General features: G+C 70.6%; 45 protein-coding genes, 1 tRNA gene and 5 pseudogenes (1 of these 51 running past the window's edge). 29 read left to right on the top strand and 22 right to left on the bottom strand.

What is annotated here, in order from left to right; translation table 11 throughout:
• The 5 genes and pseudogenes from ACIGJO_RS34135 to ACIGJO_RS34115 form a co-directional block, all read left to right on the top strand.
• A protein-coding gene (locus tag ACIGJO_RS34135; protein WP_399964989.1) for an SDR family NAD(P)-dependent oxidoreductase crosses the window boundary here: on the top strand, positions 1-780 show its 3' portion. It extends 6 nt beyond the left edge of the window; the window shows 780 of its 786 coding nt (coding positions 7-786); its start codon lies off the left edge, out of view; it ends in the stop codon at positions 778-780.
• A gap of 122 nt (positions 781-902) precedes the next feature.
• Positions 903-2027 (top strand): LLM class flavin-dependent oxidoreductase, encoded by a 1125-nt coding sequence (locus ACIGJO_RS34130; protein WP_399964987.1) that lies wholly within the window; start codon positions 903-905, stop codon positions 2025-2027.
• A gap of 365 nt (positions 2028-2392) precedes the next feature.
• Positions 2393-4132: an amidohydrolase family protein gene (locus tag ACIGJO_RS34125; RefSeq protein ID WP_399964986.1), complete on the top strand. Its 1740-nt coding sequence runs from the start codon at positions 2393-2395 to the stop codon at positions 4130-4132.
• 59 nt (positions 4133-4191) lie between these two features.
• Complete coding sequence (locus ACIGJO_RS34120; protein ID WP_399964984.1) at positions 4192-5676, top strand: aldehyde dehydrogenase family protein; 1485 nt, start codon at positions 4192-4194, stop codon at positions 5674-5676.
• A gap of 82 nt (positions 5677-5758) precedes the next feature.
• Positions 5759-5971: pseudogene (locus ACIGJO_RS34115) on the top strand (amino acid transporter); the annotation flags it as partial.
• Here ACIGJO_RS34115 and ACIGJO_RS34110 read toward each other — a convergent pair.
• Both ACIGJO_RS34110 and ACIGJO_RS34105 read right to left on the bottom strand, forming a co-directional pair.
• Positions 5960-6277, bottom strand: a pseudogene (locus ACIGJO_RS34110) (SIP domain-containing protein); the annotation flags it as partial. The pseudogenes ACIGJO_RS34115 and ACIGJO_RS34110 sit on opposite strands and share 12 nt — an antisense overlap.
• 101 nt (positions 6278-6378) lie before the next feature.
• Positions 6379-7914, bottom strand: coding sequence for a CehA/McbA family metallohydrolase (locus tag ACIGJO_RS34105; RefSeq protein ID WP_399964982.1), 1536 nt, complete (start codon positions 7912-7914; stop codon positions 6379-6381).
• A 203-nt stretch (positions 7915-8117) separates the two neighbouring features.
• Between ACIGJO_RS34105 and ACIGJO_RS34100 the strand changes: the two genes are divergently transcribed.
• A complete protein-coding gene (locus ACIGJO_RS34100; RefSeq protein ID WP_399964980.1) occupies positions 8118-8963 on the top strand; it encodes an LLM class F420-dependent oxidoreductase in 846 nt (281 codons plus the stop codon).
• Between the two features lie 774 nt (positions 8964-9737).
• On the opposite strand, the gene ACIGJO_RS34095 is transcribed toward ACIGJO_RS34100, so the two are convergent.
• Entirely contained in the window at positions 9738-10322 is a 585-nt protein-coding gene (locus ACIGJO_RS34095; RefSeq protein WP_399964978.1) for a TetR family transcriptional regulator, read from the bottom strand.
• An 89-nt stretch (positions 10323-10411) separates the two neighbouring features.
• Between ACIGJO_RS34095 and ACIGJO_RS34090 the strand changes: the two genes are divergently transcribed.
• The gene (locus tag ACIGJO_RS34090) at positions 10412-11641 is read left to right on the top strand and encodes a beta-ketoacyl-[acyl-carrier-protein] synthase family protein (protein ID WP_399965028.1); all 1230 of its coding nucleotides are present in this window, start codon (positions 10412-10414) and stop codon (positions 11639-11641) included.
• A gap of 296 nt (positions 11642-11937) precedes the next feature.
• On the opposite strand, the gene ACIGJO_RS34085 is transcribed toward ACIGJO_RS34090, so the two are convergent.
• Positions 11938-12666, bottom strand: a complete 729-nt coding sequence (locus ACIGJO_RS34085; RefSeq protein WP_399964976.1) for an HAD family hydrolase — start codon at positions 12664-12666, stop codon at positions 11938-11940.
• A 276-nt stretch (positions 12667-12942) separates the two neighbouring features.
• Here ACIGJO_RS34085 and ACIGJO_RS34080 point away from each other — a divergent pair, with 276 nt between their 5' ends.
• The 4 genes from ACIGJO_RS34080 to ACIGJO_RS34065 all read left to right on the top strand — a co-directional run bounded on the left by ACIGJO_RS34080 (position 12943) and on the right by ACIGJO_RS34065 (position 19166).
• Positions 12943-15525 (top strand): bifunctional FO biosynthesis protein CofGH, encoded by a 2583-nt coding sequence (locus ACIGJO_RS34080; protein ID WP_399964974.1) that lies wholly within the window; start codon positions 12943-12945, stop codon positions 15523-15525.
• Between the two features lie 753 nt (positions 15526-16278).
• Positions 16279-17040, top strand: coding sequence for an iron-containing redox enzyme family protein (locus tag ACIGJO_RS34075; protein ID WP_399964972.1), 762 nt, complete (start codon positions 16279-16281; stop codon positions 17038-17040).
• Positions 17037-18353, top strand: a complete 1317-nt coding sequence (locus ACIGJO_RS34070) for a pyridoxal phosphate-dependent aminotransferase (protein ID WP_399964970.1) — start codon at positions 17037-17039, stop codon at positions 18351-18353. The genes ACIGJO_RS34075 and ACIGJO_RS34070 overlap by 4 nt, the downstream gene beginning before the upstream one ends.
• A 45-nt stretch (positions 18354-18398) precedes the next feature.
• The gene (locus ACIGJO_RS34065; RefSeq protein WP_399964967.1) at positions 18399-19166 is read left to right on the top strand and encodes a YitT family protein; all 768 of its coding nucleotides are present in this window, start codon (positions 18399-18401) and stop codon (positions 19164-19166) included.
• A 28-nt stretch (positions 19167-19194) separates the two neighbouring features.
• Here ACIGJO_RS34065 and ACIGJO_RS34060 read toward each other — a convergent pair whose 3' ends face one another.
• A complete protein-coding gene (locus ACIGJO_RS34060) occupies positions 19195-19746 on the bottom strand; it encodes a MerR family transcriptional regulator (RefSeq protein ID WP_399964965.1) in 552 nt (183 codons plus the stop codon).
• A 191-nt stretch (positions 19747-19937) separates the two neighbouring features.
• Here ACIGJO_RS34060 and ACIGJO_RS34055 point away from each other — a divergent pair, with 191 nt between their 5' ends.
• From ACIGJO_RS34055 to ACIGJO_RS34045, 3 genes are all read left to right on the top strand, one after another.
• Positions 19938-21206 carry an MFS transporter gene (locus ACIGJO_RS34055; protein ID WP_399964962.1) on the top strand — a complete coding sequence of 423 codons (1269 nt, stop codon included), beginning with the start codon at positions 19938-19940 and terminating at the stop codon, positions 21204-21206.
• Between the two features lie 258 nt (positions 21207-21464).
• Positions 21465-23879: a tetratricopeptide repeat protein gene (locus ACIGJO_RS34050; protein ID WP_399964960.1), complete on the top strand. Its 2415-nt coding sequence runs from the start codon at positions 21465-21467 to the stop codon at positions 23877-23879.
• A gap of 266 nt (positions 23880-24145) precedes the next feature.
• Positions 24146-25321 carry an ADP-ribosylglycohydrolase family protein gene (locus tag ACIGJO_RS34045; RefSeq protein ID WP_399964958.1) on the top strand — a complete coding sequence of 392 codons (1176 nt, stop codon included), beginning with the start codon at positions 24146-24148 and terminating at the stop codon, positions 25319-25321.
• Positions 25322-25446: 125 nt separating this feature from the next.
• Here ACIGJO_RS34045 and ACIGJO_RS34040 read toward each other — a convergent pair whose 3' ends face one another.
• A complete protein-coding gene (locus ACIGJO_RS34040) occupies positions 25447-27057 on the bottom strand; it encodes a sodium:solute symporter family protein (RefSeq protein WP_399964956.1) in 1611 nt (536 codons plus the stop codon).
• A gap of 351 nt (positions 27058-27408) precedes the next feature.
• Here ACIGJO_RS34040 and ACIGJO_RS34035 point away from each other — a divergent pair, with 351 nt between their 5' ends.
• The gene (locus ACIGJO_RS34035; protein WP_399964954.1) at positions 27409-27540 is read left to right on the top strand and encodes a hypothetical protein; all 132 of its coding nucleotides are present in this window, start codon (positions 27409-27411) and stop codon (positions 27538-27540) included.
• 4 nt (positions 27541-27544) lie between these two features.
• Here the strand turns inward: ACIGJO_RS34035 and ACIGJO_RS34030 are convergent, their stop codons facing one another.
• A complete protein-coding gene (locus ACIGJO_RS34030; RefSeq protein ID WP_399965026.1) occupies positions 27545-28327 on the bottom strand; it encodes an SDR family oxidoreductase in 783 nt (260 codons plus the stop codon).
• 84 nt (positions 28328-28411) lie between these two features.
• On the opposite strand from ACIGJO_RS34030, the gene ACIGJO_RS34025 reads away from it, so the two are divergent.
• Positions 28412-29251, top strand: a complete 840-nt coding sequence (locus tag ACIGJO_RS34025) for a hypothetical protein (protein WP_399964952.1) — start codon at positions 28412-28414, stop codon at positions 29249-29251.
• A 171-nt stretch (positions 29252-29422) separates the two neighbouring features.
• On the opposite strand, the gene ACIGJO_RS34020 is transcribed toward ACIGJO_RS34025, so the two are convergent.
• The 3 genes from ACIGJO_RS34020 to ACIGJO_RS34010 form a co-directional block, all read right to left on the bottom strand.
• Positions 29423-29629, bottom strand: a complete 207-nt coding sequence (locus ACIGJO_RS34020; protein WP_266922771.1) for a DUF397 domain-containing protein — start codon at positions 29627-29629, stop codon at positions 29423-29425.
• 224 nt (positions 29630-29853) lie between these two features.
• Positions 29854-30711 (bottom strand): helix-turn-helix domain-containing protein, encoded by an 858-nt coding sequence (locus tag ACIGJO_RS34015; RefSeq protein WP_399964950.1) that lies wholly within the window; start codon positions 30709-30711, stop codon positions 29854-29856.
• Between the two features lie 257 nt (positions 30712-30968).
• Positions 30969-31688, bottom strand: a complete 720-nt coding sequence (locus tag ACIGJO_RS34010; protein WP_399964948.1) for a GPP34 family phosphoprotein — start codon at positions 31686-31688, stop codon at positions 30969-30971.
• A 193-nt stretch (positions 31689-31881) separates the two neighbouring features.
• On the opposite strand from ACIGJO_RS34010, the gene ACIGJO_RS34005 reads away from it, so the two are divergent.
• Together ACIGJO_RS34005 and ACIGJO_RS34000 are read left to right on the top strand one after the other, a co-directional pair.
• The gene (locus ACIGJO_RS34005; RefSeq protein ID WP_399964945.1) at positions 31882-34506 is read left to right on the top strand and encodes a hypothetical protein; all 2625 of its coding nucleotides are present in this window, start codon (positions 31882-31884) and stop codon (positions 34504-34506) included.
• A gap of 329 nt (positions 34507-34835) precedes the next feature.
• On the top strand, positions 34836-36830 hold the full coding sequence (locus ACIGJO_RS34000; RefSeq protein WP_399965024.1) for an MFS transporter: 1995 nt from the start codon (positions 34836-34838) through the stop codon (positions 36828-36830).
• A 158-nt stretch (positions 36831-36988) separates the two neighbouring features.
• Here ACIGJO_RS34000 and ACIGJO_RS33995 read toward each other — a convergent pair whose 3' ends face one another.
• Complete coding sequence (locus ACIGJO_RS33995; RefSeq protein ID WP_399964943.1) at positions 36989-38656, bottom strand: chitobiase/beta-hexosaminidase C-terminal domain-containing protein; 1668 nt, start codon at positions 38654-38656, stop codon at positions 36989-36991.
• 520 nt (positions 38657-39176) lie between these two features.
• On the opposite strand from ACIGJO_RS33995, the gene ACIGJO_RS33990 reads away from it, so the two are divergent.
• The 3 genes from ACIGJO_RS33990 to ACIGJO_RS33980 all read left to right on the top strand — a co-directional run bounded on the left by ACIGJO_RS33990 (position 39177) and on the right by ACIGJO_RS33980 (position 41630).
• Entirely contained in the window at positions 39177-39638 is a 462-nt protein-coding gene (locus ACIGJO_RS33990; protein ID WP_399964942.1) for a hypothetical protein, read from the top strand.
• A 109-nt stretch (positions 39639-39747) separates the two neighbouring features.
• On the top strand, positions 39748-40650 hold the full coding sequence (locus ACIGJO_RS33985) for an aminoglycoside phosphotransferase family protein (protein WP_399964940.1): 903 nt from the start codon (positions 39748-39750) through the stop codon (positions 40648-40650).
• 221 nt (positions 40651-40871) lie between these two features.
• Positions 40872-41630: a MerR family transcriptional regulator gene (locus ACIGJO_RS33980; protein ID WP_399964938.1), complete on the top strand. Its 759-nt coding sequence runs from the start codon at positions 40872-40874 to the stop codon at positions 41628-41630.
• Positions 41631-41947: 317 nt separating this feature from the next.
• Here the strand turns inward: ACIGJO_RS33980 and ACIGJO_RS33975 are convergent, their stop codons facing one another.
• Entirely contained in the window at positions 41948-44077 is a 2130-nt protein-coding gene (locus ACIGJO_RS33975) for a restriction endonuclease (protein WP_399964936.1), read from the bottom strand.
• A gap of 347 nt (positions 44078-44424) precedes the next feature.
• Here ACIGJO_RS33975 and ACIGJO_RS33970 point away from each other — a divergent pair, with 347 nt between their 5' ends.
• From ACIGJO_RS33970 to ACIGJO_RS33960, 3 genes are all read left to right on the top strand, one after another.
• Positions 44425-44868 carry a hypothetical protein gene (locus tag ACIGJO_RS33970; protein ID WP_399964934.1) on the top strand — a complete coding sequence of 148 codons (444 nt, stop codon included), beginning with the start codon at positions 44425-44427 and terminating at the stop codon, positions 44866-44868.
• A 151-nt stretch (positions 44869-45019) separates the two neighbouring features.
• A complete protein-coding gene (locus tag ACIGJO_RS33965; protein ID WP_399964931.1) occupies positions 45020-45952 on the top strand; it encodes a hypothetical protein in 933 nt (310 codons plus the stop codon).
• Positions 45953-46030: 78 nt separating this feature from the next.
• On the top strand, positions 46031-46555 hold the full coding sequence (locus ACIGJO_RS33960) for a hypothetical protein (RefSeq protein ID WP_399964929.1): 525 nt from the start codon (positions 46031-46033) through the stop codon (positions 46553-46555).
• A gap of 241 nt (positions 46556-46796) precedes the next feature.
• Here ACIGJO_RS33960 and ACIGJO_RS33955 read toward each other — a convergent pair.
• From ACIGJO_RS33955 to ACIGJO_RS33925, 7 genes and pseudogenes are all read right to left on the bottom strand, one after another.
• Positions 46797-47042 (bottom strand): annotated as a pseudogene (locus tag ACIGJO_RS33955) (GNAT family N-acetyltransferase); the annotation flags it as partial.
• A pseudogene (locus tag ACIGJO_RS33950) lies at positions 47039-47252 on the bottom strand (hypothetical protein); the annotation flags it as partial. The pseudogenes ACIGJO_RS33955 and ACIGJO_RS33950, both read right to left, overlap by 4 nt.
• Positions 47253-47744: 492 nt before the next feature.
• A pseudogene (locus ACIGJO_RS33945) lies at positions 47745-48191 on the bottom strand (NUDIX domain-containing protein); the annotation flags it as partial.
• Between the two features lie 31 nt (positions 48192-48222).
• Complete coding sequence (locus tag ACIGJO_RS33940; protein ID WP_399964927.1) at positions 48223-48930, bottom strand: XRE family transcriptional regulator; 708 nt, start codon at positions 48928-48930, stop codon at positions 48223-48225.
• 159 nt (positions 48931-49089) lie between these two features.
• Entirely contained in the window at positions 49090-49371 is a 282-nt protein-coding gene (locus ACIGJO_RS33935) for a multiprotein-bridging factor 1 family protein (protein ID WP_399964925.1), read from the bottom strand.
• 232 nt (positions 49372-49603) lie between these two features.
• Positions 49604-50932, bottom strand: a complete 1329-nt coding sequence (locus ACIGJO_RS33930) for a hypothetical protein (protein WP_399964923.1) — start codon at positions 50930-50932, stop codon at positions 49604-49606.
• A 37-nt stretch (positions 50933-50969) separates the two neighbouring features.
• Entirely contained in the window at positions 50970-51443 is a 474-nt protein-coding gene (locus tag ACIGJO_RS33925; protein ID WP_399964921.1) for a hypothetical protein, read from the bottom strand.
• 36 nt (positions 51444-51479) lie between these two features.
• Here ACIGJO_RS33925 and ACIGJO_RS33920 point away from each other — a divergent pair, with 36 nt between their 5' ends.
• From ACIGJO_RS33920 to ACIGJO_RS33910, 3 genes are all read left to right on the top strand, one after another.
• Complete coding sequence (locus tag ACIGJO_RS33920) at positions 51480-51761, top strand: hypothetical protein (RefSeq protein WP_399964919.1); 282 nt, start codon at positions 51480-51482, stop codon at positions 51759-51761.
• Between the two features lie 210 nt (positions 51762-51971).
• Positions 51972-52181 carry a hypothetical protein gene (locus tag ACIGJO_RS33915; RefSeq protein ID WP_399964917.1) on the top strand — a complete coding sequence of 70 codons (210 nt, stop codon included), beginning with the start codon at positions 51972-51974 and terminating at the stop codon, positions 52179-52181.
• Complete coding sequence (locus tag ACIGJO_RS33910; RefSeq protein ID WP_399964915.1) at positions 52178-52468, top strand: hypothetical protein; 291 nt, start codon at positions 52178-52180, stop codon at positions 52466-52468. The genes ACIGJO_RS33915 and ACIGJO_RS33910 overlap by 4 nt, the downstream gene beginning before the upstream one ends.
• A 43-nt stretch (positions 52469-52511) precedes the next feature.
• Here ACIGJO_RS33910 and ACIGJO_RS33905 read toward each other — a convergent pair whose 3' ends face one another.
• From ACIGJO_RS33905 to ACIGJO_RS33895, 3 genes are all read right to left on the bottom strand, one after another.
• Positions 52512-52751, bottom strand: a complete 240-nt coding sequence (locus ACIGJO_RS33905) for a helix-turn-helix domain-containing protein (RefSeq protein WP_399964913.1) — start codon at positions 52749-52751, stop codon at positions 52512-52514.
• Between the two features lie 430 nt (positions 52752-53181).
• Positions 53182-53254: transfer RNA gene (locus ACIGJO_RS33900), tRNA-Arg, on the bottom strand.
• Positions 53255-53994: 740 nt separating this feature from the next.
• Positions 53995-54339, bottom strand: coding sequence for a hypothetical protein (locus ACIGJO_RS33895; protein WP_399964911.1), 345 nt, complete (start codon positions 54337-54339; stop codon positions 53995-53997).
• 239 nt (positions 54340-54578) lie between these two features.
• Between ACIGJO_RS33895 and ACIGJO_RS33890 the strand changes: the two genes are divergently transcribed.
• Positions 54579-54956 carry a hypothetical protein gene (locus ACIGJO_RS33890; protein ID WP_399964909.1) on the top strand — a complete coding sequence of 126 codons (378 nt, stop codon included), beginning with the start codon at positions 54579-54581 and terminating at the stop codon, positions 54954-54956.
• A gap of 23 nt (positions 54957-54979) precedes the next feature.
• The gene (locus ACIGJO_RS33885) at positions 54980-56914 is read left to right on the top strand and encodes a hypothetical protein (protein ID WP_399964907.1); all 1935 of its coding nucleotides are present in this window, start codon (positions 54980-54982) and stop codon (positions 56912-56914) included.
• The last annotated feature ends 757 nt before the right edge of the window (positions 56915-57671 follow it).

Raw genomic sequence — 57671 nt, 5'->3', positions numbered from 1 at the left:
AAGCTGGACGGGCGCGTCGTCATCGTCACGGGTGCGGCGCGCGGGCAGGGCGAGCAGGAGGCACGGCTCTTCGCGGCCGAGGGCGCGCGGGTGGTGATCGCCGATGTGCTGGACGAGCAGGGCGAGGCGCTGGCGAAGGAGCTGGGCGAGGACGCGGCCCGGTTCGTGCATCTGGACGTGAGCCGCGAGGAGGACTGGCAGGCCGCGGTCACCGCGGCGAAGGACGCCTTCGGGAAGATCGACGGGCTGGTCAACAACGCGGGCATCCTGCGCTTCAACGAGCTGGTGTCCACGCCGCTGGAGGAGTTCCAGCAGGTGGTCCAGGTCAATCAGGTCGGCGCCTTCCTGGGGATCAGGACCGTCGCGCCCGAGATCGGGGCGGCGGGCGGCGGCACCATCGTCAACACCGCCTCGTACACCGGGCTCACCGGCATGGCGTTCGTGGGTGCCTACGCGGCCACCAAGCACGCGGTGCTGGGGCTGACCAAGGTGGCGGCGCTGGAGCTGGCGTCGAAGGGGATACGGGTCAACGCCGTCTGCCCGGGGGCCGTGGACACCCCGATGACCAATCCGGCGGCGCTGGACCCGTCCGCCGACCCGGAGGAGTCGAAGGCGGCCGTCGCCGAGCTGTACAGGAAGCTCGTGCCGCTCGGCCGGATCGGGCGGCCGGAGGAGGTGGCGGCGCTCGCCCTGTTCCTGACCTCGGACGACTCCTCGTACATCACCGGACAGCCGTTCGTCATCGACGGCGGCTGGCTGGCCGGCGTCAGCGTCTTCTGACGGGGCTTCCGGCAAAGAATCTGACGAAGCGTCAGGTATTGACGGGTCGGGGTGTCGGTGGAACAGTCGGTCGCATCACAATCTGACGATGCGTCAGAAATACTTGAGGACGGTGAACCTCCGTGGAATTCGGGCTCTTTGTTCAGGGGTACGTGCCCGCCGCGCGTGCCAAGGTCGATCCCGAGGCAGAGCACAAGGCACTGATCGAGGAGACCGAGTACGTCATCCAGGCGGACAAGTCCGGCTTCAAGTACGCCTGGGCCTCCGAGCACCACTTCCTGGAGGAGTACTCGCACCTCTCCGCCAACGACGTCTACCTCGGCTACCTCGCGCACGCCACCGACCGGATCCACCTGGGATCCGGCATCTTCAACCCGCTCGCGCCGGTCAACCACCCGGTGAAGGTGGCCGAGAAGGTCGCCATGCTCGACCACCTCTCCGAGGGCCGCTTCGAGTTCGGGTCCGGGCGCGGGGCCGGGAGCCACGAGATCCTCGGGTTCATGCCGGGCATCACCGACATGAACCACACCAAGGAGCTCTGGGAAGAGACCATCGCCGAGTTCCCCAAGATGTGGCTCCAGGACGAGTACGTCGGCTTCCAGGGCAAGCACTGGTCGCTGCCGCCCCGCAAGATCCTGCCCAAGCCGTACGGGAAGTCGCACCCGGCCATGTGGTACGCCGCCGGGTCGCCGTCCTCGTACGCGATGGCGGGCAAGAAGGGGCTCGGCGTGCTGGGCTTCAGCGTGCAGAAGGTCTCCGACATGGAGTGGGTCGTCGAGTCCTACAAGAACGCGGTCAAGGACGCCGAGCCGATCGGCGGCTTCGTCAACGACAACGTGATGGTGACCTCGACCGCGATCTGCGCCGAGACGCACGCCAAGGCGGTCGAGGTCGCGGTGGGCGGCGGGCTGAACTACCTCCAGTCGCTGCTGTTCCGCTACCACGACACGTTCCCACGGCCCGAGGGGATTCCCGAGTGGCCCGAGCTGCTGCCCGAGTACAGCGAGGAGATCATCGAGCTGCTGATCGCGGAGGAGCTGATGATCTGCGGCGACCCGGACGAGGTGCTGCGGCAGTGCAAGCGGTGGGAGCAGGCGGGGGCGGACCAGCTGAGCTTCGGGATGCCGATCGGGATCAGCCCCGAGGACACGATGAACTCGATCAAGCTCATCGGTGAGCACGTGATCCCGAAGATCGACACGGATCCGGTGCACCGGACCACGCGGTTCCGGAACGCGGCGGCCTGACCCCCGGGGGCTCCGCCCCCGGCCAGGACCGGGCGGCGTCTTCCCGGACCGCCGCCCGTGGGCCGGGGTGCGTACCGCGGCCGAAAGCGTACGCATCCCGGCCGCATCCCGGCCGCACCCCGGCCGCATCCGGCCGGTGGCCGGCCGCACCCTGGCCGGAACCGGTTGGCACCGGCCACCCACAGCCCGGCACCGGAAGCACCGTCACCCGCCGGCACCGGATTAGCACCGTCATCGGCCAGCAACGGCAGCACCACCACAACCCGGTACCGGCCGGAACCGGCTGGCACCGGCCATCACCGCAGCCACCACCACACCACCGACCACCCTCAACAGCGAGAGCCGCACCCAGAAGGGACCCCGTCATGCTCGACCACCTCATCCGCGGAGCGACCGTCGTGGACGGCACCGGCGGACCCGCCTACCGCGCCGACCTCGGCATCCGCGACGGCCGCATCGCCGTCATCGCCGAACCCGGCATCCTCACCGAGGAGGCCGTGACCAGCGAGGACGCCACCGGCCTCGTCCTGGCACCCGGCTTCGTCGACCCGCACACCCACTACGACGCCCAGCTCTTCTGGGACCCCTACGCCACGCCCTCAATGAACCACGGCGTCACCACCGTCGCCGGGGGCAACTGCGGCTTCACTCTCGCCCCGCTGCACCCCGACCGCCCCGAGGACGCCGACTACACGCGCCGGATGATGTCGCGGGTGGAGGGCATGGCCCTCAAGGCGCTGGAGGAGGGCGTCGACTGGTCCTGGTCCAGTTTCCGCGAATACCTGGACGCGCTCGAAGGGCGTATCGCGGTCAACGCCGGGTTCATGGTCGGGCACTGCGCCCTGCGCCGTCATGTCATGGGTCCCGACGCCGTCGGCGGACAGCCCACCGACGAGCAGATGACGGCGATGCTCGCGCTCTTCCACGACGCCATGGAAGCCGGGGCCTGGGGACTGTCCACCACGCAGTCCTCCACCCACGCCGACGGGGACGGGCAGCCGGTCGCCTCGCGGCACGCGCTGCCGGAGGAACTGCTCGCGCTCTCCCGGGCGGTCGGGGAACACGAGGGCACCCAGCTCGAAGCGATCGTCGCGGGCTGCCTCGACCAGTTCTCCGACGAGGAGATCGACCTCTTCGTGGACATGAGCGCCGCCGCCGGACGGCCCCTCAACTGGAACGTGCTCACCATCGACGCCGCCGTGCCCGAACGCGTACCGCGTCAGCTGATCCCCAGCGAACGCGCCCGCCGCGCGGGCGGCCGGATCGTCGCGCTCACCATGCCGATCCTCACCCCCATGAACATGTCGCTCGGCACCTTCTGCGCCCTCAACCTCATCCCCGGCTGGGGCGACATCCTCGCCCTCCCCGTCCCCGAACGCATCGAGCGGCTCCGTGACGCGGACACCAGGGCCGAGATGCTGCGCCGCGCCGACAGCAAGGAGGCCGGGGTCTTCCGCCGGCTCGCGAACTTCGGCCGGTACGTCATCGGGGACACCTACAGCGCCGCCAACGAAGGCCTCAGCGGCCGGGTGGTGAACGACATCGCCGCCGAACGCGGCCTGGACCCCTTCCACTGTCTGGTCGAGATCTGCGCCGACGACGACCTCCGTACGGTGCTGTGGCCCATGCCCACCGACAACGACCCGGCCTCCTGGGCGCTGCGGCAGCAGACCTGGGAGCACGAGGACGTGGTGCTCGGCGGCTCCGACGCGGGCGCCCACCTGGACCGGATGTGCGGAGCCCCGTACACCACCCGCTTCCTCGGCGACTGTCTGCGCGGCCGCAAGCTCGTGCCCCTCACCGCCGCCGTCAGGATGCTCACCGACGACCCCGCCCGGCTCTTCGGGCTGCGCGAACGGGGCCGCATCGAGGAGGGCTTCCACGCCGACCTCGTGCTGTTCGACCCCGAGCGCATCGACGCCGGACCCGCCACCCTCGTACACGATCTGCCCGGCGACAGCCCCCGCCTCGACTCGAAGGCGATCGGCATCGTGTCCGTACGCGTCAACGGAGTGGAGACGCTGCGCGAGGACAAGGTGACGGGGGCGGTGCCCGGTACGGTGCTCCGCTCCGGCCGCGACACCCGGACGGTGAGCACCGTATGAGCGGTACGGAGGCGAGCGGTACGGAGAGCGGTACGGGGAGAGGTACGGGGAGGAAGAGCATGAGCGGCACCGGACACCGCGCGGGCCGCGCCGGGCAGCCCCTGTTCATCGGCGGGGAGTGGACCGAGCCCGCGGACGGGTACTACGAGGTGATCAACCCCGCCACCGAGGAGGTCGTCGGCCTCGCCCCCGAGGCGAGCCGCGCGCAGGTGTACGAGGCGGCCGGGGCGGCCCGCGAGGCGTTCGCCACCTGGTCGCGCACCCGGCCCGAGGAGCGCGCCGCGATCCTCGACCGCGCCGCCGACCTCATTCAGCGTGACTTCGCCGCCCACGCGGCGCTGGCCCGGGAGGAGAGCGGCGCCACCACGGGTACGGCCCGGGGCATGCAGGTCGCCGTGGGGGCGGCGCGATTCCGCCGGTACGCCAGGGGCGCCCTGGAACCGGTGGAGGAGGCGGTCGCCCCGCAGATCAACGAGGCCGGGCCGATGGGGCGGGCCGGGGTCTTCGGCGCGCTCGCCGTGCGGCAGCCGGTCGGCGTCGTCACCTGCATCACCTCGTACAACAACCCCTGGGCCAACCCGGCGGGCAAGGTCGCTCCCGCGCTCGCCATGGGCAACACGGTCGTCGTGAAGCCCGCCCCGCAGGACCCGCTCTCCGTCTACCGGATGGCCGAGGCCCTCGCGGAGGCCGGGATTCCGCCGGGTGTCGTCAATGTCGTCACCGGTTCCGGGCCGGGGGCGGGCGAGGCGGCCGTCGACTCGCCGGACGTGGACATGGTCAGCTTCACCGGTTCCACGGCCGTCGGGCAGCGCATCGCCGAAGTGTGCGGGCGAGGCATGAAGCGGCAGCTGATGGAACTGGGCGGCAAGGGCGCCGCAGTCGTCCTCGACGACGCCGATCTGGACTCGGCGGTCGCGGGCATCGGGACGACGTTCTCGTTCTACAGCGGACAGATCTGTACGGCTCCGACCCGCGTCCTGGTCCAACGGGGCCTCCATGACCGGCTGATCGAGAAACTCGCCGGGTACGCGGCGCGGCTGCCGGTCGGCGACCCGGCCGACCGGGGCACGGTGGTCGGCCCGGTCATCTCCGCCGCCCACCGGGACCGCATCGAGGCGTACGTGGAACTGGGCCGTAAGGAAGGGGCGCGGGTGGTCACGGGCGGCGAACGGCCCGACCGCACCGGACGCGGCTTCTACGTCGCCCCCACGCTCCTGGCCGACTGCACCAACGACATGCGGGTCGTCCGCGAGGAGATCTTCGGCCCGGTCGTCGTGGTCGTCCCCTTCGACGACGAGGAGGAGGGCATCGCGCTGGCCAACGACAGCGACTACGGGCTCCTCGACTACGTCTGGTCCGGGGACGTGGCGCGGGCCTTCCGGGTGGCCCGCCGGCTGCGTGCGGGCGGGGTGGGCGTGAACACGATCGGCCGGAACATGGAAGCACCGTTCGGCGGGTTCAAGAAGAGCGGGGTGGGACGCGATGTCGGCTCGTACGCCCTGCACGCCTACAGCGAGACGCAGGCGATCGTCTGGCCGGGATGAGGTCCCGGAGCGGCGCTGGAGCGGTGGGGGAGAGCTGCCGGGGAGGCGCTGGAGAGGCCTGGGAGAGGCATGGGAGGGCCATGTGCCGGACTGCGGCACCTCCTTCACCTGGACGGTGAAGGCCTTCGGCCCGCGCGTCGGCTGGATGTGCGGCTGGGGTCTGGTCATCGCGACGATCATCGTCCTGTCGAATCTGGCGGGCGTCGCCACCTCGTACTTCTGGCTCCTCGCGGGCGAGATCACCGGCAGCGGGCAGGTCGCCGCCCTGGACGACAACAAGGCCGTCCACATCCTCCCAGACGTACGCGTCGGAGGGGTCCTCGCCCAGCAGCCCCGGCAGCGCGGCCTTCACCTCGTCCACCAGATGGGCCCCCGCGTCACGGCGCGGGACGCGGCGCAGGGTGTGGTGGTCCGGGTCGACGCGGAAGGGGAGCTGTTCGTCCGAGGCGTGCGTCGTCTCGAACCAGATGGTCGCCGGGGTCGCCGGAACCGCGTCCAGCAGGGAGTTGACGGCGGGCAGCGAGGCCGCGTCGCCGACCACGAAGAGGCGGGCGGGCGCCGGGTCGGGCAGTGTGAAGCCGGTGCCCTGGAGCGTCGCGTCAGAGGCGGGGAGTGGCCGGGAAGCATCGGACGCAGGACCCCCGGGCGCCCCTCGGTCCCGGGCGCTGCTCAGCTCGGACGCTCCTCGGTGCCGGTCCCCACTCAGCCCCGGTCGCCCAGGAACACCGGGTTGGTGAGGGCGGCGAGCGGGCCGGGCAGCCCCGGCACGGCGACCGGGTGCCGGACCTCCGCGCGGACGTACGCCGCGTACGCGGGAGTGGTGCGCCACTCCACGGCGCCCGCCCCCGACGCGGGGAGCGCGGCGGTGAACAGCGTGCCCTGGTCGGTGACGAAGTGCGCGGTGCAGCCGGGCGCCCCCGTGGCCTCCAGTCGCACGGTGACGGGGGTGTCCGCGTCGACCCGCAGCCGCTCGCCGATGCCCGCGTGCCGGCCGCGCCCGCCCGCGGCGCCGAAGGAGAGCGAGACGGCGGAGGACTCGGCGACATAGGAGCGGCCCGCGCGGATGCCCGCGGTGATCGCGTCCCGGGACAGCTCCTCGGCCAGGACGACCGTCTGCGGCAGCCCCACCGTGTCGGGCTCGCGGTGGGCGTCGCTGTTGCCCATGGCGGGGATCCACGGCTTCGAGGACCGTGCCGACGCCACGAGGGCGTTGTCCCACTCCGCGAGGGCGATCTCGTCCTCCGGGGTGTAGGGCCCGTTCCACACCTCGACCGCGTCCGCCTCGCCGAAGCCGAACTTCCAGTGGCAGCCGATGCAGGTGGCGTGCGGATGCGCGGGCACGACCAGGCCGCCGGCTCGGCGGACCGCCTTCGCGTAGTGGCCGAAGCGGTTGTCGCGCGCGCGGTAGCGCCAGTCGAGGAAGGTCCCCGGATCGGTGCCGAGCGCGAGGACGTGACCGTTGCGGGTGGTGATCTCCTCGCCGGTGAGGATCAGCAGGTCGTCGCCCCACAGGCCCTCCCAGGCGCCGTGCGCGGAGGTGGTGTTGTGCTCGCTGCTGTTGATGAAGTCGAGCCCGGCGGCCCGCGCGGCGGCGGCGATCAGGGCGGGGGTGCGCCTGCCGTCCGAGTGCACGGAGTGCAGATGGCAGTCGCCCCGGTACCAGGCCCTGCCCCGGCCCCCGGCCCGCTCGGGCGGGTACACCGGCTTCGGGGTGCTCCCGGAGGGGCCGAAGCGCAGCGTGACCGTGACCTCGTACGGGAGTCCCTCGGGGGCCACGGTGTACGGGCCCAGCGCGATGTGCCAGGTCCCGGCCCGTACCGGACCCGCGAGATAGCCGGGCGTCGCCTCGTCCGCCCGGATGAAGAAAGAGGTGCGCGCGCCGCCGGACCAGCCGCGGAACCCGCGCCCTCCCGGCTCCGTACCGCGCTCGTCGAAGATGCCGATGTCGAGGGCGTTGCCCTGGGTGCCGGCCGGGACGGGTGTCTTCGTGTAGGTGTACGAGACGGCGATCTCGCGTACGCCCCGGGGGACTTCGACGGGGAGGTAGACGTAGTCGGGCGACCCGGTGGGCAGGGTGCCGCGCACGGTCGCGGTCCGTTCACCCTCCTCGGTGCCGTCCGTGCCGCTGTCGGATGCCTGGGCGAAGCTCACAGGCCCCAACGTTAGAGCGGAGGCGGCCGTCCCGAGCAGGAGGCCGCGCCTGGCGATCGGGGCTTTCGGGGTCTGCGATCCGGTCATACGAGGGCTCCCTGGGTCGGGCGGGGCGAGGGCGACGTACTCGGACTCTCGTATTGGGCCGTGAACTCCACGGGAACGGAAGGGGAGTTGCGGCCAAGGTGCCGGGGAGCGCGCGGGGGCGCGGCATCCCGCGCGATACTCGGCTTTCGACGTCGTACCGCATACGTTGGGGCCGTCAGCGGACGACGACGGAGGTGTTCTCGATGCGGATCGCCACAACGATCTTCCTCACCGATGAGACGGTCACGCCGGTCAGGCTCGCACGCGAGCTGGAGCAGCGGGGATTCGCCGGGCTGTATCTGCCCGAGCACACCCATATCCCGGTGAGCCGGGAGACCCCCTACCCGGCGGGCGGGGAGCTGCCGCCGGAGTACGGCCGCACCCTGGACCCGTTCGTCGCCCTCGGCCAGGCCGCCGCCGTGACCGCGCGCCTGACGCTCGGCACGGGCATCACCCTGGTCGCCCAGCACGACCCGATCGGCCTGGCGAAGCAGATCGCCACGCTCGACCACCTCTCCGGCGGCCGGTTCACGCTCGGCGTCGGCTACGGCTGGAACGTGGAGGAAGCCGCGGACCACGGGGTCGACTGGTCGACGCGCCGGGCGCTGGGGCGCGACCGGATGGCGCTGATGCGGGCCCTGTGGGCGGACGAGCCGACGGCGTACGAGGGCGAGTTCGGCTCGGTCCGGGCGAGCTGGGCGTATCCGAAGCCGGCCCAGGAACCGCGCGGCCCGGTCAACGGCCCCCGCACCCTGATCGGCGGCGCGGCGGGTCCGAACCTGTTCGCCGGGATCGCGGAGCACGCGGACGGCTGGCTCCCGATCGGCGGGCGCGGCCTGACGGAGTCCGTACCGAAGCTCCGGGAGGCCTGGGAGACGGCGGGCCGCGACCCGAAACACCTCCAGGTGGTCCCGTACGCGGTCCTGCCGACCCCCGGCAAGCTGGCCCACTACGCGGAGCTGGGCATCGAGGAGGTCGTACTCCAACTCCCCCCGGCGGGCGAGCCGGAGGTGCTGCGGGTGCTGGACGCGTACGCGGCGTACCTCTAGGGGCGGGTGGGCGGGCCGGTCACCGCTCCTTCGTGATTCCTCCACATGGTGAGTCGGCATTCCCGCAGTGCGTGATCATTCCGGGGTAACCCTCCGATTGGCCGTGATCATGGATCAACCTGCGGGTTCATGCGGGTATGCAGGGGGGCCAGCTTCCTGTGCAGGTAACTTCCTGCGGGTCTTCTGTGGCCCCCGGCGGCTGATTTGCCCATACTTTGCTGTTGCGGTCTTCACGAGACCGTCATCCATGTGGAGACGGCTGGGGGGCTGTTGTGTGGGGCAAGGACTTCAGGGGCGGGGAATGGATCGCCTGGCTCGCCGTGACCGCGTTCGTGGCCGTGGCGATCTACGCACTGAGTACGGGGCGGGCCTTCGCGGCCGTGCCCTGAGCGGTCGCGGCGTGCACCGCCGCGGAGCCGGGCCTCGACGGTGACCGGCCGCGCGACTCCGCGACAGCCGGCCCCGACGCGACGGTGAGCGGCAGGGCGCCGGCGCGTGCCGGCCTGAACGGGTCCTGCGTCCCTCACGTATGACCGGACGGGAGTCGCGGGCCCCGAGGGCCGGACGCGGGGCCCAGCGCCTCCGATGCCGACGCACCGGACAGCGCGACTTCGCGGTCGCGCGACGCGCTGTCTCCCGGTCCGGGGCGACATCCCGGTTCTCCAGCCCTTCACGGACCGGCTGTACCAACGCGTCCGTCCCGTCCCGGCGCACCCCCTCCACGAACGGCTGCGCAGCCCGATGGGGAGAACTGTCGGCCCAGGTCGGGGCGTTTCACCGAAGCCCCGGTGCGCCGCCCGTCATCCGGCGGGCCAGTTCCACCACGTGGGCGCGGGTCGTCGGGGCATCCGCTTCCGGGCCCAGGATCAGACGGGTGAGCTGGGGGAAGGCGGCGGGGAGCACCGCGATGCCCAGGAGGGCCAGGAAGGTGTGTGCGGCCCGTGGGTCGTCGGGGCTGTTCAGGGTGGTGGCGAGCGTGGTGATCATGTCCCCGTAGCGGGCGCCGCGTTGCTCCTCGGCGGGGAGGGCGTCCGTGCCGTAGTGCAGGGCCTCCCACATCATCAGGCGGAGCATGTGCGGGTTCTGCTGGTGGAGGTCGTAGATCCGGCCCGCGTACTCGGCGGGGTCGCCGGTGGGCGGGCCCAGGAGTGCGGCGTGTTCGGCGAGGGCCTCGGCGACGACCGCCGCGAACAGCTTCTCCTTGCTCCCGAAGTAGCCATAGATGCGTTCCTTGTTGGCGCCCGCCTGCCCGGCGATCCGGTCGACGCGGGCGCCGCCCATCCCGTGGGCGGCGAATTCTCTCCTGGCCGCGGCCAGGAGGCGGGCGCGGGTTCCTACCGATTCGGCGTGCTGCGGCATGGCGTAACTCTACATAGCCAACCATCTGGTTGGTTGGCTAGCGTGCCGGTCGAGTATCACGCTGTCGAACAAGGTGGAGGTGCGCTGTGCTGAGGGGCGACGCGGGGGCATGGGTGACCGGGATCGGGGCGACCACGCCACTGGGCGGGGACCTCGCCACGACCTGGGCGGCGATGCTGGCCGGGGAGAGCGGGGTCGCGGTCCTGGGCGAGGAGTGGGCCGCCGGGCTGCCCGTCCGGCTGGCGGCGCCGATGCGGGTGGACCCGGCCGGCACCATGAGGCGGACCGAGGCCCGGCGGCTGGACCGGTGCGAACAGGCGGCCCTGGTGAGCGCCCGTGAGGCCTGGGCGGACGCGGCGCCGGCCGGTGTCGACCCGGAGCGGGTGGCCGTCGTCATCGGTACGGGGGTGGGCGGCGTGCTCTCCCTGCTCGGGCAGGACGACATCCTGGAGGCGTCCGGGCCGCGCAAGGTGTCCCCGCACACCGTGCCGATGCTGATGGCCAACGGCCCGGCCGCCTGGGTGAGCATCGATCTGGGCGCCGGGGCCGGCGCCCACACCCCGGTGAGCGCCTGCGCCTCGGGGGCGGAAGCCCTCGCGTACGGGCTCGATCTCATCCGGCTCGGCCGGGCCGACGTGGTGGTGGCCGGAGGGGCCGAGGCGTGTCTGCACGCGCTTCCGCTGGCGGGGTTCGCGCAGATGCGGGCGCTGTCGACGGTGAACGGCGACCCGGACCGCGCCTCCCGCCCCTTCGACGTGGACCGCGACGGTTTCGTCCTCGGGGAGGGCGCCACCGTGCTGGTCCTGGAGCGCGCCGAGTTCGCCCGTGCCCGTGGCGCACAACCCCACGGTGTACTCGCCGGGGCGGCCGTCACTTCCAGCGCCGGGCACATCACCGCCTCCGACACCGCCGGGCAGGTGCGGGCCATGCGGGGGGCCTGGCGGTCGGCGGGCCTGGAACCCGCGGACATCGGTCTCGTCCACGCGCACGCCACCTCCACTCCACAGGGCGACCGCGCGGAGGCGGACGCCCTGACGGAGGCCCTGGGGGTACGCGCCCCGGTGGTCACCGCCACCAAGTCGATGACCGGCCATCTCCTCGGCGCCTCGGGCGCGTTGGGTGCCGCCGTCACCGTACTCGCACTTCGCGACGGGGTCGTGCCCGCCATCCGGAACCTCGACACACCCGACCCGGCGATCGGTACGGGTCTCGACCTCGTCACCGGTCCGCCCCGCCGGGGCAGCTGGACCGCCGGGCTCGCCAACTCCTTCGGCTTCGGCGGCCGCAACGTCTCACTGGCCTTCACCGCCGCGCCCTGACCGTGCGGACGCCGCCGGCCCCGGCCGCGTACCGCCCCGGGGTCTGCCGTTGCCCGCCCGGTACCGACCCGGCCACCGCACCGATGAACCACTCCGCGCAGGCGGTGTACGACGACGGCGCACTGCCCTGTGCCGCCGCCCTGCTCGCCGGGCTGGCCCTGCGTCGGCTCGCCTCTCCGTGCCCGTCTGCGCCCCTGTCCCTTTCCCCGTCCACTTCCGCGTCTCCGTCCACGTGAGTTCCGGCCCTGTCCGGGGCGAAGCCGATACGAGCCGGGGGAGCTGGCGGGCCGGGAGAGTTACCGGACGGACCGGAGCGTGCCCCGGCGTGCGGGCGCGCCCGCCGTCTTCTCCGCCGCCCCTCCCGTCTCCGTGCCCGTCCCCGACCGCTTGCCGCTCAGCAGCCCCGGCAGTTCCGTCAGCGCGTTGATCCGGAAGTCCGCCGTCTCCACGACGTCGGGGTGGTCCGCCCACCAGTGCCCGTACGGCCCGCGCCGCAGATGTGCGGCCCGCAGGCCGGAAGACTTGGCGGGGAACAGGTCGTTCGCCGGGTGATCACCGACGTACAGCGTCGACTGCGGCTCCGCCCCCGACACCTCCAGCACCCGTGCGAAGAACTCCGGGTCGGGCTTCGACACCGCCCACTCGTCCGAGGTGACGACCAGGTCCGCGGGCAGGTCCAGGGCTCGCAGCAACTCCCCGGCCCGCGCCGTCCGGTTCCCCGCGACCACCACACGGACGCCGAGCGCGCGGAGCTCGGCCAGGGCGGGCCGTACGTCCGGGTAGAGGTCCGACTCGTCGAGGTGCTCGCCGCGCCCCGCCGCCGCCCGCGCGAGGCAGGCCTCGGTGACGTTCATGTCGGGGCGCAGGACGCGCAGCGCGTCGGCGCTGTCCCGGCCCCGCACCACGGCGGCGCCCACCAGCGCGCTGAGTGTGTGCGGCGGGACGCCGAGCCAGTCGGCCCAGGACGCCCAGTAGCGGTCGTCGCGCACGAGGGTTTCACCGATGCCGAACACGATCGTTTCCATCACCGTCCCGACCCTACGGGCGCGTCCGCCGCGTGACGGGTCTCATTCGGTGAGTCGGCCCGGACAAGTGAGGTGAGGGCGCGTACCGAGCGGGAGTGACGGCGCGGGTGCGCTGTCAGGACCGGAGCGGGTGCGCTTCACGGACCTGGTGCGGTCGCGCGCTCCCGATGGCGGGAAAGCGGGCGGCGCCCGGCCCGGCGCCCGGCCCGGCCGCCCGCCGGGCGGCCGGGTGGAGGCCCTGGTCCGGTACGTGCGCCCCGCTCGTATGCTCGGTTCATGACCGATCCTCAGAGCGGACGCCCCACCACCAACGCCATGCGGCGCGCGCTCAGACGGGCCCGCGACGGTGTCGCCCTCGATGCGACCGAGGCCGCCGTACTGCTCCAGGCGCGCGGCGACGATCTGACGGACCTGACCGCGTCCGCCGCCCGGGTGCGGGACGCGGGCCTCCTGGCCGCGGGCCGGCCGGGCGTCATCACGTACTCGCGCAAGGTCTTCATCCCGCTGACCCGGCTCTGCCGTGACAAGTGCCACTACTGCACCTTCGTCACCGTGCCGGGCAAGCTCCGCCGCGAGGGCCACGGGATGTTCCTCTCGCCCGACGAGGTCCTGGACATCGCCCGCCGAGGGGCGGCCATGGGCTGCAAGGAAGCACTCTTCACGCTCGGCGACCGGCCCGAGGACCGCTGGCCCGAGGCGCGCGAGTGGCTGGAGGCCGAGGGGTACGACGACACCCTCGCGTACGTACGGGCCATGGCGATCCGGGTCCTGGAGGAGACGGGGCTGCTGCCCCACCTCAACCCGGGCGTGATGACCTGGACCGACCTCCAGCGGCTCAAGCCCGTCGCCCCGTCCATGGGCATGATGCTGGAGACGACGGCGACCCGTCTGTGGTCGGAGCCGGGCGGCCCGCACCACGGTTCCCCGGACAAGGAACCGGCCGTACGACTGCGCGTCCTCGAAGACGCGGGCCGCTCCAACGTGCCCTTCACCACCGGCATCCTCATCGGGATCGGCGAGTCGTACGAGGAGCGCGCGGACTCCCTCTTCGAGCTGCGCAGGACCGCCCGCGCCTACCACGGGCTCCAGGAGATCATCGTCCAGAACTTCCGCGCCAAGCCGGACACGGCGATGCGCGGCATGCCGGACGCCGAGCTGGAGGAGCTGGCCGCCGCCATCGCCGTGGCCCGCCACATCCTCGGACCCTCGGCCCGTATCCAGGCCCCGCCGAATCTGGTGGACGCCGAGTACGCGCTGCTCATCGGTGCGGGGATCGACGACTGGGGCGGCGTCTCCCCGCTCACGCCCGACCATGTGAACCCCGAGCGCCCCTGGCCGCACATCGACGAACTCGCCGCGAAGACCGCCGAGTCGGGCTTCACGCTCCGCGAACGCCTCACCATCTACCCGGAGTTCATCCAGCGCGGCGAGCCGTGGCTGGACCCCCGCCTCGTCCCCCACGTCCGCGCCCTGGCCGACCCGGAGACGGGCCTGGCCCGCGAGGGCGCGATCCCCGCCGGTCTGCCCTGGCAGGAACCGGACGAGGGCTTCAACGCCTCCGGCCGTACCGACCTGCACCGCACCATCGACACCGAGGGCCGCACCGGCGACCGCCGCGACGACTTCGACGAGGTGTACGGGGACTGGGAGGCGCTCCGTGAGGCCGCCGCCCCCGGGATGGTGCCGTCCCGTATCGACACCGACGTACGGCAGGCGCTCGGCCAGGCCGCCGACGACCCGACGAAGCTCACCGACGGCCAGGCCCTCGCCCTGCTCCACGCGGACGGCCCGGCGCTGGACGAGCTGTGCCGGATCGCGGACGCGCTGCGCCGGGACGTGGTCGGCGACGACGTCACGTACATCGTCACGCGGAACATCAACTTCACCAACGTCTGCTACACCGGCTGCCGCTTCTGCGCCTTCGCCCAGCGGCGCACCGACGCCGACGCGTACACGCTCTCCCTGGACCAGGTCGCCGACCGGGCGGCCCAGGCGTGGGACGTCGGCGCGGTCGAGGTCTGCATGCAGGGCGGAATCCATCCGGACCTGCCCGGCACGGCGTACTTCGACATCGCGCGAGCGGTGCGCGAACGCGTCCCCGGCATCCATGTGCACGCCTTCTCGCCCATGGAGGTCGTCAACGGAGCGACCCGCACCGGTATGTCGATCCGCGACTGGCTGACCGCCGCGAAGGAGGCCGGGCTCGGCTCGATCCCCGGCACGGCGGCGGAGATCCTGGACGACGAGGTCCGCTGGGTGCTCACCAAGGGCAAACTGCCCACCGCCACCTGGCTGGAGGTCATCAGGACCGCCCACGAGGTGGGCCTGCGGTCGTCCTCCACGATGATGTACGGCCATGTCGACCAGCCCCGGCACTGGCTCGGCCACCTCAGGACCCTGGCCGGCCTCCAGCAGGAGACGGGCGGTTTCACGGAGTTCGTGACCCTGCCCTTCATCCACACCAACGCCCCGGTCTACCTGGCGGGCATCGCCCGGCCCGGCCCGACCGGCCGTGACAACCGGGCGGTCACCGCGATGGCCCGCCTGCTGCTCCACCCGCACATCACCAACATCCAGACCAGCTGGGTGAAGCTGGGTGCGGAGGGCGCGGCGGAGATGCTCCGCTCGGGCGCGAACGACCTGGGCGGCACGCTGATGGAGGAGACCATCTCCCGTATGGCCGGGTCGGGTTACGGCTCGTACCGCTCCGTCCGGGACCTGGTCGCGATCGCCGAGCTGGCCGGCCGCCCGGCCCGCCCGCGCACGACGCTGTACGGCGAGGTCCCGGCGGAGCGCGTCGCGGCCGCCGCCGCCTCGGACGGCCACCTGCCGGAACTGCTGCCGGTGCTGCCCAGCTGAGGTCATGCCGCTGGAGTGATACCCCGCCCCGGTGGTGCCGACCGCGACCATGTGTCCGCGGCCACCACCGGGCGCTCTCCGGCCCTGTCTCCGCCCTGTCTCCGTCTTGCCTCTGCCCTGCGTCCTGCCTCCGCCCCTGTCTCCGTCTTGCCTCTGCCCTGCGTCCTGCCTCCGCCCCTGTCTCCGTCTTGCCTCTGTGCTGCCTCCGCCATCGTCCCGGCCATCGTCCGTGGGACCGTCCGGCACCGTCTCGGCCATCGTCGTCCCGGCCATCTGAGCCCTGCCCGTCCCGTGGGGCGGCTGCGTTCACCGGGCGCGATCACCGGCGCGTTCACCGGTGCGTTCACGGGCTCGGAGCGGGAGAGTTCCTTCTGCCATTGATCGTGAAAGGCGATTCATATGCTCGATGCATCGACGCATCGATGCGATTACGCGGAGGATTTCCCGCGCAGGCGCGACGTCGCATCTGGCCGGTTGTGACCTGTTCCCGGTAACGGTCGCTGCGCCACAGTGGTCGCCGTCGGGCCGAAGCGGTCCTCGGTGATTACCGAGGGGAAGTTCCGGCAGCGATCGATCCTGGCTGCCCTCAACAGGCGAGCGACCACGGCTGCCACCACGACGGTCTCCGACGGTGGGCATCGCGCTCATCCGAACGATGGTTCCGGTAAGGCATTCATCCAATGGGTCGCGGGTCCGTCCGGGAATCTCGTGGGCCGCGATTCAGAACCTGTGTGCACAGGAGGCAGCCGCGCCATGAAGAACTCCACCGAAGTGGCAATTCGCGACCAGGTCACCGCACTCATCGATGACCTGGACAATCACGAGGTCTACGGGAACGAGTACTTCGCGTTCCTTGAGAAAGCACTGTGGGCCGCCCGGGACTACGACTTCCACCGCGCCAACTTCTTCCACCGGACCGAGGGCACGGTCAAGGGCATCGCCCATGTCTGCGCGCAGGCGGCGGCCCATGACGACCGCGACACGCTCGTCCTGTTCTCCCACATCCTCAACGAGGAGACCGGGAACGGCGATGCCGCGCACTGCCACGAGCTGCTGATGGAGAACTCCCACAACCTGTACGGCCGGCGCGAGTTCGGCCTGCCGCCGCTGCTCGTGCGGGAGGCGCGCGACAGCGACCTGGTCATCCCCGGGACGGTGGCCTACCGCGAGCGCACCCTGGAGCTGCTGACCAGCAACTATCACCGCATGCTGGGTGTGGCGATGGCCCTGGAGTCGCACGCGGACAAGATGCTGCAGGTCTGCCGTACGGCGTTCCGCAACAGCCGGAAGGAACTGCCCGCCGACGAGTTCGTGAACAGGGTCGAGGTCTACTTCGACGTCCACGTCGGGGACGAGGGCGTCGAGGAACGGCACGCCGCCGACGCGAAGCAGTGCGTCCTGAACAACTGCCGCACCGATGCGGACGTCTCCGAGATCGCCTACGGGGCGATGGAGACCCTGAACATCCAGCTGGACATGTGGAACGCGATGTACAAGGCCGTGGCCGCGAATTGAGTTCCACCGAGGGAAAGGCGGACCCCGTCGTCGTGCAGAAGAATCGCGGCATTTCCGATGCCGTCCTGCGTATTCCGGAATCGGCGACCCACGGGGCCGCGGCGAAGCTCGCCGCGCTCAATCGTGGGCTCGCTGCCGATGAGCAGTTCATCGATCTCAGCATCGGTGCGCTGGACACACCGACCGATCCCCGGATCGACCGTGGTGTGATCGATTTCATCCAGGCGGACTCCGCCACGATTCACGCGTTCGCGCCGATCAAGGGATTTCCGTTCCTGCTGGAGTCCATAGCCGCCCGGGTGGATCGTCTCCACGGAATCACGTACGACCCGGAGAGCGAAATCATGGTCACCCCGGGCGGTGTGAAGGGCTCGATCTCGGTGACCTTCCATGCGCTGCTCAATCCGGGCGACGAGGTCGTCATTCCCGTACCCAACTGGCCGCACTACGCCGATATGGTGCGGCTGCACGAGGCCATTCCGAAAACCGTCCTGGTCACGGCGGAGGACGGGCTGACCCCGTCCGCCCTGGAGGGGGCGATCTCCGAGCGGACCAAGATCGTCGTTCTCGGCGACTGCGTCAACCCGACGGGCAAGGTCTACTCGACCGGGGAACTGGAGGCGCTGGCCCGGACCGTCGCCCGGCACAACCTGCGGCGCGCGGCCGAGGGGGAAAGCCCGGTCCACGTCCTGTTCGACACTCCCTACGAGGCCCATGTCATGGGGCCCCGGGCCAGGACGTTCGCCGCCATCGACGTCCGGATGCCCGACGGCACGGACTGTTCCATGCGGCCGTGGACGGTCTCGGTGACCGGTCCCGGCAAGACGTACGGCATGCACGGCGACCGGATCGGCTATCTCTGCGGTCCGGCGGACATCGTGGATGCCTGCGCACGCGCACAGGTCAATCTCACCTCGTTCGCGTCCTCCTACGGCCAGGTCGCCACGCACATCGCGCTGCGGCCGGAGATGGACGAGGTGGCGACCGCCAGGGCGAAGGCCGCGCGCGCCAACCTCGAAGCGATGCTGGCGGAGATCGGCACGATCCCCTCTCTGCGGATCAACGAGCCGCAGGGGGGTTACTTCCTCTTCGCCGACTTCTCGGCCTTCGCCGACGCCTACCGGCAGCTGGGCCACAGCACGGCGGAACAGTTTCTGCTGGCCGAGGCGAAGGTCGCCACGATCAGCGGCAGCCATTTCGCGGAGGGCGAGCCACTGGACCATTTCGTCCGGATCAACTGCGGCAGGACGGGTACGCTCCCCAGCGAAGTCGGCGGGAGGATCAAGCGCGCCCTGGGCCGGCTGAAGCCCTGACGTGCGCCGGTGCGGGCAGGACGAGATCACACGGTAGCGACCGGAGTGGAGCAGGAGATCACGGACCGTTACAAGCACAGACTCCGGCGCCGCCAGGAGCAACGCGACGAGGGGCCGCAGGCGTCCCCGTCCCGCCCGTCCCTGCCGCCCCTCACCTACGTACCCCTGGGTGAACACCCGCTGAGACGCTTTCCCCAACTGCTCCTCGGTCTCGCCCTGTACGGGTTCAGCCTCTCGGCCATGGTCCGCACGTCCCTGGGCGTCAATCCCTGGAGCGTGCTGTACGAGGGGGTCGAGCATCACACGCCCCTGAGCTTCGGCCTGATCAGCGCCCTCCTCGGCGTCCTCGTGCTCCTGCTGTGGATTCCCCTCAAGCAGAAGCCGACGTTGGGCACCTTCGCCAACATCGCCGTCGTGGGGGCATCGTCCGACCTCGGCCTCCTGCTCATCCCCGAGAACCTCGGACTGATGACCCGGATCGGCCTGCTGATCGGGTGCGTGGTGCTCAACGGCCTGTCCGTCGCCGTCTACGTCGGCGCGCGCTTCGGCCCCGGCCCCCGGGATGGGCTGATGACAGGTGTGTCCGCCGCGACCGGGCTCTCCCTCCGGCTCGTCCGCACCATGATCGAGCTGACCGTGCTCGGCGTGGGCTGGCTGCTCGGCGGGAGAGCGGGTGTCGGCACGGTGCTGTACGCCGTACTGGTCGGCCCGGTCACCCAGTTCTTCCTGCCCTGGCTCACCTACCGGAGAAGCTCCGAACGCGCCGTGGACGTGGGCGCGGCGGGACCTCCGGGCCCGGCGGGCCGGGCCTGAGGAAGGGGGTACGGCGGCGGCGTCCGCCTCAGTGGGCGCCGCTCCCGTCCCCGGTGCCGCTCCGGGTGTGGGTGTTGCTCCCGTCCTGGGTGTCGCTCCCGCTCCGGGTGTGCGCGCCGTTGGCGTCCTGGGCGCCGCCTCCGGCCTCCGGCCAGAAGTCGGTGGTGTGCGGGGTGCCGTCGAGGGCCGCGTCGACCCGGCCACGGATGTAGCCGCCGGTCATCGGACAGTCCAGGGCCTTGTCGGTGCGGCAGCCGAGCATATGGGTGAGGACCGCCGCGGCGCGGTCGAGCTTCTCGATCCGGTCGAGCATCGCGTCCCGCTGGGCGGCGATGAGCGAGAGCCGGTCGTCGAGCTGCTCGCTGTCCACGATGGCGCTCGTCTCCGTGAGCGTGAGCATGCCGTCGTCGTGCCAGAGCTGGGCGTACGCGAGCCGGGCGAGATCCTCGCGGCGGTAGTGGCGGACGCGTCCCCGGCGCTCGCTGTGCTGGACGAGCCCGCGCTCCTCGTAGAAGCGGAGTGCCGCGACGGTCAGCCCGAACGCCTCCGCGACCTCGCTGATCGAGTACAGGTCCTTCATGGGGCACCTCCGCCCGGGGTTGCGCTCAAGTTTACTTGAGCGTGAACGCTGGAGGAGTCGTCCACCTCCGGAAGGTTCCCGTGTCCGTACCCTCTCCCGCCCGGCCGGCGGACCAGTTCGACCCGCCCTCACCGATGCCCGCTTCCTCGTCTCCTTCCCCTTCCTCCTCTTCGCGTACGAGGGCCGCGGCCGTGGTACTGGGCCTCGGCTTCATCCTGCTCAGCCTCAACACGCGTGTCGCGTTCGGCCAGTTGGGGCCGCTGGCACCCGTCGCCGGGTTCGGCACCGGGGCGCTCACCGTGCTCGGACTGCTTCCCCCGCTGTGCATGGGGCTGTTCGCGCCGCTCACGCCGTGGGTACGGCGTCGGCTCGGCGAGGAACGCGGCCTGTTCTGGGCGAGCGTTCTCCTGCTCGCCGGGACGGTCGTCCGGATGGCCGGCCTGCCCGGTCTGTTCGTCGGCACCGTGCTCGTCAGCATCGCCACGGCCGTCGTGAACGTGCTGATCCCGGTGTTCGTGCGCAGTCGGTTCGCCCCGCGCCGGGTCGGCGTGATGATGGGCGTCTACGCCCTGTCCATGGGGGCCGGGTCGGCCCTCGTCGCGGCGCTGATGGTCCCGGTCTGGCAGGCGTCCGGGCACTCCTGGCAGACCGCGATCGGCGTTGCCGTCGTCCCGGCGGCCCTCGCGGCCATCGGTATCGCCCCGCAGGTACGCGGCTCCGGAGCGTCCGCTCCGCAGGTACGCGGCTCCGGAGTGAGCGCCTCGCAGACCCCGGCTCGGGTGCGGAGCGGCTCCGTGGGGCAGCAGGGACAGGAGGGGCAGGAGGGGCAGGAGAGGCAGGAAGGGCAGGAGGGGCAGGAAGGGCAGGAGGGGCCGCAGAGGCAGCAAGGGCGGGAGGGGCAGCAGGGGCGCGGGCTCGTGTGGAGTCTGACGGCGTACTTCGGGCTCCAGACGCTGCTCTTCTACACAACGCTCGCGTGGCTGCCCGCGATCCTGGTGGACGCCGGGGTCACGGGGGCGACGGCCGGGAACATGCAGGCGGTGTTCATCGTCGGTGTCGCCGTGGGCGGCTTCCTCACCCCGGTCCTGGCCGCCGCGCGAACCGACCAGCGCCCCCATCTGCTCGGCATCGTCCTTGTCTGCGCGGGCGGTTACGCGGGCCTGCTCGCCGCCCCGGCCGCCGCCCCCGCGCTCTGGGCGGTCGTCCTCGGTATCGGTCTCGGCGGCGGGCAGGCCGTGGCCGGAGTGCTCTACGTCAAGCGGGGCAAGGACCACGAGCACGTGGCGGCGCTCTCCACGGTGGCGCAGACGGGCGGCTACCTCCTCGCCGCGGCCGGACCGGTCACCGCGTCCGTGCTGCACACCATGACGGGGACGTGGACGGTGCCCCTCGTCGTCTTCTTGGGTGTGCTGCTGCTCAGCGTCGTGGCGAGCCTGCGTGCCGGGCACGACCGCCCATGACGGCCACCGCCAGCCTCCGGCGGAACCCGCTTCCCGGCGGCCCCGGCGGAACCCGCTTCCCGGCGGCCCCGGCGGAGCCACCCCCGGCGGCCCCTGGCGGAGCCACCCCCGGCGGCCCCTGGCGGAACCGCCCCCGGCGGAACCACCCCTGGCCGGATCGCCCCCGACCGGGCCGCTCCCCGCGGAACCGCTCCCCGCGGAACCGCTCCCCGCGGAACCGCTCCCCGGCGGGACCTCGCCGCTGACAGACTGGGGCGCATGTCCGCAGCCACCCCGCGCCGCCTGTCCCTTCAGCAGATCGTCGAGGAGCGACGCCGTGCCGACTTTGTCGGGCGGGACGGTGAACTCGAACTGTTCCGGGGGAACTTCGAGGTACCGCCGGAGGATCCGCGGCACCGTTTTGTGTTCCATGTGCGTGGCAACGCGGGGGTCGGCAAGACGTTCCTTGTACGGGAGTGGCGGCAGGCGGCCAGGGGGTTCGAGGCGCTCACCGCGTCGGTCGACGAGAGCGCCGAGTCCATACCGGAGGTACTGGCCCTGATCGCCGCGCAGTTCGCCGCGCAGGGGCACCCGATGAAGGCGCTCGACAGGCTGCTGACCACGTACCGGCGCCGGCTGCACGACGCCGTCGCCGAGTCCGGGGCGGAAGGTGAACCGGCGGCGGGCGAGCCGTCCACCGGGGCCGTGGTCGCGGCGCAGGCCGGGCTGATCGCCGCCGGGGCGCTGCCGGTGGTGGGGGCGTTCGTCGGAGGGATCGACCCGGCGGTGGTGGCGCGCGGCGCGGGCGGGCTGCGGGCCGTGTTCGGCGGCCGGTCGCGGCAGCAGGACGACGCCCGGCTGCTGGCGGAGCCGGTACGTGTCCTGACGCCCGTGTTCGTCGCCGAACTGGAACGGGTCGCGGACGCCGTGCCGTGGATCGTGCTCTTCCTGGACACGTACGAGCGCACCGCCCCGCTCCTCGACGGCTGGCTGACCGACCTGCTCACCCCCGGCCGGTACGGGGCTCTCCCCGCCAACCTCGTCCTCACCCTCGCCGGGCAGCGCCGCCTCGACCCCGCCCGCTGGGCCGGCCACACCCGGCTGGTCGCGGACGTCCCGTTGGAGCCGTTCACCGAGCGGGAGTCGCGCCGACTCCTCACCGGACGAGGGGTGGTGGAGGAAGGCGTCGTACGCGAAGTGCTCCGGCTCTCCGGCGGGCTGCCGGTCCTCGTCTCCACGCTCGCCGCGAACCCCGGGGCGGTGGGCGACGCGAGCGCGAGCGCGGTCGAGCGCTTCCTGGCCGGGGAGAGCGACCCGGACCGCCGCGCCGCCGCGCTCGCCTGCGCGCTGCCCCGGCGCTTCGACGAGGACCTGGTGGCGGTAGTGGTGCCGGAGGGGGCACCCGGGGTGTACGCGTGGCTGCACGAGCTGCCGTTCGTCGCCGAACGGTACTCCGGGCGGGCCCGGTACCACGATGTCGTCCGTGCCCCGATGCTCCGCCTCCAGCGCACCGCGTCGCCGCAGAGATGGACCGAGGCCCACGACCGCCTCGCCGAGGCCTTCGCCGCGCGCCGGGACGCGGCGGCGGAGGGGATCGACCCGCGCAGGCTCTGGGCCGAGAAGCCCTGGCGCGACGCGGCACTCGACGCGCTGTACCACCGGCTCTGCGCCCGCCCCCGGACCGCGCTGCCCGACGCCCTGCGCGCCGGGATCGAGGTCTGCGGGCAGCATTCCCCCGCCGCCCCCCACTGGGCCCGGACCCTCGCGGAGGCGGGCGAGGACGCCGACAGCGCCGTTCTGCGCGACTGGGGCCGGGACCTGCTGACCGCCTTCACCGACCACGGCCCCGGCCCCACCGCCGCCCTCGGGCTCCTGCTGACCCGTGCCGAGCTGGACGACCGGGCCAGGTCGGCCGCCCTCGTGGCGCGGGCCTGGAGCCGCTTCCGGGCCCGGGAGTTCGACGCCGCCCTGTCCGACCACGGGCGGGCCACCGCCCTGAACCCGCGCAGCGAACAGGCCTACCAGGGAAGGGCGGTGGTGCTGCGGGCGCTCGGCCGCTACGAGGACGCCCTGGCGGATCTGGACCGGGCCGAGGAGATCGCCCCCACCTGGGCGTGGGTGGTGCGCGAACGCGGTGAGACGTACCGGCGGATGGGGCGGCTGGAAGAGGCCCTGACCGTCCTGGACCGGGCCCACGCCATGGACCCCTCCGACGCCGTGCCGCTCGGCAGCCGCGGCCTGGTGCGCCACCGCCTGGGCCGGCACGAGGAGGCACTGGAGGACTTCGACCGGGCGATCGCCCGGTGGCCGGAGTACGGCTGGGCGCTGGTGCGGCGGGCCGGCGTCCGCACCGTCCTGGGCGACCCGGTCGGCGCCCTCACGGACCTGGACCGGGCCGAGGAGCTGACCCCGGGGCTGGCCGGCACCGAGGGGGAGCGCGGCGAGGTCTACCGCGCGCTCGGACGCTACGAGGAGGCCGTGGCGAGCTACGGGCGTGCGCTGGAGCTGAACCCCGACTACGCCTGGGCCCACGGCAGCAGAGCCCTCGCCCACGAGGCCCTGGGCCGCCCCGCCGAAGCCCTCGCCGACCTGGACCGCGCACTGGAGATCGACCCGGACTACACCTGGGCCCGCACCCAGCGCGAAAGGCTGGCGGCGACGGTCCGGGCGAGCGGGGAGGAGCCGGGGAGCTGAGCCTCCGGGGGCCGGGTGCTGCCGGGAACGGGTACCCGAGGCAGCGCCCCGGACGGGATGCTCCGGGCGGCTTCTCACCGGGTCCACACCGCTTCCCCACAGATCAAAAACGACCTGCGGGACGTCCGTTCACATACCCACGCGTACTCGGATCCGCCCCTGAACCGACCGTTCCCGTTCGATTACAGTGCTGCGCAGCCGCACGGAGCAGCACAGCGTTTGGGACACGGATCGGCCTGCGTGACTGACGTACGGGGAGGGGCGAGGTGAGCACAGGGACCACGGCTGTCTGGGGCCGGGCCGAGCAGCAGGACTTCCGCAGCCGGGTACGCGGCGCCCTGCTCGGCGGGGCCATCGGCGACGCGCTCGGGGCCGCGGTCACGGGGCTCACCCTGGAGGAGATGCGCGAGGCCCACGGCGCCGAAGGGGTCACCGATTTCGTCCCCGCGGCCGGAATTCCTGTGCCGGGCACCCCCGCGCCCGGGAGTCCCGTGGCGGCCGGCTCCCCGTCCGGCAGCCGCGGAGCCGTCACCGCGGTCACCCAGCTCACCCTGTTCACCGTCGACGGGCTGATCCGCGCCCAGGTGCGGCGTGACACCGGTGCCTGGCATCCGCCCACCGATGTGCATCAGGCGTATCTGCGCTGGGCCGCGACCCAGCGCGACTGGGGGCCCGACGAACGCCGCAAGGACAACGGATGGCTGGCCGCGCAGGAGTGGCTGTACGCCCGCCGCGACCCCGCCAGGGAATGCCTCACCGGTTTCGGCGACACCACCATGGGCACCCTCGACCGGCCCAAGAACCCCACCGCCCGGGACGCGGGCGCGCTCACCCGGTCCGCGCCGTTCGGGCTGCTGGTGGGGTGGGAGCCGGAGCTCGTTCTCCAACTGGCCCTGGAGTGCGCCGCCCAGACCCACGGCCACCCGGCCGCCCAGCTCGCCGCCGGGGCCTTCGGCCTCCTGGTGCACGGGCTGGCCCGCGGCGAGACCCTGGACGGTTCCGTCCAGCACGCCCTGGCCCTGCTCGCGGAACGCCCCGGTCATGAGCCGGTCACCGAAGCACTGCGGCAGGCACTCGGCTCCGTACGCCAGGGAATCCCCGGCCCGGCCCTGATCGAGGCCCTGGGCGACACGGACACCGCGGAGGACGTCCTGGCCGTGGCCGTGTACTGCGCGCTGGTCGGCGAGGACATCCGGCACGGTCTGAAGCTCGCGGTGAACCACGGCGGGCCCTCCCGGGCCACCGGGGCGGTCTGCGGGGCCCTGCTCGGCGCGCTGCACGGCGAGACGGCACTGCCGCCGGCCTGGCTGTCCGAACTGGAGGGGCGCGCCACCCTCCTCGAACTCGCCGACGACTTCGCGATGGAGATGACCCAGGGCCCGGCCCTGCACAGCCCGACCGCGGCCGCCCCGGGGTGGCTGGTCCGCTACCCACGCGGCTGAAGTTGCCGAAGCCGCCGACACAGTCGTAGGGGTACAGGTACGGGTACGGCCACGGGGTGGACGCCGCCCGCGCCCGCCCCGTACCCCCCGTACCCCCGTACTCCGCAGCCCACAGCCCGTAGCCCCTAACCCTTCCTCGGTCCGTCCGGCACCGGTGAGCCGGGGGGACCGCCCTGGGCCGGAATCACCGCACCGGACGCCGGGGCCGGACCGTCGTCATCCGGACCGTCGTCGTCCGGATCTCCGTCGCCCCGGTTGACCTTGTCGATGACCGCGTCGCGTTCCGGGGTGTCCTCCGGTTTGGCGAAGCCGATCACGATGTAGAGCACCAGCGAGATCGCGAGCGGCAGCGCCACCTGGTACTGGAGCGCGACATCCGTCTTCACCGAGCCGTCGACGTTGTAGTTGGTGAAGTAGAACGCGAGCAGACCCGCCGCCCAGCTGACGAGCGCCGCCGTCGGTCCCGACCTGCGGAACGTACGCAGGAGCCCCAGCATGAACGGGATCGCGATCGGGCCCATCAGACCGGCCACCCACTTGATGACGACCGAGATGATGTCCTTGAACGTCGGTGAGTTGATCTGTGTCGCCAGCGCCATCGACAGGCCGAGGAAGGCCAGTGTGGACAGCCGGGCCGCCAGCAGGCCGCTGCGGTTGCTCCAGGTGCGGGCCGCCTTCGAGAAGACCGGGGCGATGTCGCGGGTGAAGACCGCGGAGATGGCGTTGGCGTCCGAGGAGCACATGGCCATCGTGTGCGAGAAGAAGCCGACGACGACCAGGCCCAGCAGACCGTGCGGCAGCAGCTGTTCGGTCATCAGCGCGTAGCTGTCCGAGGCGTCCGGTTTCTTCGCCTCGACGAGCAGCGGGGCCACCCACATGGGGAAGAACAGGACGACCGGCCAGACCAGCCACAGCACCGCGGAGAGCCGGGCCGAACGGGTCGCGGAGCGTGCGGAGTCCGTGGCCATGTAGCGCTGGGCCTGGTTCCACATGCCGCCGTTGTACTCGAAGGTCTTGATGAACAGGTACGCCAGCAGGAACGTCACGGTGTACGGGCCTGCCGTCGGGTCGGTGTGACCCTCGGGCAGCTTGTCCCAGACGGTCCACAGCGAGCTGAAGCCACCCAGCTTGCCCATGGTGATGACCAGCATGGCCAGCCCCGCGAACAACTGGATGATGAACTGGCCCAGTTCGGTGAGCGCGTCGGCCCACAGCCCGCCGACCGTGCAGTAGACGGCGGTGATGGCACCGGTGATGAAGATGCCCTGGGTGAGCGGGATCCCGGTGAAGACGGAGAGCAGGGTGGCGATGGCCGCCCACTTGGCGCCGACATCCACGATCTTCAGCAGCAGACCGGACCAGGCCAGGGCCTGCTGGGTCGGGATGTTGTAGCGGTCCTTCAGATATTCGAGCGGTGACGCGACACGCAGGCGCGAGCGCAGCCGGTTGAGCCGGGGCGCGAAGAGTTTGGCGCCGATCCCGATGCCGATGGCGATCGGCAGCGACCAGGTCACGAAGGAGGTGACGCCGTACTGGTACGCGATTCCCGCGTAGCCGGTGAACATCACCGCGCTGTAGCCGGACATGTGGTGCGAGATGCCCGACAGCCACCACGGCATCTTCCCGCCGGCCGTGAAGAAGTCGCTGACGTTGTCCACGCGCTTGTGCGACCAGAGTCCGATCGCGACCATCACACCGAAGTATCCGATGAGCACGGCCCAGTCGAGACTGTTCATGTGCCCCCTCCAGGGGTCCGCCTTGTGAACGGGTCACGCACTTCGTCAGTACGGCCGTTCAGCGGCGCCCCGTGCGGGAGTCGGGGACTTCGGGGATTGAACCGTCTGCCCGGTGTCCCGGTCAAGGTTGCATGTGATCAGAAGTGTGAACACCGATCAACAAGGCGAACGATTTTGCGCGTTCTTGACCCTGTGAGGCGTTGTCGTGGACACGATCAATCCCACACGATGGGCGGGCACTTCGTCAGGCCGCGCAGAGAAACGGACGTGCGTCGGGAGAGAGCGAAGCGACCGCACGGGATGCGGGTCCCGTGCGGCGGGGAGAGGGGGCGCGCAGGGATACGCGCAGGAATGCCGGTACGCAGGTACGCCGGTAGGCCGGTGCGTCGTTACGTCAACGCCTCGTACGCCTCGTACGCCTCGTACGCCTACGCCTACGCCGGCACGCCGGCACGCCGGGACGCGGACGCGCCGGGGCGATGAAACGTCAGCGCATCAGTTCCCCGGCGTTGACCAGCAGTGACTGGCCGGTGATGGCCCGTGCCCGGTCCGAGGTCAGGAACGTGGCGGCCTGTGCCACATCCTCGTCCGTGGCCAGTTCGGGCAGCGCCATCCGATCGGTGAGCCGGGCCAGCACCTCGGCCTCCGGTACGCCCTCGGCGTGCGCGGTGAACCGGACGTACGCCTGCACCGGCGGTCCCCACATCCAGCCCGGCACCACGGTGTTCACCCGGATCCGGTGCGGTCCCAGTTCCCGCGCCAGCGAGTACATCGCCGAGGTCAGCGCCCCCTTGGACGCCGCGTACGCCGCCTGCCACACCTGTGACGGGGCGGCCACCGAGGACTGCGTGCCGATGACCACCACCGAGCCGCCCCGCTCCTTGAGCGCGGGCAGGCAGGCCCGGGTCATCCGCAGCGTGCCGAGCAGATTGACATCGATGACCGACTGCCAGGTGGCGAAATCGGCATCCTCCAGACCGCCGAAGTAGCTGTCCCAGGCGGCGACATGGACCACCGCGTCGATCCCGCCGAACCGCTCCGCCGCCAGTGCTGCCAGCGCCTCGCACTGGCTCTCGTCCGTGATGTCCGTCGCCAGACGGGCCGTGTGCCGGCCCTCCGGGTCGATCTCGGCGGCCGACCTGGCGAGATTCGCCGCCGTACGCGCCCCGAGCACCGCGTTGCCCCCGTCCCGGACGACGGCCTCCGCGATCCGGTGCCCGAGCCCGGCCCCGACGCCCGACACGATGACGGTCTTCCCCGCGAGCAACATCGGCGCCTCCCGGCTCTGGCAGTTCATCTGACGGAGCGTCAGAGTAGGTGCCCGAGACCCAGGACGGAAGGGGAAGGGAACGGTATGAGCGACGAGACACGCAGCGATCAGTACGCGGAACTGGCGGCGGTGGGGCCGTACGGAGTCCACCCGGGGCACGCGCTGATCACCATGGTCGAACCGCATCCCGGCCATGAGTACGCGTACAACCGCTGGTACGAGGACGATCACTACTACGCGGGCGCGATGGCCATGCCCTGGATGGCCGCCGGGCGCCGCTGGGTGGCCACCAAGGAGCTCCAGGAGCTGCGCTACCCGGAGAAGTCCGCGGTCGCCCGGCCCGTCGGGGCGGGCTGCTACCTGTCGACGTACTGGGTGACGGACGGGCGCTACGACGACCACATGAAGTGGACCGTCGGGATCAACAAGCGGCTCAACCGGGACGGCAGGGTCTACCAGGACCGCACCCACGTCTTCACGGCCTTCCAGGACCACGAGGCGACCGTCTACCGCGACGGGGCCGCCGGCCCCCGGGACTTCCACGCCCTGGACCATCCCTACCAGGGCCTCGTCCTTGAGGTCATCGACGCCGAAGACCCGGAGCGGTGCGCTCAGTTGCTGGAGTGGCTGCGCTCACGGCATCTGCCGAAACGGCTCCACGGGTCGCCCGCCGCGATGGTCACGGTCTTCCGGCCCACACCGCTGCCCGGTGACCGGATGACGTATGTGAAACAGGTCGAGGGGGTCGGGACCCGTCTGACGCTGCTGTGGTTCCTCCAGGAGGACCCGCGTGCCTGCTGGGCGGAACACTTCGCCGGACTCGGGGAGGCCGTCGCGGAATCGGGCCTGGGGCGGGTCGAGTTGGCGGCGCCGTTCATTCCCACGGTGCCGGGGACGGACCGGTACGTCGATCAGCTGAGGTGACCGTGGCGGGTGCCGGTGAATGGGCCGGGCGGTGATGGATCGCCCGGGCGGTGAATGGGCCGGGCGGTGAGTGGACCGGGTGGTGAATGGGCCGAGCCCCCTCGGCCAGGACGGCGAACCAGTCGAGAGGGCTCCAGTCAGATGGTGCGTCGTGACGGGTGGTGCAACGGGTCAGGCGTTGATGGAGCCTGCGGCGACATCGCGCACGAACGCGTTCCACGCACCGGGGACGAAGGTGATCGAGGGGCCCTCGGGGGCCTTCGAGTCACGCACGGCGATGGACAGAGCGACCGGGGACTTGACCTCGACGCACGCGCCGTTGCCCCCGGAGTACGAAGACTTCGTCCACATTTCCGTAGCACCCTGAAGAATAGCCATGTTCACTCCGGTTCAGAGAGATGGGGGGAGTCGCGCCAACCTGCTTCCGATTGGCGTGATCGACGCTACTCGCCAACTCCGTTGTGTGAAGTGGCCGTTCACTCGACCGGATGGCATATTCCATGCGGGTCTTCCGTCGTGAGGTGGCGACGGTGTACTCTGCCGTCGCCTCTCCATCGGCAGCATTCCATTTCTCGCAAAACAGGCCTTGCGGCTGTCCTGTTTCAGCTGGTGTACCGCTTGGCCATCTCGCTGATGAACTGCCGGGTCTGCTCCACATTCAGCGACTGCGCCCGCAGATGTTCGTACATGACGCTGTAGCGCTGTACGTCGTTCGCCTTCTCCAGGTAGAGATCGCTGGTGACGCCCTCGATGTAGACGACGCTGGAGTCCGCGGCGTCCGGGAACTCCAGAATCGCGTACTGCCCGTTGATGCCCGGGTGCGCGCCCATGTCGAACGGCAGCACCTGCACCGTCACATGCGGAAGTTGGGACTGCTCGACGAGGTGTTCCAGCTGCTCGCGCATCACCTGCTTGCCGCCGACCATCCGGCGCAGCGCCGACTCGTCGATCACCGCCCACAGCCGCAGCGGATGCTCGGGCGCGTTGACCCGGTCCTGGCGTCGGGCGCGCACACTGACGCGCTTCTCGATGTCGGACGGCGGGGTCTCCGGAAGCGCACCGTTGATCAGCGCCTCGGCGTAGGCCCGGGTCTGCAACAGCCCGGGGACGACCTGGGGTTCGTACACCCGCAGCGACTCCGCGTCGGTCTCCAGTCCGATGTAGACGCTGTACGGGATGTCGCCGAAGGCGTGCCACCAGCCCTGCTGGCGGGAGTCCTTGGCCATCTGCATGAGCGAGTCGACGACCCGGACGTCCTCGACCTCGTACACCCCGCACAGATCGCGGACGTCGCGCTGGCTGATGGAACGGCGGCCGTTCTCCAGCCGGCTGATCTTCGACTGCGAGACCAGCAGGCGCTCCGCCACCTCCTCGGCGGTCATACCCTTGATCTCGCGAAGGCGGCGCAACTCCTGGCCCAATCGGCGTCGCCTGACAGTGGGATTGACATGGGACGGCACGGAAACGGCACCTCCGGCTATGTAGCTGTGCGTATCTACTGCTCAGCAGATTGCCACCCCCGGCACCGGCCGCGCTGGGAAACGGCAACACGCAAGCGCGCGGGGCAGCCGGTGGATCCGGCTGCCCCGCGCGTGGTGCGGCTCCCGAACCGGGCCTCTGGGGGCGTCGGTGCGGCGGTATGCGTAGGTCCGTGCTCGTTCCGTGCTCGTTCCCGTACGGTGCGCTGTGCGGGGTCCCGGACAGTGCACCGTACGGTTCAGTGCGCGGCGGTCTGTGCCATGCTGCCGCGGCGCGACTGCGCTTGCGGTTGCAACGGCATGCCCGCTGCTTGCTGATTGCGGCGCGGCTGTACGGCCACACCGTTCTGGACGTCCATCACGGCATGCGCCACGAGTCCGCCCATCGGGTCGTGTCTGATCAGGTCCCGGAGCCGGGAGCGCGATGAACGCCCCTCGTTCCCGGGGTACAGGTGCTTGCCGAGTCCGACCGCGTGGGCCAGTGCGGCGAGCGCCGCGGTCCGCGGGTCCGGCGGTACGCCGGTGCGGATCGCACTGTCCAGCCGGGCTCTGATGTCCCGGCTGATTGCCGTGTCCGTCGCCTGGTAGCGAGTCGTCGGCAGTACTCCGCACATCTGGCCCGCCACGGCATGCACCATGCCGCACCGCTCCAGATGGGCGAGATAGATCTGGCGAAGCCCCAGCCGGGGTCCGCCGATCCAGTGGACGGCCCGGACCGGGCTGCCGCGACGGCGCAGCAGTTCCAGTGCGGAGTCCAGAGTCGGATCTCCTGTCGGCCGTGGCATCACCACGGCGATACGATCCCCGTCAGGGGCTATCCGTCCTGCCAGAGCCAGCTCTACTAGCTGTGCCCCGGCCAGGCCGAGGTCGAGCGACTGCGGCTGCGCTGTGGTACCCGTGGTCGGGTCCAGAGCGAGCAGCAGAAGCTCCTCCGGAATTGTTCTGCGGCTCCTGCCCATCCATGCCTCCCCGCGTGGATGAATGACAGGGTGACCCCTCTCACATTGGTCTGTCGAGAGCGCCTGACCGCTATATATGGGAACCAGTAGGTATGTCGTTCTCGTCTAGCAGCCCGGCCAGGGGTTCACACAGGACACTGGTAGATGGTTCGGACAGCGCGGGGTTGCCCCCGCAGCGCATGAGGAGGCATCGGTGGCGGGCGAGTCCCCCGACAAGTCGGAGCAGCAGAAGTCGTCGGGGACGGCTCCGGAGGAACGTGACCCCCGTCTCGCCGTGTTCCGTGAACCGGCCGCGCAGGCGGGCGTGAGCCCGGAAGCGGAGGTGGATGCGGAAGCGGACGTGGACGCGATTACGGATGCGGACGCGGAAGCCGCCAAGGACGCGGAAGCGGGTAAGCACGCGGATACGGGTGCGGATACCGGGAGCGCGACGGACAGGACGACGGACAACGTGAAGGACAACGCGACCGCGGTTTTCCGTACCCGGCCCGCCGCGGCGGTCGGGGACGACGCCGACGTGACGCCCGCTGAGGCCTCCGCGGCCCCTGAAGGGGGCTCCAAGCCCTCGGAGGACGCCGAGAGCCCTGTGGCGTCCGGTCCGGACGGCGAGGCCTCTGGGGCGGACGAGGCGGACGAGGCTGCCGTGACGGGCGAGACTGTGGTGGCGGACGGTCCGGGTGAGGTCACCGGGTCCGGTGAGGCCGAGCCCGGCGAGTCCGACGCTGAAGCCGAGCCCGGTGACGCGCGGCTGCGTGCCGCGGTCGTCGCCTGGGTCGGGGACGGCGCGGGCGATGCGGACGACACGGGCGAGACCTCGGATGCGACCGCTTCCGACGACGAGCCCGCGGCCGAGAACGGGACCGCGCCTGAGACCGAGGCGTCCGACGAGGCGTCCGGCGAGGTCAGGGTGCCGAAGACCCGCGAGGAAGTGGCCGCCCCGGCCTCGGAGTCCGACGCGGCGAAGGAATCCGGCACCGGCACCGGCACCGGCACCAGCACCGGCGCCGACACCAGCACCAGCTCCGACACCAGCACCAGCTCCGGCACCGGTGCCGGTGAGGACTCCGACGCCGGCGGCGAATCCGTTTCCGCCGAATCCGTGTCTGCCGGAACCGCGTCCGACCAGCGAGGAATCGATCAGCCCACCGCTGTCTTCAAGGCGCCCAAGCAGGCGCAGGTCGACCACCCGACGACCGCACTGAAGATTCCGCCGCGAGAGGCTGCGCCGAAGAGCGGCGAGGGCTCGAAGAGCCGCGAGACCTCGGAGACCCCGGCCGAGCGGACCAGCAAGTTCGTGCCGCTCCGCTCGGACGACGTGCGGCTCGCGCCCGCGCCCCGCAAGCCCGAGCCCGCCGCACCGGCGGCCGGCGCAGCGGCAGCCTCCGGGACAGGGACAGGGACTGGGACAGGCGCAGGCGCAGGCGCGGGGTCCGGCGCAGGGGCCGACGCGGGTGCCGCCTCCGGGGCGAAGCCCGCCCCCAGCCCCGGCCCGGCCTGGGCCGAGCCCGAGCGGACCCGGCAGCAGCCGTTGCCGCCCAAGCCGCCGCTCGACCTGCTCGCCGAGCTGACGAACACGCCTCCGCCCCAGGAGACCCCCGTCCGCACGGCCGTCCGCCGGGTCAAGATCTGGACCCCGCTGGTCGTGCTCCTGTTGATCGTCTTTGCGATCGTGCAGATGGTGCGCCCGCTGCCGACGCCCACGCTCCAGCTGACGGCGCAGCCGACGTACACCTTCGAGGGCAGCAAGCCCGAGCTGCCGTGGCCGGACCAGGGCCAGGGCTACATGGCGGCGACCGGGCTGGGCAAGGTCGACTCGTTCGGTGAGCAGAAGCCGGTGCCGATCGCGAGTGTGGCCAAGGCGATGACGGCGTACATCGTGCTCAGGGAGCACCCGCTGAAGCGGGGCGAGGACGGCCCGATGATCGAGGTCGACGCCAAGGGCGAGTCCGACGGTCAGCTTTTCACCGAGGGCGAGTCCACCCTGGACACGGTGAAGAAGGGCGACAAGATCAGCGAGAAGGACGCGCTGTCCGCCCTCATGATCCCCTCGGCGAACAACATCGCGCGGCTGCTGGCGCGCTGGGACGCGGGTTCGGAGAAGGCGTTCGTCGAGAAGATGAACGACACCGCGAAGCAGCTCGGCATGAAGAACACCACCTACACCGACCCCTCCGGGCTCAACGCCACGACGGTGAGCACGGCCGAGGACCTGGTGAAGCTGGGCGAGAAGCTGGTCGAGATTCCGGCGCTGATGGACATCACCAAGCTGCCGGAATGGAAGGACCCGTCGGGCAAGCTCTGGCGGAACTACAACACCCTCGTGCCCTTCGACGGAGCGCTGGGGATCAAGACCGGTTCGACCAGCAAGGCGGGCGGCAACCTGCTCTTCGCGGCGCACAAGATGGTCGACGGTACCGACCAGTTGATCGTCGGCGCGGTGCTCGGCCAGTACAGCGACACCTCGATCATCGACGCGGTCAACGCGGCGAGCAAGAAGGTCATGATCGCCACGCAGGACGAGTTGAAGGGCGCGAAGATCGTGAAGAAGGGGCAGGTCGTCGGCACCGTCGACGACGGCCTCGGCGGTACGACCCCGGTCGTGGCCACCAAGGACGTGCAGGCGGTCGGCTGGGCCGGTCTCACGGTGAAGCTGGAACTCACCGACGGCGGGAAGACGGTGCCCCACTCCGCGGCGGCCGGAACCGAGGTCGGCACGCTGACCGTGGGTGAGGGCGCCAGCCAGGTGAAGGTGCCGGTCGCGCTCCAGAGCGAGCTGACCGAGCCGGCCTTCGGGAAGAAGCTGAGCCGGATCGGCTGATCCGGCGAAGCCGCGCCGGTCGCGGCGGAGGGGGCCGATCCCGGCACCCCCCGCCCGGCCGCGCACGTGTTAGCGTCCCCGGGCAACTTGGGACGCCGGGACAGCGTCCATGAAAGGTACGGGGCCGGCGGACGACGGGGAGAGCCGTAGTGACCACCGCGGAGCCGAAACCCGGCCGCGAGGCGGACAGCATCACTGACAACGACGCGGGGAGCAGTGGGGACAGCGGGAGCGGCGAGAGCTCACCCGTCCGTGTCCGGCTGCCCGCCCCACGTGCTGCCGGAGGCGCGGCCGAAGGCGCCACCGCGCCAGTGACCGGCACCGCGCCAGTGACCGCCACCGAGCCCGTTGCCGGCGAAGATTCCTCGACCGGCGACGATTCCGTGGCCGGCGCCGAGCCCGTATCGACCGCCGTGCCCGGCGCCGAGTCCGCTCCCGAGCCCGTGACGACCGCCGAGTCCGCTCCCGAGTCCGTAGCGACCGCCGCGTCCGTAACCGCCACCGAATCCGCTTCCGACGACGGCCGCGGCGCATCCGCTCCCGACGCGGGCCGCGGCGCATCCGCGTCCGGCGCCGGTGGCGCGAGCGGCGCCGCGCCGCGCCACAGCCGTCTCCGGCGGACGCTGCGGCATCCTGTCACCATCGCGACGGCGGCCGCGGCGGTCACCCACGTGCTGTGGTTCTTCTTCTTCGCGAACAGCGGCGGCGACATCGCGGCGCAGGACGCCTGGGCCGAGTTCGTCGGCCGGCACCCCGGCACCGCGTACAACCTCGCCTGGTACGGGGGCATGCACCCCGTCTCGTACAGCGTGGTCTCGCCCTATCTGATGTCGGTGCTCGGCGTCCGTACGACGATGATGGTCGTCGGTACGGTGTCGGCGGCGCTGACCGCCATGATCCTGGTCCGGGTCCGGGCCGTCCGTAACCCGCTGGCCTGCTCGCTCGCAGGGGTCTTCGCCTATCTGTGCAACGCGCTGTCCGGGCGCGTGACGTTCGGGCTCGGCATGATGTTCGCGGTCGGTGCCGCCGCGGCCGTGTTCTGCTGGCCGTACAAGTGGCGCTACAAGCGGTGGGCCAAGGCGGCCGTCGCCGCGCCCCTGGCCGCACTCGCCACCGCCGCCAGCCCGGTCGCCGGGCTCTTCCTCGGGGTGGTCGCCGCCGCGCTCTTCCTCAACAAGAGGCGCCCCGGCGCGTACGCCCTGGGTCTCGCCCCGGTCGCCGTGGTGGCGCTGTCCTCGTGGCTGTTCCCGTTCTCCGGTACGCAGCCGATGTCGGTCGGGACGCTGTCGCTGCCATTCCTGTTCGCCGTGATCGTCTTCGTCCTCGTACCGCGCGAGTGGAAGACGGTCCGTACGGCGGCGGCCGTGTACGGCGTCGGGACGCTGCTCACCTACTTCGTCGACTCGCAGATCGGGTCGAACGTCACGCGCATGGCGATGCTGTTCGCCGGGGTGACGCTGCTCGCCGCCCTGCCGTACACGGCTCCCCGTACCCGCCGCTGGTACGCGCTGGTGATCGCCTTCGCCGGGCTGAACTTCTGGATCGGGTTCAAGGGCGTCGACGACATCGTGCGTACGGCCCCGACCGCGTCCTGGGCCCGGGAGCTGGCTCCGCTCGTCAACGAACTCCAGGAGGCGGGGGCCGAGCGGGGCCGGGTCGAGGTGGTGCCCGCGAGCAGCCACCGGGAGGCGTCCGCACTCGCGCCCTACGTCAACCTGGCCCGGGGCTGGAACCGCCAGGCCGACATGAAGCGCAACCCGCTCTTCTACGACGACACCCTGAACGCCATGAACTACCGCGAGTGGCTGGACCGCTGGGCGGTGCGCTACGTGGTGCTGCCCACGGGCAAGCCGGACTCCAGCGGTGCGGTGCAGGAGGCGGCGCTCGTCGAGAAGGGCCAGCCGTACCTCAAGGAGATCTGGGGCGACGAGAACTGGAAGCTGTTCCAGGTCCTGGAACCGGTGCCGATGGCCGACCCGCCCGCCACGGTGGAGCGGGCCGGCGCGGACGAGCTGACCATCCGGGTGCGCTCGGCGGGCCGAGTACTGATCCGGATCCCGTACTCGCGCTGGCTCGCCGTGGTCGACGAGGAGGGCAAGGGGCTGGAGCGGCCGCAGGAGACCGAGGAGTCGAAGCAGCGGTCGGAACAGAACGAGGACGCCCCGAAGACCTTCGACAACGCGAACGGCTGCCTGATCCAGGTGGAGGAGGACTCGCAGGGCGACGAGTGGACCGAGCTGCTCGCCCCGCGGCCGGGTGTGTACCGGCTGGCGGCTCCGTACCAGTTGCAGCCCGGCACCCCGTGCCCGGAAGAGCTGCGCTGAGCCGCTGAAGCCGGTTCCCCGTCCTGCTGCTTCCCCTGTGCCTGCCCCTGCCCCTGCCCCTACGCCTTTCCTCCCCGGCGTTGACGGCTGGGAAGGGGGCGGGGGCAGGGAGCAGGAAGCAGGGGACGGGGGACGGGGCACTGGGCCTCCCCCTGCGATTACCGGCGGAAGGTCAGCGAGGCGGCCGGGGACGCGTTCCCGTACGCGTCCACGGCGACGGCCTTTGCCACGTACCGGCCGCCCTTCACCGCACCCGGGACAGGGATGTCGAGCGTGTTCGGGCGGGGCGTGAAGGAGAAGTCGGACAGCACCTTGGAGGACACGACCGGGGCGCCGGTGGACGCGTCGGTGATGTCGACGTTGTAGTGGTGCACCATCTGGTCGTCCTCGGCCTGTGCGATCCGCACCGCCGTGCCGCCCTTGGGGGTGTGTACCTCCTTGAGGGGCTTACGGGTGGTGAACTCCGGCGCCACGGTGTTGCGCGTGGCGGCCGTGTACCGGAAGTTGTCCTTGATCTCCTGGTTCGTCGAGCCGTTCAGGCGCACCGTCCAGGTGTCACCGCTGAGGGTGCCCGCGCTCGCGTACGGCGGCTGCCAGTTCGCCGACCACTGGCCGCCGGTGTAGATGTCGTGCTTGTCCGCGGCCATGTTGACCCGGGCCATCTCGGTCCGGTCCTTGTAGACCTCGACGAAGAGCGCCTGTGCGGTCGGCGACTCGAAGCGGTTGGCGAGACCCTCGTCCGTCACCATCTGGTAGCCGTGGTCGATCTCGATGTAGCTCATCGAGCCGTCGTTGACGGAGGTGAAGTCGCGCTGGTGGATGGAACGGTCGTCGTTGATGTTGAGGTGCGAGTGGCCGGAGAAGAGGACGGCCTGCGGGAAGGCGCTCAGGTCCTCGGCGAGCCGCGGGTTGGAGGCCTGCTGGCCGTCCATCGTCGTGCCGGTGGTGGGCCGGTGGCCCTGGACGAAGACCGGCTTGCCCGCGTTGGCGGGGTCGGCGGTGATCGCGGCGAGCCGTGCCTTGAGCCAGGTGCGCTGGGCGGTGCTGGAGTCGTACGTCTCCGTGTTGACGGTGAGGACGGGCAGGCCCTTCACCTCGGACTCGTAGTAGCCGCCGCCCGAGTCGGGGAACCAGGCCCTGGGGTAACCGGCCCGGATCGCGGCGAGGCTCGCGTCGTGGTTGCCGTTGGAGATCAGCAGCTGGGTGTCGGTCATGCCCTTGCGGGCGAGGTTGGACCGGAAGACCTCGGAGACGATCTTGTGGTCGGGGCCCTTGCCGTCGCCGTTGTCGTTGATCATGTCGCCGTTGGACAGGATCGCGTCGGGCTTCGGGAAGATCGATCCGATGGTGTCGAAGAAGCTCTCGTACTTCTTGTCCGCCGTCGCGTGGCTGCCGATGTGCCCGTCGGACATGACGACGAACTTGGCGATCGGCTTCTCGCGGGTCTTGATCAGGTAGCCGTACGACACCGGGACGCTCGCCTTGTTGCCGCGGAACGCGACGGCGGTGACGTTGGTGTCCTTCGCGATCCGCAGCGGCCGGCCGGAATGGAAGGCGCGGCTGCCGCGGGTCGGCGTCGTCCCGTCGAGCGTGTAGCGGACGGTGACTCCGCGCTCGGCCTTGAACTTCAGCGAGACCGCGTGCTCGTAGCGCCCGCCGGGCACGCTCACTCCCGGGGCGGCGGGGGTGCCATGGCCGGGCCTGTGGGAGTGGGCCTGGACCGAGGCCTCGGCCTGCGCGGGCGTCCGGGCGGGGGCGGCCTGGGCGGCGACGGGGGAGACGAGTGCGACGGAGGTCGCGGCGATCACGAGGGGAGCGAATCTCACGGGGGTGCCTGCCTGCTCTCTGTGCAACGATCCGGTAACCGGTATGCACCCATGAGGCTAGGCAGCCCGCACCAGCCCTGAAGGGTGTGCGGCTGACCGCCGGGTGAAGTGCCCGTGAATGTCCGGCACTCGCCGGTTCGGCGGTTCGGTGGTTCGTCGGCTCGGGGGTTGCCTGTCGCTTCGGCCGGCGTACGTGGCACCGGTCGGGTGGGATGGTTCCGGTACGCGGCAGGGGTCCCGGTACGGCGGGGCGCGGCGGGGCGGTGATGACCGGGTGGTGACGGCCGGGGGGCATGGTTCGGTGGGGGCCGAAGTGTCGCGCACGTACCGTCCGAGCATGAACACGTACGGGGCGCCGCAACGCGCAGGGGACGCTGAGCCCGTTTCCGCTTCTCCTTCCACTCCCGTTTCCCCTCCCCCCGCCCCTTCCGATTCCCCGTCCGCTCGGGGGGCTGCTCCGGTCGTTGAGGAGGAGGCCCCCGCGACGGACGAACGTGACCCCGCACGCGTCGTTGTGGAGATGGTCGATCACGTCCTCGCGCTGGCCGGGACCTGGACGTCCTGGGACGGCACGCCCATCACGGCGGGGGACCGTGTCTACACCCCGCACAAGGCGGTGCGCCGGGTCGCCGACCACCTGATCGACCATCTCGCCGAGATGGAGGCCAGGTTGGCGGGCGAGGCCACGCGCCCCGACCACTGGCACGCCTCCGCGACCACCACGGAGGCCGACCTCGCCGCGTTCCTGCCGGCCGATCTGGACGAGGCCCGGAGCCGCCTGGTCCGGCTGGCCCGGATCTGGGCGAACCGGCTAGACACCCTGACCCCCGACCAGTTGGACCGGTCACCGGGCACCGGCTGGACCTTCCGCCAACTGGCCTTCCACACGGCGGAGTCCGCGTACTACGCCGATGCGGTGGGCGACCTGCGCTCGACCGACCTGCGCCCGACCGACGTGCGCTCGACCGACGTGGGCGACTGACTTGTGGGTCCGGCCTGTGGGTCCGGCCTGCGGGTCCGGCCTGCGGGTCCGGCCTGTGGGGACGGGTAATGCGGTTGCGGTCGTCCGCGGAACGGGCTTCGATCACGGGATGGTTTCTCACGGTGCGCCCGGCTCCGCCACGGCCCCCCATGCCACGGTCCCCGACGTCCCGCTCGTACGACGGCTGATCGCCGCGCAGTTCCCGCAGTGGGCGGAGCTCCCGGTCGTGCCGGTCGACTCCCACGGCACGGTCAACGCGATCTTCCGCCTGGGCGCGGACATGACGGTGCGGCTGCCCTACAAGGAGGTCGGGGCGAGCGACGCGGAGACCGAGCACCGCTGGCTGCCGTACCTCGCCCAGCGGCTCCCCGTCAGCGTCCCCGCCCCTCTCGCCAAGGGCGGACCGGCCGAGGGCTACCCCTGGGCCTGGTCCGTGTGCGGGTGGCTGGACGGGGCGAACCCGGGGCCGGACAACCCCGTCGACCCGGGCGCCTTCGCGGCGGACCTCGCGGCGTTCGTCACGGCGCTGCGCCGGATCGACACCACGGACGGCCCGCCCGCCTACCGCAGCGAGCCCCTGGCATCCCGGGACACCGCGACCAGGGACGCGATCGATTCCCTGCACGGCGACCTCGACCTCCACGCCACGACCCACGTGTGGGAAGAGGCGCTGCGCGCCCCCGCCGCCTCGGGCCCGCCGGTCTGGGTCCACGGGGACCTCCAGCCGGGCAACGTCCTGGCCGCGCAGGGCCGCCTCAGCGCGGTCATCGACTTCGGCTGCATGGGCCTCGCCGACCCCGCCGTCGACCTGATCGCCGCCTGGTACCTGCGCCCCGCCGGCGCGCGGGAGACGTTCCGTACGGCGGTGGCGGCCGACGACGCGACCTGGGCGCGGGGCCGTGGCTGGGCGCTCTCGATCGCCCTCATGGAACTCTCGTACTACCGGGAGACGAACCCGTTCATGGCGACGACGGCACGCCACGTGATCGGCGAGCTGCTCGACTCCCGCTGAGAGCAGTTCAGTACGCGCTCCTGGTCCCCTCCCGTGACGAGATGTGGCCCAGGCCGTGTTCTGGAAGTTGCCTGGTGTGCTGGCTGGGCCGTCGGGGAAAGTCGCGGGCGGCCATCCAGATCGTGAGGGCGCGGGCTTGCGATTGCCGCTGCGGCAGCTTCTACCGTCCTTAGCAGGGCCGGAGAAGCCGGCCCGGTGACGCGATCGTGAGGGAGACAGCGATGGACTGGCCTATCGCGGAGGTCGCTCGGATGTCGGGCGTGACCGCCCGGACCCTGCGGCACTACGACGAGGTTGGCCTGCTGCCGCCCGCCCGGATCGGGGCCAACGGCCACCGCTACTACGAGGAGCACCAGTTGCTGCGGCTGCAGCAGATTCTCGTACTGCGGGCGCTGGGCGTAGGGCTCCCCGAGGTCGGCCGGATCCTGACCGAGCAGGTCGATGAGGTGGACGCCCTGCGCGGCCACCACCTGCGGCTGCTCGCCGAGCGGGACCGGCTCGACGCCCTGGCAGGCAGCGTCTCCCGCACGATCGCCGAACTGGAACAGTCCAGAAAGGACGGCAATCCCGTGACCATCAACCGACCGGAGAACCTGTTCGAGGGCATCCAGCCCTCCCAGTACCAGCAGAGCCTGCGCGACTTCCCCGGGCACGCCGAGGAAGTTGCCCGAAGGGTCGCCGCGATGACCCCGCAGGACATCGAGGCCGGACAGCGCGAGCGCACGATGCAGATGATCCTGCTGGCCGACCTGATGGCCGTCGGCCACCCGGCCGACGCCGCGCCCGTGCAGGCCCAGATCGACGCCCAGTACCAGGCCATGACCGAACTGCGGCCCGTGTCGGTCGAGGAGTACCGCGCCATCGGGCGCTCCTGCGTGGACAACAGCGCCTGGCGCTCCGCCTATGAGGCGATCGCACCGGGCCTGGCCGCGTACCAGCGCGACGCCATCGAGGCGTACGCCACAACCCGGCTCAGCTGACTGGGCGCTGGGCTGTCACAGGGGACCAGCCCGGAAAGCAGTCGGTCCGTCGCACCAACAGGCTCACCTCGCCCGGCCTAGCAGTTGCCGAGCGAGGTGCTGCCCGTCATCGTGACCATTGAACCCAGGCCGAATGAGTGCCTCCCAACGAGCAGAACGATCGCTGCTGGCACTCGCGAACAAAGCCACCCGGGGATGGCACTTACGCCAGGTCACAGCCATTCGTTGATAGCTGCCGACCGATCGCGCCGACCGATCACGCGACTCATCGCTCCGGCCGGCGGACGGACGGTTCCGGAAGGCTCGTAACGGCCGGGCTAGGCCACGTCGATGCCGTACTCCTGGACCAGTTCCTCCAAACCGCCTCGGTATCCCTTGCCCCCGGTCACGAACTCCCAGTCGTTGTTCGCTCGGCGGCGGAAAGACCCCAGCACGAGAGCGGTCTCGCCGGGGCGGCCGTCGGAGACCTCCAACCGGTCGAGCGGCGATCCATCCGAGTCCAGCAACCGGATGCCGGCGTCGGTGAATCCGGAGAGGTCCGCCGCGGGATTGGCCACCGGGTCGACGGCGGCGATGACGACGAGGCGGTCGGCCCGGGCGGGCAGGGCGTCGAAGGAAACGCGGATGGCGGCCTTGTCAGGTGCCGCCGGAGGGAGCGCGCGGACGGAGCCGTCGGGTGTCCCGGGGTTGTTGAAGAAGATGAAGTGGTCGTCGTCCAGAACCCGGTCGGCCTGGCAGACGAGGGCGCAGACGTCCAGGGCGACGCTGCCCGACCAGGACATGCCCAGGACGTTGTGGCCGTCCGCTGCGGCAGCGGCGGTGTCGTCCGGTGCCGAGCGAGGTTCCGGGACGATCCGGGTGCCCCCGCCAGAGCCATTGCCAACGGCGCCACCACTGCTCTCCCCGCCACCGCCGAGCCGCCCGCTCAGCCCGTGCCGGTGCAGCAGGTCGACCAGTTCGGGTCCGGGGACAAGCTCCAGAGGCTTACCGTTGGCGAAGGCGTGCGAGCCGGGGCCGAACCCGGAGGTCGTGACCAGTACGCCCTTGTTGGCGCCCGCGTCCTGGACCGTGCCGTACAGGTCGCGTACGGCGGTCGGCGGCACCGTATTGCGGTATCGCTTGACCTGGACGACGATCTTCCCGCCGCGAATCGGGGTCGGGTCCAGGGCATCGACGTCCACGCCGCCGTCGTTGGAACGCTGGGTCGTCACTGCCTGCATGCCCATGGCCCGGAACAGTTCCGCTACCAGGGACTCGAAGGCGATGGGGTCCATCTCGTACAGATCCGGCTCCTCGCCACCTCCGTGGGTGACGACGTCATCGCCGATGTCCTGGGGAACCCGCGCGGGGCGCACGGTGCTGCGCTGGTCGGGGCGCGCGGACAACTGGCCGCGGAGGGCGTCCACCAGGCAGTCGACGGCGTTCACCTGCTCCAGATGGAGTCCGGCGAAGGTGGCGCGTGAGGCCATGACCGTCGCCAGGAACATATGCTCCCGCCTGCCGGTGGCCGGGTCGTGGTCGTCCACGAAACCGTTCAGCGCGACGGATTCCAGAGCGCCGAACTCGTCCGCGGCGAACAGCTCGTGCAGCACCAGTAGCAGGCACTGCGCGAGCACCTCCCGATACAGCGCGCGGCGCTGTGTCACCGGGCGGGCGGTCTCCTTGTCCTGGTCGGCGGACGGCATGTAGCGCACCGACTTCATCTCCGGGACCACGTCGTACCGGGGCAGCTCCCAGTTCAGTACCAACTGGCGGGCGTGCGGGTCGTAGGCGGCGATCACCTGGCGCGGAAGCTCTTCGGGCCAGGAGGTGGAGGCGTAGAGGGCGGCGGAGAAGTAGCCCACCGCGGCCTCGGCATCACCACTGCGCAGGCCCGCGGTCATCTCCGCGATGCCGGCGTTGTGCCGTCGCAACTCCGCCAGTTGGGCATCCGCCCACTGCTGGTACTGGAGCTGGTAGGCGGACAACTGCTGCTGCCGTTGCGCTTCGGCGGCCTGCGCGACGTGCCAGTCATGTTCGAACCGGGCCCGCGCCTGTACCTGCGCCTGGGCCCGCTGGGAGGCCGTCCAACCACCCTGGGCCTGGTACTGGTTCGGATGCGGCATCGGGACTGGACGGGCGAGCTGCCCCGGCGCGAAGGGCTCGACCTGCTCGGGCCGGCGGAGCGCCCCCGCGCTGAACGCCGGCGCCCTGCATCCCGTGGCCAGCAGTCCCTGCAACGCACCCACCCGTGCGTCGAGTTCATCGGTCCGGCGCCGGGCATCAGCCTCGCGCTGCTGCCGGTACGCTGCCCGCTGCTCACGATCGTTGCGTGCCAGATCCCGCTGGTGGGCGCGCTGTCGGCGCTCCTGATCCCGCTGGTACCTGGCTTGCGCCTCCTGTTGCCGTTGCTGTTGGCGCTGCGCCTCAGCCCAGATACCGACCAACCCGGTCGAGCGACGACTCATGCTCTACAGGCCCTCCCCACCCAACGCTTGGCGTGTTCACGCCGAGTTCTGGCCCCATGACCAACAGTGATGGACCGACTGTAGTCGGCAACGCCCGGTCGGCCCATCCGCCTGCACGGATGACCTGAATTCGGCTGGGGTGGCGGTCGGGTACCGTGCCGCGCCGTACCAGGGCGCGCGGGTGTTCGCAGGCGCGGTACGGCGATGCGGGGGCGGCGCGACGATGCGGAGTTTCGGAAGGCGCGGCACGGCGATGCGGAGTCGTAGGGCGGCGATCCGGTCCTGGCCGAAACGGCCTTCCCGTAAACCACTTGTCCGTGACGCACTTGGCGCGATGACATGCGTCCATGAGCAGAATGGCGCAGATCATCGTGCTGGCACGGTACGAGGACGAGGTGATGGAACCGCTGACGCGGGACGATGAAACCCGCACCTGGAGGGGCCGGTTCGAGCAGATACCCGACTGGTTCGTCGGCGGCTGGCACATCGAGTTCTTCCGCTGGAGCCAGCGCTACGGCGTGCTGAAGGACCTGGAGTCCCTGCCGTGGAACAACCCGGAGTGCGTGCAGGTCATGCTCCACGACGAGGACGACGACTGCTTCGGCCTGTGGATGTTCCGGGACGGATCGCTGGTGGAAGTGGAGATCCCGGGCACCCGACGCATCCACCCCGTCCCACCCCCATGGGGAGCGGACAGCCCCCGCCCCGGCGTCCTGCTGCGGGCCGAACCAGGAGAATCCCCGCTCGAACACTCACCGGAGCACGCACAGGACCCGAGGCTGTCCTGGTAACCAGGGCGAATGCCCCTTCCTTGGACCGCTGTCCGCCTCGCCCTCGGTCGTGAAGGGCGGAGGAGGGTGCGGCTCCGTTGCTGACGGCAGGGGCAGGGGGGCGGGGGCGGCGTGCAGGGGTTGGGGGTCGGGAGTCGGGAAGGCCCGCCGTATGGGCCTCGGTACCCCTTGGTCTGCGGTCACGCCACGCGCTGCCGCCACGAGAGGGGACACCGTTGGAACAGTTGCGGAGACTCGCCGACGCTCACGCCGGGCGCAGCCAGGATCCGGTGCGACTCCGTCCCCGGACGTGGGCTCTCGTGGCTGGAGCCGCACGGGGCCGAGCGTGTTCTCTCGATCGGTGCGGAGTGCCCGAACGGGAAAAGGGGGACCGCCGGATAAGCCGGGACGACCTGGCGGAGCTCAGGGAACGGCGGGCGACGACCGTGATGGGCTGCGCGATCTGTTTGTGGCCGTCATGATCTGGGGCTCTGGCACGACCAATGGACGCGGCCCGCGCCATACGGACGCGGCTCTGTCGGACACCCGTATCCAGGCGGCCCCGCGGACCACCCGGGACTCGGTCCGGAGCGGGGATCTGCGGCTGGTCTACAGCCAGTTCGTCCTTGCCGGTGTCCGACGCTCCTTCGCCACCAAATGGCTCGCCGCCGTGGATGACCGGGGCTCCGGGGAGGCGCGGGCCCTGATCCCCGACGACCGGGTCTTCCGTTCGCTGAATGCCCTCGGGTGGTCCGGCCGGAAGGCGGCGGGCACCCGCCATTGGCCGACGAGGTACGCCACCTGCGTGAGCGCGATGCACGGATGGGCAGGGTCGATCGGAGTCACTGCCGAGTGGTTGGAGTGGCTGCTTTCCACCTCAATGGTCAGGTGCACGCGCAAGAGTGTGAGCGCGCATACCGTTTCGGTCCTGCGGCTCCTGTTTCCGTGGCGAGGTGGGGTGGCTTGGGGCCTGACCCGTGCCGACGGGAGTCTGAAGGGGGCTGACTTGGGTTCCCGCGTCGGTGGAGGGGGCGGGTGGAGTTGTGGCGCGACTGCGGCATTCCTTCGGGCGACCCGCTCCATAAAACTTGAACACGTTCAATAATGTTGGCAGGATGCCAAGTGCGTGATCGGCGTTCGGTCGATCCGCTGCCATGCGTGGTCGCGACGGGGGCTCCGGATCATGAAGACCAACTCGCCCGGCCGGGCAAGGCTCCGGGCCGCGGCTCTCCTCGCGTGCCTGTTCGTGCTGGTCGGATGCAGCCCGCACATGTACGACGCGGTACCCGCGGTGCATGACGCGAAGCGGGCGGAAGTCGTGGGTTCGTGGCTCTGCGTCGACAGTACCGAGGTCGCTTTCCAGCCTGACGGAAGGGCCGTCGTCAGTCTGCTGGACGGGAAGGAATTCGACTTCGACGACGGGTGGAGGCTGTCAGGCACGGGCTTGTGGGAGCTGACGGACAAGCGCACCGGATGGAACGACGGCCAGCACGTCCGGCTGACACTCACCTCACGTACGGCCTCGGCGACTCGCGCCCCGGATCCCGACGAACCTCTCGATACGCCGGGCGGGAACGGTCCGGCCCCCGAGACCTACACTTGGACGTTCGAGCTGCGGCGCGGCGCCGGGGAACAGCTGGCGTTGTACTTCTTCTTCGGCGACCCCGACTCGCGCAGCACCTATGTCCTGAACAAGAGGCAGCCGTAGCCCTGGCCCTGCTGCGCAACGGTGGCCAGGTGTCGCCGTCACCGGCGGTAGGTGGACGCGGCCGCGAAGGCGCTCGGGGGAGCGATGCCACCAGGTCAACTGGCCGCCCTGTACGCCATGGTGACTGTACGAGGCCACGATGAACAGGTGACAACCGTGTGTTCGCTCCGTCCGCCAGCAGACGCGCCTTCGGGCGTCCTGTACGACGACGCTCCCAAGAGCCGCCGTCGCAGGGTCGTTAGCGGTCGCCGCGTTCGATGGTGTTGCCGTAGGCATAGCCGACCGGTTCGTCGTCGGCGTACGCGAGGACTGTGACGAAGCCCGGTTCCATGCCGTGGCGGTCCAGGCGTTCACCGAACGTGGTCACCGCGTAGTTCGGCAGGTGGAGGAGTGGGGCACGTACGTCGGCGTAGACGTCGAGGAGGTCGCTGCGGACAGGGACGAGTGTGGTGAAGGTGCGCAGTTCGATGGCGGGGGCCGTGGTCATGCGGTGGTCCTCCGGGCGGCGGCGTGCTCGGTCCAGGTCTGCGCGGTAGTGCTGCCGGGTGGTGGCGCGCAGGGCGGCGCCGAACTCCTGGAGCATGCGCACTACCCGGGTGTGATGGGCGGCGACATCAGCATGGACCTTCCTCGCGGTGGCTGTGGCGACATCTGCGGCACCCTGCGCGAGCCGGGTTGAAGCGGTGGCCGTCGATCGTGGCCCCCACCGACGAGGAGCGGAACAGTGCTGCGGAGGCGCACAGACTGCGTGGTGCTGCCCACGTTCTGAGGGTTCAGTGCCTCGTTGGCAAGCAGGATCGAATCCTTGCTGGGGGTGCTTGACGCTGCTGTGTGATGCTGTCGCTCATGGCCAGAAGCTGAGCGGGCGCGTACCTGACCCCGCGCGTGACGCCCTATGTCGGATGTCCGCTCACGCAAGAAGCCCGCGGCTTGCAGGGGGAGGTGCAGATCAGGGCCGGATCGGCTCACTCGGTGGGCGATGACGCGGACTTCTCGTACTGAGAGCCCACCCCGAATATGCTCTCCAACTGTCCCCGCTGGTGTTCAGAGTGGTTTGCCAGGGTCCTGACCTGCGTTGAAGCGGGTGCTGGTGAGGCTTCTGAAACAGCCCTGGACGTGGGCGAATGAGACCAGAAGTGAGACGGCGAACCCGTGCATTCGTCCTGGCCAGCACGGCCTGGTCGAGCCCTGCTTGTGGCGGCTCGCCATGTTCCAGGTAGGCGGTCAGGCCGTCCGCGCGGGCCTGGATGCCGGCGGTGATTCGGCGTACGAGGCGGGGGATGGTGAGTTCCGGCAGCCGTTCGGCGTGGTGGAAGTCGTAGCCGCGGATCTCGTTGGCCTGCAGTGCGACCTGGTTTCGGTGGTCTGTGCTGAGACGGCCGCCGTCGAAGAGGTAGAGGACCTTGTCTCCCTCTCCTGGATTCGGTGCCCAGTCCACGACGAGCAGGCGGCCGATGCGGGGTTTGATGCCCAGTTCCTCGTGGATCTCTCGCGTGCAGGCCTGCAGGGGTGACTCGCCTCGTTCGACGTATCCACCCGGGATGTCGCGGTAGTCCTTGTAGGACGGTTCGACGAGCAGGACGCGATCGGCTTCGTCGAAGAAGAGAGCGCCGGCTGCCATGCGGGGGTGGGCCATCCTCGCCTCATGCTCGTTCACAGGATGGACTCTAACCGCCTGTGATGATGTGAAGCCTGCGGGCCAGGTCCGCTACGGGCTGGGACGGGCGACCTCTTGTGCCGCGAATCCAGCCGATGACCAGTTCCCGGCTCAGGTAGTGGTGGCGCACCTGTTCAGGCGCGGCCTGTTCGGCGTCCAGCAGGATGGACAGAGCCTCGTCGGTTCGGTTCCAGGCGCTGAGCGCTCGGACGACTTCGAGGCTGTGCCGTACTCGCCGTTCCACCGGCATGCCGCTGGTGTCGATTCGCGGTCCGATGTCGACCGCTATCTGTAGGTCTCCGAGCTCCCTGGCCGTTGCCACGCAGTGGATGGCCACGTTGGTTGGTCCGAAGGCCGTCCACATGTGGTTGGCGTCGGCGCCTGACCGGTGTGCGGATTCGTCAGCTTCCCGGAGGAAGGTCTGCGCTGTCGCTCGGTCTTCTGCTCTTGCAGCCGCCATCGCCCCGGCGAGGAAGAGTGCGCCGTACACCGATAGACACTCGTCGTCCGCGCCGCCCAGTTCCGGCTGCATCACGGCTGCTGCGTCGTTCACCAGCTGGATCGCTGAGGTGAAGCGGCCAGTGGCCAGAAGGCAGTGTGTGACCGACCGGATGAGCGAGCCTGTTACCGCGCTCCGGCCGCTGTGCTGCGCAGCTACCAGACCGCGATCGGCGGCGATCCACGCCAACTCTGGCTCCCCGACCTTGCCCAGCACCATCGCCGCACCCTGGTAGGCCAGGGCGAGCAGGGCATGGGCCTCCTCCCGTTTGTGCCCCGAGTGTGCACGGGATGCGGCGAGGGCATCGGCAAGGACGAAAGGAAGGCGTCGAGAACCTCCTTCACGTCGGCCCGGAGATCCTTCAAAGGGGGAGGTTCGTCATCGGGAGGAGACCCCAGCAAGGGCGTGAGTTGCTTGTAGTCCATGAGCGCTTCGCGCAACGCGGGGATCGTTCGGCTGCCGCTGTCGCTGGACCAATCCATGAGGGTCGGCTCGGCAAGCAAGGCCCCGAGAGACATCGAGGGCCTTGGCGAGTGAGGTGATCACCGAGAGGCGGTCGAGTTCGATCCGGTTGTTCTCCGCTTTGCTCAACCAGTCCGTGGTGCGTCCGACAAGGCCGGCCAGGACTTCCTGGGAGAGGCCGCGTCGTGGTCCCCGCACGCGCGGGGATGGACCGCCCGACGTGGACGGCGGGCGCTCGGTGATCAGGTGGTCCCCGTACGTGCGGGGATGGACCCGCGGATGGTTGGGGCCGGTACCGATACCGGTATTTCACGTGGTCCCCGAAGCAGCGGGGATGGTCCGTATCTCTTTTTGCGGATGAAGTCGTCCCCGCACCGCGGGGTTGCCCCCTTCGCCTTCGGGCGGAGGGGGCTGTTTCGTACGTTTGGGGTCAGGTGCCCAGTACGTCCATTAGGTGGTCGTCCAGATCGGCGACGAAGTCTTCTCGCCGCCAGGGGCGGAGTTCCGTGCGCGCTCTGCGGAGCCGGATGGCTGGCACCCGGCCGCCGGTCGTGGCGGCTGCGAGAACACAGTCGTGCAGCAGATCGGCCGCTGCTCTGGGGTCGCCCATGCGGATCCGGGCGAGTGCCTGGTCTGTTGTCACAATGGCCCGCTGCACCTGCTCGCGCGGAGCCGTAAGGGCATCAGCGGACGCCGCGAACCGGTCGTGCGCCCGCTCGGGGTCGCCCACGTACAGCTCGCACACGCCCTCGAACCCGCGCAGGTGGCCAGCACCGAAACTGCTGCCCGAGGGGTCGACGCCCTGGTCCTCGATGTCGTACCACGCCAGCCCGAGCGCCGCGTGCGCCTGGCGCTCCAGTCCGGCCCGTGCGGCGACTTCGGCTTGCAGCGCGTGTGCGCGTGCCCGGACCCTGGCGCTGTCCCCGTGACGCGCGGCGCGTACAGCCTGGTCGACGAGGAGTCGAGTGTCCGCGAGATCAGGCGACGAGTAGAGGGTGACGAGTGCATGGCTCATGTGCACGGCCGCGCGCCGCCACGGGTCGCCCAGCTGTCCGGCCTGGGCGGTGGCAGCGGCGTACAGGGAGCGAGACGCTTCGGCGTCGCGGGTCTCGAACGCGAGCCGCCCGGCGAGGGTGCAAGCGGCGACAGCTACCTCCCGCAACTGCCCGGCCACCGGCTCAGGCAGAGATTCAGCCTGGAGTTGGCGGCACGCATCGACCACGGGCGCGAGCAGCAGTTGCAGGCGGACCATCGGAACGGCGCCCACCTGCGCGTTGGCGTCGGCGACGACCGCAGCGAGCCCAGCCGCAATCCCTTCGTCCGCCCGGCCCGGGTCGGCCAGTGCAGTGGACAGACGGGCCTGCATGCCGGGGGCCAGGAGGGCGAGCATTCCGCCGGTGTCCGTAGCGGTCCGGACGAGCGCGGTGCGCAGGGCCGCGATGCGGGTTTCGCTCTCGCCGAGGTCGAGCAGAGCACCCAGGAGTTCGGCGAGATCTGACCCGGTGCCGACAGCCATCTGTCCGGCCGGGGTCCGGGCGTAGAGGTGGGCAAGCAGCAGCTGGTACCGCTCGTCGGGCAGCGTTGGTGCAGTGGACTCCCACCGGGCAACAGACCGCTGCACGCTGGACACCGCTGGCAGACGCCGGTGGTGCAGGTCCTCGGCAAGCTGGGAGATCGCACGCGCGACGTCGGCGAGGGAATACCCGCGGCTGTGCCGAAGGCGCTTCAGCGCCAACGCTCCCGCAGCCCTGGTTCCCATCCGGCCATAGTGCCGTACGTAACGCCTGCGTGGGGGGCTAGACCGGGACGACCAGCCGTGGCTTCCCCACCTCTGCGGCGTAGTTGATCGTCTGCCATGTTCCGGTCGACGGCTCGGTGGAGTGGGGGAACCCAATGGTCATCGACGCGTGATCGACCATCCACCGATTACGTGCGTGGTACGCCGCAGTCCGCAGCTCGGCCGCTCCAAGCTCCACAATCGCCGTGATGCGGTCCCTCGTTCGAGCGATGGCCTGCCGCGCTTCCGCCGGCTGTTGGTCGACAGTGCCCGGCGCGACGATCGTGATGTCCGCGCCCGTCCGGCCTGCGAGCCACAGCAAGGTAAGTGAGTCGATGCCCTTCGCGCCGCCAATGTAGAAGTGGGCCTGCGAGAAAGGGCGAAGGTACAACTCGAACAGATCAGCGTAGTCAGCGAGGGGCCGGTGCCCCGTGGCCCGGGTGCCGGAAATCGCCACTGTCCGCATGATCAACTCCCTGTCATAGGTTGTCATATCCCGCAGCAAGGCCCCAGTTGAGACCGTCGATGCATGGACGCCACCAACCTGCAGAAACTAGCGGGCCACCTGCGAGAACTTGGACTGCGGGTCGCCACGCTCGAACCCGAGCCCCGACTCCACGCGACCAACCCTCTGCACGGAATCCTCGCTGAGGAGATTGTCGCCGTCGGCACAACGTACGTCACCGGCTTCGGGTACGAGATCGGGGAGCACGGGCACGAGGGCCAGTGCGCGACCCGTATTGCGCACCTGCTCGCCGTACCCCGTACCAGCCCGGCACGCACGCCGTCCGTTCCCGAGGTGCGTCGATGACCGCGAGGACGGGCCACCTGCCCGCGGTCAACGCACTGTCGGAACAGCAGCAGCGTGGTACGGCGTGTACGTGGTGCGCGGCCCCGCTCGGCACCGACCTGGTGTCGATCTCGGCGAACAGCGCGTCCGGCCCGCCAACGGCGCCGCGTACTCGTGGTTCCCCCGCGAGTGCCTCGACAAGCTGGCCTGCGCGGGGCGGAGGACGGCCCGGTGACGGCCGTGGACGCCCGCCTCACCCGGCCGCTGCCGGACGCCGGGACGCTGACCTGGGGTCAGTCCCAGGGGCGCGCCTGCATCTGGTGCAGGCGCCTGCTCTCCCACGGCGCGGTCATGGTGGGCGTCATTCACGATCAGGTCGGCGCCCACCGCCTCCGCACCGAGGTCTGGGCCGGACCCTGCTGCTTACGGAGTGACCAGTGAACTGTCACCACCGCAACGGTGTGCACCCGTTCCCCGTCGAGACCGCGACCACGGCCCGCTGCCCCGAGCACGGGATCACGCTCCTGTGGCACGGAGACCCGATCACGGACACCGAACTCTCCGAGGCCGCGGCTGCGGAAACCCGGCTGGACGACCTGCTGTCTATGGCAGAGGAGTTGCGCGGCGACACCCACAGCGCGCACTGCCGGGCCGCTGCCCTGCCGCACCTGGCGGACGGGCATACCCACTGCCGGCGGGCTGACTGCGCGTGCTCCTGTCATACCTGACTCCCGTCCGTGGCTGTGTTGCGTCGGCCGGCCGCGGGCGGGGCTACTCCCGGACGAGCTCGGCGAGCGGGACACCGATCGCGTCGGCGATCCGAATGAGGGTGTCCAGCCGCGGGGATGCGTGTGCCTGCTCGATGTTGCTGTACGTCGCGATGCGGATCCCGGCCCCAAGCGCTACCTGTTCCTGGGACAGATTGGCGTAGAGACGCGCGGCGCGGAGATGCCCACCGACGGCGCGGCGCCGCGCAAGGACGCGGTCGTCGGGCATCGGGTGGTGGTGCACCTGCCCACGTTCGCGGGCATCATGATCATTTGTCTTTACGGTTTACCGTAAAACGATGGATCACGGATGCTTCGAACGCGCCCGGACTGTGTCACTCCACGGGGGGATTGCGGCTTGATTCGAACACGTGTTCCGATGGATGCGCGCACCACGGAATTGCGCCTCGAACGTGCCGGGCAGTAAGGGCGGCACCCTCATCGCCCGGTACTTGGCGGCCCCTCGCTTCGGCGGGGGGCCGCCTTTATGCGTCAGGGGGTCCCACCTGCGGTTACCCCTTGATCCACTGGGGAGAATTTGGGGAGCAAGGTCATGTGCTCAGAGCGGGAGAGAGCGTGTGAGGCCGTGCGGAGAGCGGGAGCCAACGGAGAAGGGCCAGGCTGGGCATGCGCCCTGACCTGGCCCTTCTTGGTATCTGCCCTGGCAGACGCTGTGCCCCCGGCAGGATTCGAACCTGCGACACCCGCTTTAGGAGAGCGGTGCTCTATCCCCTGAGCTACGAAGGCGGGGGCTTGTCAAAAACCTTGCCGGAAACCCCAGTGGGGAATGCCGGGCGGGATGTGACAAACGCCCTGGTCAGGCTTCTCTCGGGGCGATGCTGGGAGGAGTCCGGAGGGACACTTTCCCGGGCAGGTGCCCTGAAGGTCGACCGATCGCTGACAGCCTAGCGGATTGGGGTTGCGGAGGTCGCCCCCGTTGCCGCTATGCGCCGCCATGCATTCATGCCATGCCTTCTGACCTGGGATGTTCCGGCGAGGAGCGTAGGGACAGGAGCGTGCGTGAACAAGGTGTCGATGCTGGGCGGGCGAGGTGGGATGTCCGTTCTGGCGCGTACAACGCGGGCAAGCGTGCGAGCGAGGCCCTCCATGCGGTGACCGACCTGCGGCGGGATATCGACCGGTTGTACGGCGAGCTCTAAGGGCTGCGCCGGGATGTCGGAGAGGTATTGGCGTTGCTGCATGCCAGGGCGCCGCCCGCCGTGGACTCGGAGGCGGGTGACGGCCTCGGGCGCGATGACCTGTCGCATTGAAGGTTGAGCGATTCTCATCAAAGGTTGAGTGAGGGCACGGTGCAGGTGAGTTCTCCGGTTACCGGCTGCCGAGGCGGCCGACCTGCCAGTGCCCCCGGCCTGTGACGTCCACGAACATCGCGTGGGCGGCCAGCACCTCCCGGACAGCGGCCATTCGCTCCGTGTGCCCGGCACCGGGGACAGCCTCCCTCAGGCGCTGCACGATCGCCGTACGGGTCAGAGGCTCCCGCGACGTGACCAATGTCCGTGCGACCCGATGCAGCAGGTGTCGCCGGGCCTCCCCAGCTCCGCCTGCCGCCACCGGTCTTCACCGCGAGTGTGCCGCTCAGCGTGGGCGGCCATCCGCGTTGAGACGTGCTCCAGGACCACCGGCCACACCGGCTGCCGCTGCGAGGGGACTCGTGGGTGCTTCTGCTGCCGCCAGTACAGCGCCCCGTCCACCGCCCCGACCACCACCGCCGCGGCCGCCAGATGCTTCGGGCTGCTCTGCCGGATCACCCCTTTCACCAGGTGCTCCGTGATATTCAGGAAGACGCTGGCCTGCCGTTCCAGGTCGATCATCTTGCCCTCCATCACCTCCACGTCTCCCAGGGCCGAGCGCAGCTCCCGCCACTCCTTGACCGCGAGCCCACTGTCGACCAGGTCCGCATCGGTCCCGATTATTTGGAACAGCGTCTGCGCCAGGCAACGGGAACGTGAGGGGTTTCCGAGAGCTTCTACCTGGTACCGGCCTGGCCGACGCGAGGCACCGCCCGGCCTATAACCTGAGCAGGTCGCGGCTAGTGGATGTCAGGGGTGGGATGAGCGGCGAGCGGGAACGCCAGGCTGCGGTGGTCGAGTACTGGCGGGCGGTGGAGCTGTTCAGTCCGCAGAAGGTTCCGGCCGTGTTGTCACGGGAGCGGATCTACGAGGTCGCGGCCGACCGCGCTTTGCCCTGGGAGGACGGTCATCCCGTACGGAGTCTTCCACTGGATCCTGGGTATGTCTGGCAGCACATCGTCTATGGCGGCTGTTTTGCCCTCGCGGACGTCCGCGACACCCTGCTGGAGGTCTTCGGCCGGGACGAGGAGGACGTGGACGGGCGGATGGATGGCGATTCCGCCCTGTTCGCGCTGACGATCACCCAGAGGACAGCGATCAGCAGGACTTCCTGCACAGCTTCATCGCCGACGACCTGAAGCGGGTGGTTACGGCGCTGCCCGTGTCCGGCCCCGGCGCACCGCTTGAGGCGTATCTGACCCCGGACGCGGAGCTGAACGGTGCCCGGCGCATTGATCTGCGGGTGCGGCCCGAGGAGGCGCTGGCCGGGGTGGAGCCCCGGGCTACCCCACCGGACCGCTGGCCTGCGGAGAGCGCGCACCCACTGGCGCTGAGCCATCAGTTCGCCGTCAACTCCATCAAAGCTGAACTCTCCTGCGGTGGCGACCTGTTCGCCGTCAATGGGCCACCGGGTACCGGCAAGGCCACCATGCTCCGCCACAGCATCGCCGACCTCGTCGTGGAGCGGGCGGTGCGGCTTGCCGGGCTGCGGCTGCCGTCGGCTGCGTTCTCGGGGACCGTCCACCGGTGGAAGAGCGGCAAGTACACCCGTACCGTCACCGAGCTGCTGCTGGAGTTCACCGGCTTCGAGATGGTGATGGCCTCCGCGAACAACGGGGCGGTGGAGAACATCTCCACCGAGATCCCGGCCCGCGACGCGCTGGGCGCACAGTGGCGCGAGGACGCCGACTACTTCGCCGAGCAGGCCACCCGGCTGTTGAAGGGCGTCCCGGCATGGGGCGCCGTCGCAGCCCGGCTGGGCAGCAGGAAAAACCGCATCGAGTTCGTCAACCGCTTCTGGCGCGGCAAGGAGAAGGCCACCGACCACAACGCGCCTGCCACCGCGCGCCGTGCCCGCCCCGGTGCTTGGAGTGACAGCGGCCAAGGGCTGTCCCAGTTGCTGCGTACGTACGCCACGACGTCGCAGACCGGCGTGTGGCACGAGACCAGGGACCGCTTCCAGAGCGCGCTGGCCGAGGTACAGCGACTGCGGGACGAACGAGACGCGGCAGCCGCCGCTCTACGCGCCCTGTCTGCCGCTCGGACGGCCGTCGAAGCCGCGGGGTCGGCCGTCACCCAAGCCGCCGATGCGCTTGCGCTCCGCCGGGAGGCGGTGTCAGCGGCGGAACAGGCGCTGGCCCTGGCGCGGCAGACGTGTGACAGCGCCGAGGGACGGCGCCGGGAGCATGCCGGCCGCCGTCCCGGCTTCTGGATCACCCTGTGCACCTTCGGCCGAGCCGCACGCGACTGGCACACCGAGGACCAGGCCCTTGCCACGCGGGAGAGGGACGCTCAGGCCGCATGGCAGGAAGCCGACTCGGCCGCCCGACGCGCACGGGCAGCCGTCGATCGGGCCGACGTCGAACTCGGCGAACGGCGGAAGTCCTTCACCAACGCGGTCGGGCACTCGCAGGCTCTGGACCGTACAGTGTCCGAGGCCCGGACCGCCTGGGGTGCGCACGTCCCGCAGGAGGTCTGTGGCTCACGGACGACAGCGCCCGGGAGCTGGCCGCTCCCTGGGCCGATCCTCAGATCACTCGGGCCCGGTCCGAGCTGTTCTTCGCCGCGCTCGACCTGCACCACGCGTTCCTGCGGTGCACCGCCAAGACGATGCGGGCCAATCTCGTGGCCGCAATGGACGTGGTTACCGGCGGCGCGCCAGCGACGCTCAGCGAACCTGTCCGGCGCGCCGCCTGGCAGAACCTGCTCCTGGTCGTCCCCGTGGTGTCGACGACCTTCGCCTCCCTGGACCGCGTGTTCGCCGGGATCGGCCGCGGGGCGCTGGGCTGGCTGTTCATCAACGAAGCCGGACAGGCCACTCCTCATATGGCCGTGGGCGCGCTGTGGCGTGCTCAGCACACGGTGGTGGTCGGCGAGACCCCCTCCCAGCTGGAGCCGGTCGTGTCCCTGCCCTGGACCGCCCAACAGGCGTTGCGGCGCGACTACGGCGTCGACGAGGAGTGGGTGCCGGGCGCACCTCCGTCCAGCAACTGGCCGACCGCGGCAACCGGTTCGGCACCACGTTGCCCGCCAAACTGCCCGACGGTTCGACCGAGGTCTGGGTCGGCGCGCCACTGCGTGTGCACCGCCGCTGTGACGACCCCATGTTCACCATCAGCAACGTCATCGCCTACGACGGCCTCATGGCCAACGGCACTCCCGACCGCGGCCCCTACCGCTATGGCCCGCCAGCTCGTGGGTGGATGTCGTTTCCAGTCGGGCGGAAGGCCACTGCATCCCCGAGGAAGGCCGGGCGCTGCGGCAGATCCTGGAACGCCTCGCCGCCACCGACGGCATCGATCCCGCCCAGCACGTGTACGTCATCAGCCCCTTCCGCGCCGTCGTCGCCGGCGCGCGACAGGTCTGCCGCGGACTGCTCCCCACGGACCGGGTCGGCACCGTCCACACCACCCAGGGCAGGAAGCTGACATCGTCATCCTTGTCCTCGGCACGGACCCCGCCCGCCCCGGCGCCCGCGCCTGGGGCGCTTCCCGCCCCAACCTCCTCAACGTCGCCGTCAACCGCGCCAAACGCCGCCTGTTCGTCATCGGCAACCGCGACGCCTGGCGCGACCAGCGCCACTTCACCATCCTCGCCGCCGAACTGCCCCAGCACACCTGGCACCCCGCCAGCACGTGACCAGGCTGGGCGTAGACAGACAGACAGACAGGCGGCGACGTCGGTTGCCCGGTGCGATCTGCCCAGAAGGCGCGTCGGTAGCAACGTGGCAGGCGATCAGGGCAGTTTCGACAAAGGTAGTGAGGTGACCCCCGGAGTGTGGACACAGGGGTTCATGCTGCGAGTGAGAGTTTAGCTGTCTTGTGGTGGTGCTGTTCGAACTCCATCGGGGAGAG

The sequence above is a fragment of the Streptomyces sp. NPDC079020 genome (genome assembly GCF_044542225.1).
Lineage (GTDB): Bacteria > Actinomycetota > Actinomycetes > Streptomycetales > Streptomycetaceae > Streptomyces.
This window is presented reverse-complemented; position numbering and strand designations above follow the sequence as displayed.

Bases quoted from the DNA above. Each gene is read 5' to 3' on its own strand.
- ACIGJO_RS34125 (WP_399964986.1), top strand. From the start codon at position 2,393: ATGCTCGACCACCTCATCCGCGGAGCGACCGTCGTGGACGGCACCGGC.
- ACIGJO_RS34120 (WP_399964984.1), top strand. From the start codon at position 4,192: ATGAGCGGCACCGGACACCGCGCGGGCCGCGCCGGGCAGCCCCTGTTC.
- ACIGJO_RS34105 (WP_399964982.1), bottom strand. From the start codon at position 7,914: ATGACCGGATCGCAGACCCCGAAAGCCCCGATCGCCAGGCGCGGCCTC.
- ACIGJO_RS34100 (WP_399964980.1), top strand. From the start codon at position 8,118: ATGCGGATCGCCACAACGATCTTCCTCACCGATGAGACGGTCACGCCG.
- ACIGJO_RS34095 (WP_399964978.1), bottom strand. From the start codon at position 10,322: ATGCCGCAGCACGCCGAATCGGTAGGAACCCGCGCCCGCCTCCTGGCC.
- ACIGJO_RS34085 (WP_399964976.1), bottom strand. From the start codon at position 12,666: ATGGAAACGATCGTGTTCGGCATCGGTGAAACCCTCGTGCGCGACGAC.
- ACIGJO_RS34080 (WP_399964974.1), top strand. From the start codon at position 12,943: ATGACCGATCCTCAGAGCGGACGCCCCACCACCAACGCCATGCGGCGC.
- ACIGJO_RS34075 (WP_399964972.1), top strand. From the start codon at position 16,279: ATGAAGAACTCCACCGAAGTGGCAATTCGCGACCAGGTCACCGCACTC.
- ACIGJO_RS34060 (WP_399964965.1), bottom strand. From the start codon at position 19,746: ATGAAGGACCTGTACTCGATCAGCGAGGTCGCGGAGGCGTTCGGGCTG.
- ACIGJO_RS34050 (WP_399964960.1), top strand. From the start codon at position 21,465: ATGTCCGCAGCCACCCCGCGCCGCCTGTCCCTTCAGCAGATCGTCGAG.
- ACIGJO_RS34040 (WP_399964956.1), bottom strand. From the start codon at position 27,057: ATGAACAGTCTCGACTGGGCCGTGCTCATCGGATACTTCGGTGTGATG.
- ACIGJO_RS34035 (WP_399964954.1), top strand. From the start codon at position 27,409: ATGCCGGTACGCAGGTACGCCGGTAGGCCGGTGCGTCGTTACGTCAAC.
- ACIGJO_RS34030 (WP_399965026.1), bottom strand. From the start codon at position 28,327: ATGTTGCTCGCGGGGAAGACCGTCATCGTGTCGGGCGTCGGGGCCGGG.
- ACIGJO_RS34025 (WP_399964952.1), top strand. From the start codon at position 28,412: ATGAGCGACGAGACACGCAGCGATCAGTACGCGGAACTGGCGGCGGTG.
- ACIGJO_RS34020 (WP_266922771.1), bottom strand. From the start codon at position 29,629: ATGGCTATTCTTCAGGGTGCTACGGAAATGTGGACGAAGTCTTCGTAC.
- ACIGJO_RS34010 (WP_399964948.1), bottom strand. From the start codon at position 31,688: ATGGGCAGGAGCCGCAGAACAATTCCGGAGGAGCTTCTGCTGCTCGCT.
- ACIGJO_RS33990 (WP_399964942.1), top strand. From the start codon at position 39,177: ATGGTCGATCACGTCCTCGCGCTGGCCGGGACCTGGACGTCCTGGGAC.
- ACIGJO_RS33985 (WP_399964940.1), top strand. From the start codon at position 39,748: ATGGTTTCTCACGGTGCGCCCGGCTCCGCCACGGCCCCCCATGCCACG.
- ACIGJO_RS33980 (WP_399964938.1), top strand. From the start codon at position 40,872: ATGGACTGGCCTATCGCGGAGGTCGCTCGGATGTCGGGCGTGACCGCC.
- ACIGJO_RS33975 (WP_399964936.1), bottom strand. From the start codon at position 44,077: ATGAGTCGTCGCTCGACCGGGTTGGTCGGTATCTGGGCTGAGGCGCAG.
- ACIGJO_RS33970 (WP_399964934.1), top strand. From the start codon at position 44,425: ATGAGCAGAATGGCGCAGATCATCGTGCTGGCACGGTACGAGGACGAG.
- ACIGJO_RS33965 (WP_399964931.1), top strand. From the start codon at position 45,020: ATGGGCCTCGGTACCCCTTGGTCTGCGGTCACGCCACGCGCTGCCGCC.
- ACIGJO_RS33960 (WP_399964929.1), top strand. From the start codon at position 46,031: ATGAAGACCAACTCGCCCGGCCGGGCAAGGCTCCGGGCCGCGGCTCTC.
- ACIGJO_RS33940 (WP_399964927.1), bottom strand. From the start codon at position 48,930: ATGGTGCTGGGCAAGGTCGGGGAGCCAGAGTTGGCGTGGATCGCCGCC.
- ACIGJO_RS33930 (WP_399964923.1), bottom strand. From the start codon at position 50,932: ATGGGAACCAGGGCTGCGGGAGCGTTGGCGCTGAAGCGCCTTCGGCAC.
- ACIGJO_RS33925 (WP_399964921.1), bottom strand. From the start codon at position 51,443: ATGACAACCTATGACAGGGAGTTGATCATGCGGACAGTGGCGATTTCC.
- ACIGJO_RS33920 (WP_399964919.1), top strand. From the start codon at position 51,480: ATGGACGCCACCAACCTGCAGAAACTAGCGGGCCACCTGCGAGAACTT.
- ACIGJO_RS33895 (WP_399964911.1), bottom strand. From the start codon at position 54,339: ATGATCGACCTGGAACGGCAGGCCAGCGTCTTCCTGAATATCACGGAG.
- ACIGJO_RS33890 (WP_399964909.1), top strand. From the start codon at position 54,579: ATGAGCGGCGAGCGGGAACGCCAGGCTGCGGTGGTCGAGTACTGGCGG.